Consider the following 55,521-nt stretch of genomic DNA (forward strand, 5'->3'; position numbering starts at 1 on the left):
CTCGAAGGATGCTCCAGCCAGCGTTTTCTGGAGCATCCTTCGAGACGCGCTCCTGCGAAGCGCTCCTCAGGATGAGGGCTCTGGTTGGCCTCAAACCCTGTCTGAGCATCCCGATGCATCATTTCCACTATCGCGACGGCTCGCTCTTTGCCGAGGACGTCGATCTGCGGATGATCGCCGCCGAGGTCGGCACGCCGACTTACGTCTATTCCTCGGCTACGATCGAGCGGCACTACCGCCTCTTTTCCGAAGCAATGGCGAAAACCGCGCCTGGCGGCAAAGCGCATGTCTTCTATGCGATGAAGGCCAACGGCAATCTCGGTGTGCTGAAGACGCTGGCGGCGCTCGGCGCCGGGGCCGACACCGTCTCCGAAGGCGAGATCCGCAAGGCGCTTGCTGGGGGCTTTCCGCCCGAGAAGATCGTCTTCTCCGGTGTCGGCAAGTCCGAGAGCGAATTGCGCTTCGCCGTCGAGGCCGGGATCTACCAGGTCAATATCGAGACCGAGGGTGAGCTCGACATGCTCTCGCGCGTTGCCGCCTCGCTCGGCAAGCGCCAGGAGGCGGTGTTCCGGGTCAATCCCGATATCGGCGCCGGCGGCCACGCCAAGATCACGACGGGCTCGGCCGAGAACAAGTTCGGCGTCTCATTCGACGAGGTCGGCCGGCTCTATGCGCGCGCGGCCAACCAGTCCGGCGTCCGGATGATGGGGCTGGCGCTGCATATCGGCAGCCAGATTCGCGAAACCGAATCCTATGAGGCGGCCTACGCCAAGATGGCTGCGCTCGTCGGGTCGCTGCGGGCCGAGGGGCATCGCGTCGACCGGCTCGATCTCGGCGGCGGCCTGGGCATCCCCTACGAGATTCCAAAAGACTTCGACCATGGCCCGGACCTGATCGAGGCCTATGCCGCGATGGTCGCCCGGGTGACCGGGGGGCTCGACGTCGAGCTCGGCTTCGAGCCGGGCCGGCTCATCGTCGGCAATGCCGGCATCCTGCTGACGCGGGTGCTGCATCTCAATCCCCGCCCGACCAAGCAGTTTCTGGTCGTCGACGCCGCGATGAACGATCTGGTGCGGCCGGCGATGTACGAGGCCTATCACGAGATCTGGCCGGTCACCGAGCCTGCGGCGGATGCACGCAATGTCGCCTATGACGTCGTCGGTCCGATCTGCGAATCAGGCGATACCTTCACCACCGGCCGCGTTCTGCCGGCGCTGCAGCCCGACGACCTGATCGCCTTCATGACCGCGGGCGCCTACGGCGCCAGCATGTCCTCGACCTACAACCAGCGGCTGCTGGTGGCCGAAGTGCTGGTGAAGGAGGGCCGGTTCGCCGTGACAAGGCCGCGCCAGAGCTATGAGGAGCTTCTCGGCACGGATCGTGCACCGCCCTGGCTGTCCTGAAGGCCTGAGCTTCACAAAAAGCGGAGCCGGCTGTGGGCGGACGACCTTCGCTCTGGCCTTGCCACATTCACGTGCTAGCCTGTGTCTCGTGGATCGAAGGCTTGAGATGGCGCGGGGGCGGCTCGGAGCGACGGCATGAATGAGGCTGAGCGCCGCAAGGCGTCTGATCCGATCGAGAGCATCAGGCAGCGGCTCGCCCGTCTCGCCATTGCCTCGCGTATCTCGCTCGGCTGGGAGCGTGTCTGGCCCCGGCTCTGGCTTCCTCTCGCCATTCTCCTCAGTTTTCTCGCCGTGTCATGGCTTGGTCTGTGGACGCACCTGCCCTGGCAGGGCCGGGCGCTCGGCATCGTGCTGTTCTCGGCCGCGCTCGCGGCCGGCTTCTGGCATGTCGCCACGGTGCGGCTGCCGACGCGGCGCGATGCTCTGTCGCGGCTCGACCAGTCGCTTGCCGGCGGCCATCGTCCGGCCTCGTCGCTGGAGGACAGCCTCGCGGTCGGCTCGGGTGATCCGGTTTCGCAGGCCCTGTGGAAACTGCATGTCGAGCGTCAGAGCCGGCAGATCGCCGGGCTGACGGTTTCCGCGCCGCATCCGCTGATGGCGGGCCGCGATCGTTTCGCGTTGCGCGCGGTGCCGGTGCTCGCCGCCGTCACGGCTTTCTTTGTCGCCGGACACGAGGCCATGCCGCGCCTGCGGGCCGCCTTCGACTGGCGCGGGCCGGTCGCTCCCGCGCCCGCCATCCGCATCGACGCCTGGATCGACCCGCCGGCCTATACGCGCTTGCCGCCGATCCTGATCGATTTCGCCCGGATCGAGCATGGCCGTGGCCTCAGCCCGAATTTCAGCGCGCCCGAGAAATCGACTATCGTGGTGCGGATCGCCGGCAAGGCCCGGATGGACGTCGCCACCACCGGGCGTCTCGATGCGCTGCCGGTGCCCGAGGCCAAGGATGGCAAGCCCGTGCCTGCGACGCCCGCCGACGCGCCTGCCGTGCTGGAGAAGCGCTATACGCTCGCTGGCAACGGCACGCTGAAGCTGACGGGTCCCGGTGCGCCCGGCACGACGCTCGCCCTGACCGCAATCGCCGACCAGCCGCCGCAGATCAGCTTCGTCGAGCCGCCCAAGCCCGTCACCGGCGCGCAGGCCGGCGGACTTTCGCTGACCTATCGCGCCAAGGACGATTACGGCGTCAGCGCCGCCGAGGTCGTGGTGTCGCGGCCGGGGCCGGCCTCGACCGGGCGATCTCTGGTCGAGCCGCCCAAGCAGGGGCTGACGGTGCCGTCCTCCTCAACCGGCGATGAGGAATCGAAAAGCACGGTCGATTTCTCGGCCCATCCCTGGGCGGGCGCAAAGGTCCGCATGACGCTCGTCGCCCGCGACGAGGCCGGGCAGGAGGGTCGCAGCGAGCCGATGGAGGTGACGCTGCCGCAGCGCACCTTCACCAAGCCGCTCGCCAAGGCGCTCGTCGAGCAGCGCCGCAAGCTCGTCATGGATGTCGACGACCGGCGCAAGGTCCAGCTCGCCATGGACGCGCTGCTGATCGAGCCGGAACTGTTCATGAAGGAGACCGGCGTCTATCTCGGCATGCGCATGATCAACGAGCGGCTGCGCCGTTCGACCAGCGACGACCAGCTGCGCGATGTCGCCGATCTGATGTGGTCGATGGCGCTCCAGCTCGAGGATGGCGATCTCTCCGACGCCGAGCGGGCGCTCCGGGCGGCGCAGGAAAATCTCCAGCAGGCGCTCGAACGCGGCGCCTCCGAAGAAGAGATCAAGAAGCTGACCGAGGAAATGCGGCGGGCGATGGACCGCTTCATGCGACAGCTCGCCGAGCAGATGCAGCGTCAGCAGCAGAATGGCGACCAGAAGAACGCGCAGATGCCGGAGAATTTCCGCTCGGTGACGCCGCGCGATCTCCAGAACATGCTCAACCGTATCGAGGAATTGTCGAAGCGCGGCGACATGGCCGAGGCGCAGCGGTTGATGGAACAGCTCAACCAGATGCTCAACAACTTGCAGATGGCGCGGCCCGGACAGCAGGACCCGCGCCAGCGCGAGATGAATCAGGCGCTGAGCGACCTCGACAAGATGACGCGCGAACAGCAGCAGCTGCGCGACGAGACCTATCAGCAGGAGCAGCAGCGCCAGAACCGCACCCAGCGCGGCCAGCGTCCGGGCCAGCAGCAGGCGCGCCCCGGCCAGCAGGGCCAGCGTCAGCAGGGCCAGCGCGGTCAACGCGGCCAGCAACCGGGCCAGCAGCCCGGCGACCAGGGCGAGGGCGAGGACGGCGAAAACGGCGAAGGCCAGCAGGGCGAGAACGGCCAGGGCGGCCAGGGCCTGTCCGAGCGGCAACAGGCGTTGCGCGAGCGGCTGCAGGAGCTGCAGCGCCGGATGCGCGGCATGGGCGCGCCGAGCCAGGGCGAACTCGGCGAGGCCGAGGACGCGATGGGCGAGGCGCAAGGCCAGCTCGGCCAGGGTCAGGGCGAAGGCGCGCTGGAATCGCAGGGGCGGGCGCTGGAGGCGCTGCGCAAGGGCGGCCAGAGCATGGCCCAGCAGATGCAGGGTCAGCCCGGCGAGGGCGATGGCACCGAGGGCGCGTTCGGCGAGCCCGACGGCCAGCCGGCAGGACGTCCCTCTGCGCAGCAGCGTGGCCGCGAGGACCCGCTCGGCCGGCCGCAGCGCCAGCGCGACTGGGCCGATGGCCGTGTCCGCGTGCCCGGCGCCGACGAAAGCGCGACGCAGCGGGCCCGGCGGATTCTCGATGAGTTGCGCCGCCGCCTCGGCGATCCGTCACGGCCCACCGAGGAGCTGGACTATCTGGAGCGGCTGCTCAGGCGCAATTGACGACTGGCTGCCGCCGTTCTCGATAAAGGCACGAGGAACCCTCTCCCGGAGGGAGAGGGCAGGGTGAGGGGTCGGACGTTGTCCGCATGGGGCGAGACCTTGCCGAAGCGTGCCGTTTGGTTTGCGTCTCGTTTTTCGAGCGGCCGTCACCTCTCCCCTGCCCCTCTCCTTACAGGAGAGGGGTTCCACGCGCTTCGTCCGGTGCCGGTTTGGCTTTACCACTCCAACTCGCCACCAGCGCTCCGACCACGATCAGCACGCAGGATGCAGCCAGCAGCCAGCTCGCCGCGGCGTAGCCCGCCAGCACGAGGATGATCGTCGAAAGAACCGGCGCGGCGTAGGAGGCGACGCCGAGCAGCGCGACGTCGCCCTGCTTCATGCCGATATCCCAGACGACGAAGGCAAGCCCGATCGCGCCCAGCCCGAGGCCGAGCACGCCGCCCCATTCGATCGCGGTCAGCGACCACAGCGTCGTCTCGAAGGCGAGATGGCAGGCGAAGGCGGGGATGGCGCAGCCGAGCATGGTGAGGCTGAGCGATTCCGAGGGCACTTCGCTGAACCGGCGCGAGACCACGGAATAGCTCGCCCAGACGAAGGCGCCCAGCGCCGCCAGCGCATGGCCGAGCGACAGTCCACCGCCCGTGCCGAGACCGCCGGAGACCAGCAGAACCGTCGCCGCAAGGCCTATCAGCGCGCCCAGGAGGTGCCGCAGCTTCAGCCCGCCGCCCGGCAGCAGGGCTGCAAACAGCACGATCAGCAGCGGCCAGAGATAGTGGATCAGGTTGGCCTCGGCGGCCGGCGCGGTCTTGACGGCGGCATAATACAGGAAGGTGTCGCCGAACGGCCCGTAAAGCCCGAGCGCGAACGAGGCCGGCGTCGGCACGACGCGCCGGATCTGGCCGCGGACGGCGGCGACGACGAGGTTGGTCAGCCCGCCGATGACGAAGGTCATGCCGACGAGCTGGAACGGCGGCACGCGGCCCGTCATGGCGGTGAACAGCGCCAGCGTCGACCAGAGCAGGATCGCGACGAAGCCGGTGAGGGTGGCGGTGCGGGAGGTCATGACGGGCTGGCTTTAAGCGCAAGGGCAGGTGGCGCTGGCGTTAGCAGACCGGCGGGCCGCTGCCCATGGCCTGCGGGGCATCGCCGCCAACGACAGCGCGCGGTTGCCGGCTTCCGCCGCGCTCCATAAGGATGGCGCGATTGCGACGACCCTCGAGTTCCAGCCCCGGAGCGATAGCGCGTGACCGATGCGAACTATGTACCCGCCGGAGATGGCGAGGCCTGGGACAAGGTTTCGCCGGCGCAGGCCGGTTTCGACGCCTCCGCGCTCCAGTCGGCGATCGCCTTTGCACAAGCCAGCGAGAGCACCTGGCCGCGCAGCCTGCATTATCCCGACGGGCGCTATGTCGGTCTCGTCGAATGGAACGAGACCGGGCCGTGGAGCGAGATCGTCGGCCCCGTGCGCGAACGCGGCGAGCCGGCCGGGCTGATCGTCAAGGGTGGCCGCATCGCGGCCGAATGGGGCGACACGGCCCGCACCGATATGACCTTCTCGATCGCCAAGAGCTATCTCGCGATCCTGGCCGGCCTGGCATTCGCCGACGGACTGATCGGCGATGTCGACGCGCCGGTGGCTGAGACCGTCGCCGGCCCGTGGTTCGAGAGCGCGCGAAACCGCGCCATCTCCTGGCGGCATTTGCTGCAGCAGTCGAGCGAATGGCAGGGCGAGATTTTCGGCAAGTCCGATCAGGTCGATCACAATCGCCAGATCGGGCCGGGCGCCGACAACAGCCGCAAGGGCCAGAAGCGCGACCTGCTCCCGGCCGGCAGCCACTACGAGTACAATGATGTCCGCGTGAATCTCTTGGCATTCTGCCTGTTGCAGCGCTTCCGGCGGCCGTTGCCCGAGGTGCTGCGCGAGCGCATCATGGACCCGGTCGGCGCGTCGCAGGACTGGCGCTGGGAGGGCTATAGCAACTCCTTCGTCGAGATCGACGGGCGGCGGATGCAGTCCGTGCCCGGCGGCGGCCATTGGGGCGGCGGGATGTTCATCGGCGCGCGCGACCATGCCCGCGTCGGCCTGCTGATCGCGCGCGGCGGCGTCTGGGCCGGCCGGCAACTGCTCTCGCGCGACTGGATCGCACGGATGCTGTCGCCCTCGCCGACGCTGGGCAATTACGGCTATCTCTGGTGGCTGAACCGGGGCGCGGCCGCGCGACCGCATGTGCCCGCGAGCGCCGTCTTCGCTCTCGGGGCCGGCGTCAACGTGATCTGGCTCGATCCCGAGCAGGATCTGGTGGCGGTGCTGCGCTGGATCGACAAGACCGCGCTGGACGGTTTCGTCGACCGAATGCTGGCGGCGCGGCGCTGAAGCCATGGGCGGCATGCCTTATTTCTCGCCATGGCGTCTATGCGTCCGCGGCGATTGACCTGATCGGCGCGACGGCCCAAAGCCACCGCCATGACGACGATCTCCCTGCCTGTCTCCGCGCGTCGCCCGGTCATGCCGGTTCTGGCGGCGCTCAGTGTCGCGCATCTGCTGAACGATCTCGTCCAGTCGATGATTCCGGCGGTGTATCCGCTGCTGAAGGAGGCGTATCGGCTCGACTTCACGCAGATCGGTTTGATCACGCTGGCCTTCCAGGTGACATCGTCGCTGCTGCAGCCGCTGCTCGGCTATCTGACCGACCGCAGGCCCTGGCCCTATGCGATGGTCGTGGGGATGTGCGCCACGCTCGTGGGGCTCGTCACGCTGTCCTTTGCGGCAAGCTATGGCGTCGTGCTGGTCGCCGCGGCGCTGATCGGGCTGGGGTCGGCCGTGTTCCATCCCGAGGCCACCCGCATGGCGCGCCATGCGGCTGCGGGGCGGCAGGGGCTGGCGCAGGGCGTGTTTCAGGTCGGCGGCCACGCCGGTTATGCGGCTGGTCCGCTGCTGGCGGCGGCGGTCGTTGTGCCGCGCGGCCAGGCGAGCCTGGTCTGGTTTTCCGGCGTCGTGCTCGTCGCGATGGTGCTGATGGCCTGGACGGCCTCGCGCTATGCGGCGCTGCGGCGCAGCCAGGTCGCGGCGAAGGCGGGGACCGACGAGGCGGTTGCGGGTCATGGCCTGTCGGGCCGCCAGATCCTGTTCGCGATGGCGGTTCTGATCGTGCTTTTGATGTCGAAGAACGCCTATACGGCGGGCTTCACCTCCTACTACACCTTCTATCTGATCGAGCGCTTCGGCGTGACCGTTCAGGCTTCGCAGCTGCTCCTGTTCCTCTATCTCGTGGTCGGCGCGCTCGGCGTCATCGTCGGCGGGATGATCGGCGACAGGATCGGCCGCGACAAGATGATCTGGCTGTCGATTGTCGGCTCGCTGCCCTTCGCGCTGATGCTGCCTTTTGCCGATCTGTTCTGGACCGGCGTCCTCAGCGTGCTGGTGAGCCTGATCATGGCGAGCGCCTTCTCGTCGATCCTAATCTACGCGATCGATCTGGTGCCGCACCGGGTCGGGCTGGTCGGCGGTCTGTTCTACGGGCTGGCCTTCGGGCTTGGCGGCGTGGCGGCGGCGGGCCTGGGCGCGCTCGCCGACCAGATCGGCATCGTCAGGGTGTTCGGGCTCTGCGCCTGGCTGCCCGCGCTGGGGCTGCTGACGTTCCTGCTGCCGAAGGCGCGGCGCTGAGCAGGCCTTCGGCCGCAAGCCTCAGGCCATATACTGCCCGCCATTGACCGCGAAGGTCGCGCCGGTGGCGAAGCCGCCCTGGTCGGACGCCAGGAAGGCCACCATCGCCGCGATTTCCTCAGGCTTGCCGAGGCGGCCGACCGGAATGCCCGCAATGACGCGCTTCAGCGCCTCCTCGGGCATGGCTGCGACCATGTCGGTGCCGATATAGCCCGGCGTGATCGCGTTGACGGTGATGCCCTTGTTGGCGTTCTCCTGCGCCAGCGCCTTGACGAAGCCGATGTCGCCGGCCTTGGCGGCCGAGTAGTTGACCTGCCCCATCTGGCCTTTCTGGCCGTTGATCGAGGAGATCACGATGATCCGGCCGAAGGAGCGGGCGCGCATGCCCTCGATCACCGGCCGGGTCATGTTGAACAGCGAGTCGAGGTTGGTGCGGATGACCGCCGACCACTGGTCCTTGGTCATCTTGTGGAAGAAGCCGTCCTTGGTAATGCCGGCGTTGTTGACGAGGATATCGATCGGGCCGAGATCGGCCTCGACCTTGGCGACGCCGGCAGCGCAGGCGTCGAAATCGCCGACATCCCATTTGAAGACGGGGATGCCGGTTTCGGCCTGGAATTTCGCCGCCGCCTCGTCATTGCCGGCATAGCTCGCCGCGACCCTGTGGCCGGCCTCGCTGAGCGCCTTCGAGATCGCGGCGCCGATGCCGCGTGTTCCGCCCGTGACCAGTGCAACCTTGGACATCGTTTATCTCCCCTTTGGTCGGCAGTTCTCGCGACTGCGCTGTTGTTTTCTCTATTGCTCTGAAAGCTTCATGTCGGGCGTGTAGGACGCGTCCACGTCCTTGATGATCGCCTGGCCGCAGAAGACCCGCCCGCTCGCGGCGTCGAAAGTCAGGGTCGGGTGCCCATAGAGCGCCCAGCCCCGGCTCAGAGCTTCCGACACCCGATGACAGAAGGCGGCGTCATCGGGCCCGGTGATGTAGCGGTAGAGCGTCGTCTGACGCGCCATGCCTCAGGCCCGCTCGACCGCGAGCGCCACGCCCATGCCGCCGCCGATGCACAAGGTCGCGAGGCCCTTCTTGGCGTCGCGCTTCTCCATCTCGTGCAGCAGCGTGACAAGCACGCGTGCGCCCGAAGCGCCGATCGGATGGCCGATCGCGATCGCGCCGCCATTGACGTTGACGATGTCGGTGTTCCAGCCGAGGTCCTTGTTGACCGCGATGGCCTGCGCCGCGAAGGCCTCGTTGGCCTCGACGAGATCGAGATCGGAGGCCTTCCAGCCGGCCTTCTCGAGCGCCTTGCGCGTCGCCGGGATCGGGCCCGAGCCCATGATCGCGGGATCGACGCCGGCCGTCGCCCAGGAGCGGATCGTCGCCAGAGGCTTGAGGCCGCGCTTGGCCGCCTCCTTGGCGGTCATGATGACGAGCGCGGCGGCGCCGTCATTGATGCCCGACGCGTTGCCGGCGGTTACCGTGCCGTCCTTGGAGAAGGCGGGCTTGAGCTTGGCCATCGCCTCGACGGTGGCACCGTGGCGCGGATACTCGTCGGCGTCGACGACGATGTCGCCCTTGCGGGTCGAGATGGTGAAGGGGACGATCTCGTCCTTGAACCGGCCGCTCTTCTGCGCGGCCTCGGCCTTGTTCTGCGAGGCGGTGGCGAACTTGTCCTGCTCCTCGCGGCTGATCTGCCACTTCGTCGCGACGTTCTCGGCGGTGGTGCCCATATGGTAGCCGTGGAAGGCGTCCCAGAGCCCGTCCTTGATCATCGTGTCGATGAATTTGGTGTCGCCCATCTTGGTGCCGTTGCGCAGATGCGCGGCATGCTGCGACATCGACATCGATTCCTGGCCGCCGGCGACGATGATGTCGGCATCGCCATTGGCGATCTGCTGCAGGCCGAGCGCGACGGCGCGCAAGCCCGAGCCGCAAAGCTGGTTCAGGCCCCAGGCGGAGGCCTCCTGCGGGATGCCGGCGGCCATTGCGGCCTGACGGGCCGGGTTCTGGCCCTGACCGGCGGTCAGGATCTGCCCCATGATGACCTCGTCGACATCGGCGGGATCGACCTTGGCCCGGAGGAGCGCCTCCTTGATCGCGGCCGCGCCGAGCTCATGGGCCGGCGTGTTGGCGAAGGCGCCGTTGAAAGCCCCGACCGCGGTGCGAGCCGCGCCGACGATGACGATATCCGTATCAGCCATGGGAGAGTTCCTTTTCGCGTTGTCTCGGCTGCTATCGCGACGACCCGCTCTCGCTTCGGGCCGCCCGGTTTCATGAAGGCACCTTCGAAGCCTGCCGCGCTTGCGTCAAGTCAGCCCAAGGGCTTGTGGCTTGCGAAAATTTTGGCCTGTCATGTTGCAGGCTGCCGCAAACACGGGCAGCGGGAGCCCAACTTTAGTCGGGTTTTTGCGCTGCACGCTCAAAAAACTTGCGACGCGCCACTGACAAGCTATCGTTGGACCTGAAGATCGTTCCGTTCGGTCGTGCCGCGATATTCGGGGCAGGGCGCGAACCAGCGTCATGCGGGATTCTGATGGCCAGCGAAAAAGAACCGACCGTCATCAAGAAATACGCCAATCGTCGCCTCTACCATACCGGCACCAGTTCGTATGTGACGCTCGAGGATCTTGCCGGTCTCGTGCGCGGCGGCGAGGACTTCGTGGTCTATGACGCGAAATCCGGCGAAGACATCACGCGCTCGGTGCTCGCGCAGATCATCTTCGACGAGGAGGCCAAGGACGGGCAGAACCTGCTGCCGATCGCCTTCCTGCGCCAGCTCATCCGCTTCTACGGCGACAGCATGCAGGCGCTGGTGCCGCGCTATCTCGAATTCTCGATGGACAATTTGACCAAGGACCAGGGTCAGTTCCGCGAGCAGATGGCCAAGGCTTTCAGCGGCGGCACCTTCGGCGGCGGAGCGGCGATGGATGCGCTGCAGCAGCAGACGCGGGCCAACATGGCGCTGTTCACCGACGCCTTCCGCATGTTCAACCCGTTCACCGCCATCGCCGCCGCCAAGGCGAAGGACGACGGCGCTTCCACGCCGGCCAAGGGCGACGACCTCGGCGACCTCAAGCGCGAACTCGGCGAGATGCGCGAGCGCCTGGACAAGCTGTCGAAGGGTAAGTGAGACGGTTCGGCCGAGTCTGGGGGCTCTAGCCCGGAACTACAGCCGTCATCCCGGACAAGCGGTGAAGCCGCGCCGATCCGGGATCCATCATAAGGCGCTGTCGTGCTCTATGATGGATTCCGGGTCTCCGCTTCGCTGCGCCCGGAATGACGGGCGTCGGTCGTCCGGCGGCAATCCTTGGTGGCTCGGTCACTCAGCCCGCCGCGCTCGCCCGCACCGGAGCCGCCGCGACAGGCCAGATCTCCGCCTTGCCGACCAGATGGCCCTGCAGATAGGTCACGCCCCAGTCGCTGAGCATCGTCGCCTGCAGGTCGTCGTCGACCCATTCTGCGACGGTCTCCACATTGAGATGGCGGGCGAGGTCGAGCAGGGTGCGGACGTAGAAGCGGTCATCGGTCGAGCGGCGCAGGTTCTGGGTGAAGGCGCCGTCGAGCTTCAGGATGTCGATCGGGAAGGCGCGCAGGTGCCGCAGCGAGGTGTGGCCCGCGCCGAAATCGTCGATCGCGATGCGCGCGCCCTGGCCCTTGATCGCGGTCAGGAGCTTGGCCATGCGCGCGGGGTCGTCGATCGTGGCGGTTTCCGTCACCTCCACGATCAGGCGCGAGGCGACGCCGCGGGCGGCGTTGGTGCAGGCAAGGAAGGCGTCGAGCCATTCCGGATCGGTCAATGAACGCGGCGAGACGTTGATCGAGAGCGACAATGCGCTGTCGGTCTTGAGCAGGTCGATCGCCAGTTCGAGCACACGGTGGTCGAAGAGCCGCACCAGCCCGCGCCGCTCCAGCAGCGGGATCAGTTCGGCCGGCGCGAAGAACAGGCCGTCCGTGCCCTGCCCGACGCGCAGAAGGGCTTCGTGAAAGGCGACGTCGCGCTGCTTTGCCCGCACGATCGGCTGCAAGGCGAGCTGCACCCGCCGCTCGTTCAGCGCCGCCACCGCCTGCAGATCGAAGCCCGGACGGTCGGCGGCAGCCTCGCGAATGTCGGAGCGTCTGGCGATCACGGCCGAATCGACCGCGCCGGCCTTGGCGTTGGCGAGCGCGTTCTCGGCGGCAGCGACCAGCGCGCCGGCATGGCTCGACAAATCGGGCGCAAGCGCCGCGCCGACGCGCAGCCGCGCCAAAGCGATGCCGCGCGCCGTCTCGATGGCGGAATGCGCGACGGCCTTGATGAAGCGGCGCGCCGCCGCCTCGACCTGGTTTGCCGGGCAGCCGGTGAGCAGGATGGCGAAGCGGTTGCCGGAATAGCGCATCAGATGGTCGCGCCGGCGCATGACCGAGCGCAGCCGGTCCTGCACCACGCCGATGATCTCGTCGGTGGCCTCATGGCCGAAATCGTCGTTGAGTCGTGTCAGCTCGTCGATCGCCGCGACCAGCACGACGACGACCCGCTCGGCCGGAAGATGCTCGGACAAAGCGAGTTCGACCCGCTCGACCAGCGAATGGCGGTCGCAGAGTTCGCTTCCGGGGGCGCCGAGCTCGTCGGGCCTGACGCCGCGTTCGAGCCGCAGCACGCCGCGCGCGCTCGCCGGGCGGCCGTCGGTTCCGGCAAACCAGCGACCGGCGTCCTCGATCCACATCTTGCGGCCGGCGAGATCGGCGGCGTAGCGCGTGCGGTAGACGACGCCCTCGCCGCTGTCCTGGCCGCTGGAGGAGTAGATCGCGTCATAGCGGCTGCGGCCGCTGCCGGGCTCGACGAGGCCGGCGAAGGCGAGACCGCGGGCGAGCACCGATTCGGAGACGCCGACGAGCACCTCGCCGGCATTGGGCCCCCATTTCAGGGCGTCGCTGGCGATGTCCCAGCTGTAGACGACCTCGCCGATCGACGAGAGCAGGCTGCGCGGATCGATCTGGCTGTCGTCGCGGGAACTCAGGATCGACGGCGCGGGCATCGGGCTGTTGGCCTCAGGCGGACAGGGCGCAGGATGCCGGGCTTAAGGCTGTGTCGTCCTGGCCCGGATGGAACGGGAGATGTTTCGAAACGATGCGGCTTTTTGGTTTAACGCCCCGTTAAGTCTGGCCGCCCGCTTGCAGTTTTGAACTCCAGCGCCACAGGGCGTTCCGGAGCGGAACATGACGGGTTTCAACGATCGCGATCGCACCGGGGGGCCATCGGCGTCGGACATGGCGATGCTGCTGCTGCAACTCGCCGCGAGCCAGGCCGAAATCGGTCCGTTCGCGCGCCGGGGCCGCGAGACGCCGCGAGACGCGGCGAGGCTCTATGGCGCGGCCGCGCGCGCCGTTCCGGGTCGCAAGCTCAAATTCGCCTGATCGCCTCGCACCCAAGGCTGCCCGCCAAAGAAAAAGCCGGCCTCGCGGCCGGCTTGTTTCATTGAGACTGTCGCCGGCCCGCTTAAGGGCCGAAGCGATCAGGCGTCGGTCTTGACCTTCAGGACCTGGCGGCCGCGATACATGCCCGACTTCAGATCGACATGGTGCGGGCGGCGCAGTTCGCCGGAGTTCTTGTCTTCGATATAGGTGGGCTGCTTCAGCGCGTCGGCCGAGCGGCGCATGCCCCGCTTCGACGGCGACGTCTTTCTCTTCGGAACGGCCATGATACTTCTCCATCGTGCCGCCGCCCGGAAGCGCCACCTCAAAGGCCGCGCTGCCGTCACGACGACGGATCAATCTCGTGAGGCGTTGCCCATACACGCTGGCGCGAGGCATGGCTAGAGCCAGCGCAAGATGTTTTTCAAGAACCATACGCCGTCATTCCGGGCGCAGCGCAGCGGAGACCCGGAATCCATCGAAGGGCTATGCGCTCTACGATGGATTCCGGATCGGCGCGGCCTCGCCGCTGGTCCGGAATGACGGTGGTGTTTCCACACCATAACGTCAAAACTGCTCAATCGAAATCCTCTTCGCCCTCCGGCACGGCGCAGTTGCTGAGCGCACCGACCTGGCCCATGCGCTGGAGCACGCGGGCGCTGCCGGCCTGCAAGGCGCGGTTGGGCCTGGCGGGATCGCGGGCGATCGGGTTTGGCAGCGCGGCTGCGAGCCTTGCCGCCTCCTGCCGCGTCAGCCCGGTCGCTGCCTTCTTGAAATAGCGTTGCGCGGCGGCCTCCGCGCCATAGAGCCCGTCGCCCCATTCGGCGACGTTGAGATAGACCTCCATCACGCGCTGCTTGCCCCAGGCGAGATCGATCGCCAGCGCGAGCGGGATTTCCAGCCCTTTCCGGATGTAGGAGCGGCCGGGCCAGAGGAAGACGTTCTTGGCCGTCTGCATGGTCAGGGTCGAGGCGCCGCGGCCGGGCCCGTCCTCATCCTCCAGCACTGTATTGAGCTCGACCCAGTCGACGCCCGCATGCTGGCAATAACGCTGGTCCTCCGAGGCGATCACGGCGCGGATCAGGGCCGGCGAGATGTCGGCGAGCGCCGTCCACTGCCGCTCGACCGGCTGGAAGGTGATCCAGCGCCCGAGCATCAGCGTCGATGGCACGGGGACGAAGCGATAGGCGACCAGCGCCACCGCGAGCAGGACCAGACCCAGCAGGACGAGGCCGAAGACCCACCGCAGCAGCCGGCCCAACAACCCTCGCGGCTTCGTCGCTTCCGCGCCCGCCATGCCCATATCCCCCTCGGCTTGACGATTCCGCACGGCTCCGGCAAGCCCGCCGGAGCAGGCAACGCGAGATCCGTGCATGAGTTCCGCCCGACGCAAGCCCGACGCCCTGTCTGCAAGCCTCGCACAGACGGCGCAGGCAATCGAGACCCTGCTCGATGCCCTGCTGTCGGAGGCGCCCCGCGCTGGCGAGATGGCGCGGCCGCGGCCGCAGCCGCTGCTGGCGGCGATGCGCCATGGCGCGCTCGGTGGCGGCAAGCGGCTGCGGCCCTTCCTGACGGTGGAGACGGCGCGGCTCCTCGGCGGCGATCCCGCCTGCGCCCAGCGGGCGGGCGCGGCGGTGGAACTCGTGCACTGCTATTCGCTGGTGCATGACGATCTGCCGGCGATGGACGACGACGATCTCAGGCGTGGCCGGCCGACCGTGCACAAGGCCTATGACGAGGCGACCGCGATCCTTGCCGGCGACAGCCTGCTGACGCTCGCCTTCGAGGTGATGGCCGACGCGGAGACGCATCCGTCAGGCGAGGTGCGGGCCGCCCTGGTGCTGGCGCTGGCGCGGGCCTCGGGGCTGGGCGGCATGGCAGGTGGGCAGATGCTCGATCTCGCTGCCGAGGGGCGCTTCGATGGCGGCGTGCCGCGACGGCTGTCGGAGGCCGATATCCGCCTGCTGCAGGCGATGAAGACCGGCGCGCTGCTGGCGGCCAGCGTCGAGATCGGCGCGCTGATCGGGGCTGCGACGGACAGCCAGCGTCTGGCGCTTGTGGCATATGGCCGGGCGCTGGGAGCAGCCTTCCAGGTCGCCGACGACATTCTCGACGTCGAGGCCAGCACCGAGGCGATGGGCAAGGCGACGGCCAAGGATCAGGACAAGGGCAAGGCGACGCTGGTTACGGCGCTGGGGCTCGACGCGGCCAAGCGGGAGCGCGATCGCCTGAGCGAGCAGGCGGTCATGGCGCTGTCAGGGTTCGGGCCGGAGGCGGACATGCTGAGGGCAGCGGCGCGGTTTGCGGCTGAGAGGCGGAGTTAGGAGTTGGCGCGGGCGAGATGGCCGCTATGGGTCGAAAGCGGCCACTCCCACCCCTCATCTCACCCCTAGCGCCACCGCCCAAACGCGTCCGCCAGCGTCTGCCCGCCCGAAAAGCCCTTTTCGAAGGTGATGATGCCGCGCCGGCCCGAAACGAAGCGCACGGGCACGTCGATCCAGTTGCGGCTGGTCATCAGGTCGATGTTGCGGTCGACCTCGACGGGCACGTTCGAGAGCGCGGCGACGAAGAGGTTTTCGCCCAATGCCGAGTTGATCGCCGAGAGCGGCGCGCCGCGCTCGTTCTCGTCCGTCTTGAACTGCGGCACGCCGACCTCGCGGATCGCGTCCGTGCCCTGGATGCCCGCCCCGCTGAAGCGCAGGCCGATAATGTGGGAGGCCGGAAAGGCGGTGTCGGCGTTGCGGCGGATGGTGAAATCGAGCGACAGGCCGGATTCGGGCACCTCGATCGTGGCGCGCACGATGGTCTCGACCGGCCGGCCCTGCCCGACGCTTTCGGAATCGAGCCGCCAGAACACGCGCCCGTTGATGGCGCGCGGCTGCTGCGGGTTCTCGGGCACCTCGGTGTAGAGGATGGCGCGCTGCGCGACAGCGACCTCGGGGCCTTGCGGCGCCGTGGCGGTCGCGCCCGGGTTGGGCCGCGCCTGCTGCGGGGGCGGCTGCACCTCGCCGACGCGGTCGCCGAGCTTGCCGGCGGCGTCGGGCTGGGCCGGCTGTACTGGAGCCTCCGGGCGGGGGCGGGCGGCTGTCTCTGGCGCCTTGATCTTGTTGACGTAATAGGCGGCGCCGGCGATCGCCGCGACCGCGATGGCGACGCCGACGCCGACGATGGCGGTGCGGACATGGCCGGGGTTGACGCGGCGGTCGCGCGGCGGCGCGACGCGCGGACGGATCGGCTGGGCTTCGGCCGGCTCCGGCAATGGCGCTTCGGGTTCGGTTCCGGCAGGTTGCGCCGCGACGGGATCGGGCTGGACGCCGGCCGTGGTTTGCTGCGGCGGAAGCTCGGCACTTTCCCGTGGCGGCGGCGCTTCGCGCAGCCGCTCATGCGCGGACCGGAAGATTGCGACCGTCTGGTCGCCGGGCTGCGCCGGGCCGCCGCCATAGTCGGCCTCGACCTTGGCCATAGCCTCGTCGAGCGAGAGACGTTCGCGCATGATCTCGGCCTCGCCGAGCGGCGGGTCGAGGCTGCGCAGCTGTGCGACGAGCGCGGTCCTGGCCCGGTCATAGACCGCCTGACGCGCCGGTGGCGACTTGTCGGGCAGCCCGGCAACCGCACGCGCCAGGATGGGATAGAAATCGGCCATTGGCCTCACTTGTCGATGTTGGCTGGACCCGTCAACCCTCGAAGGCGGATCTGCCTTGGTGGGGAGCGGTAGCCCGCAGGGCGGAGCTACCCCTCAAAAGGATTATGGACCAATATGGTGTCGTCGCGTTCCGGGCTGGTCGAAAGCACGGCGACGGTCGCGCCGATCAGCTCCTCGATACGCCGGACATATTTGATCGCCTGCGCCGGCAGGTCGGCCCAGGAGCGCGCGCCCGCGGTCGATCCTTCCCAGCCTTCGATCGTCTCATAGACCGGCTCGACACGGGCCTGGTCGCTCTGGCCGGCGGGCAAGTGCTCAAGCAGTTCGCCGTCGAGCCTGTAGCCGGTGCAGACCTTGATCTCGCTGAAGCCGTCGAGGATGTCGAGCTTGGTCAGCGCGATGCCGTCGATGCCGGAGGTCTTGACGGTCTGGCGCACCAGGCAAGCGTCGAACCAGCCGCAGCGGCGCTTGCGGCCGGTGACGACGCCGAATTCCTTGCCCTTCTGGCCGATCAGCTCACCGATCTCGTCGAAGAGCTCGGTCGGGAAAGGGCCCTCGCCGACGCGGGTCGTATAGGCCTTGGCGATGCCCAGCACATAGCCGACGGCCGAGGGGCCCAGCCCCGAGCCGGTCGCGGCCTGGCCGGCGACGATGTTGGAGGAGGTCACGAACGGGTAGGTGCCGTGGTCGACATCGAGCAGCGCGCCCTGCGCACCCTCGAACAGGATGCGCTTGCCGGCGCGGCGCTCGCGGTCGAGCAGGGCCCATACCGTATCGGCATAGGGCAGGACCTGCGGCGCGATCCTGGTCAGCAGCGACAGCAGTTCCGCGCCATCGACCTCGGCGATGCCCAGGCCCCGCCTCAGCGCATTGTGATGCGCCAGCAGCCGCTCGATCTTGGCTTTCAGGATCTCGGGATCCTTCAGGTCGACGACGCGAATCGCGCGCCGGCCGACCTTGTCCTCATAGGCCGGGCCGATGCCGCGCTTGGTCGTGCCGATCTTCAGCCCGGCATTCGAGGTCTCGCGGAAATGGTCGAGCTCGCGATGCAGCGGCAGGATCAGCGTCGCATTGTCGGCGAGCCGCAGGTTCTCAGGCGAGATCGCGACGCCTTGCGTGCGCAGCCTGTCGATCTCCTCGACAAGATGCCAGGGATCGACGACGACGCCATTGCCGATCACCGAGAGCTTGCCGCCACGCACGATGCCCGAGGGCAGCAGCGAGAGCTTGTAGACGACGCCGTCGATGACGAGCGTGTGCCCGGCATTATGGCCGCCCTGAAAGCGCACCACCACGTCGGCCTGGCTCGACAGCCAGTCGACGATCTTGCCCTTGCCCTCGTCGCCCCACTGGGCGCCGACCACCACCACATTGCCCATGGTTCAGGTCTTCCTGCTTGTCTCGACGGGTGACTTGCCCTGACGGTTTCCGGCAAGCACCAGCGCATGAAAAACCCCGGCGCAAGACCGGGGTTCCGAAGCAGGTTCTTGCAAGCCCTCTTGGGCCAATAGGGTGGCGAGGTCAAGACCGGGGCGATTTTTGCACCGCCGTTCGCACCGCGCCCTTGCCGCAAAGTCATTTCCATTCATGGCCGACTGCGGTAGCGTGACCCGCCGTCCTGTTGCGAAAGCCGGGGTGAGACGATGTCGACGCTGAAGCCGTCCGAATACGCCGCCCGCTACTTACCGATCAAGGTGCCCGGCAAGGCCGAGATCTACCCGATCCAGGTCGATCGCTACCATATCGGCAACCCGACGCCGGTTCAGTACCAGTTCTGGAGCGCGGTCGGCGACTATTACACCAGGAACCTCAAGGGCAATAAATACGCCTTTCTGGAGGTTGTGGTGAACGGCATGACGATGCTGTTTTCCAGCCGCGAGCATATCCGTCAGGCGCTGATCAATCCGTTCTGGGGCAAGGGTTCGCCGGAGGATTGCCAGATCGTCCTGCAACTGGCGGTGAAGCTCGGTCTCGTCCAGGACGGCGCGCTGCAGGACTGGGCGAACCGCAATATCGGCCTCGACTGCAATGGCTTCGTCGGCAACTACCTCTTCCACGAAGTGATGGGCCGCGACTGGAGCACGGCGGCCAATGACGAGAAGGAGCCGGGTCCCAAGGCTACCATCGATGTGATCTTCGACTGGGTGCTCAGGCGGGGCGGCAAGGCGATCACCGACATCAGCGCGATCGACCCGAGCGTCAGCCACGTCGTCGTCCGGGTCGATGACTACGGGAAGATCATCCCGGGCGGGCCGGCCGGACTCGCTGCCGGCTATGTCGGGCACATCGCCGTGACCGAGCCTGGTCAGATCATGCACCAGTCCTTCGTCAGCGATTCGATGGGCGGGCTCGATCTCGCCTCGGCGCAACGCGGGCTCTACGGCAAGACCGCGTTGCGCAACTACGAATCGGCGGGCGAGGCCAGGGACGGCATCAAATGGGGCCTCCATCCCAACTGGATGGTGTTCCAGAACCCGGTGAAGGGCCAGCCCGGGGTGTTCGAGGTCCAGCGCGACCGCATCGCCAAGCTCGACCGGATCCGGCTCGCGCCGATCGCCAATATCGCCTGACGGCCTGCCCGGCGTTTACCGCTGGGGCTGGGCCTGCGGCGCGAAGGTGAGTTCGCGATCGCCGGGCCATTTGATCCGGTAGGCCAGCTTGATCTCCTTGTCGGCGCCAGCAGCCAGATCGAAGCTCCAGGCCTGCACGCCGCGCTTGTCGCCGACCAGTTTTTCGGTCGGCGGGGTCGTCTGCGGCAGGGTCTCGATGGTGATCGTGCTGACCTCTGAGAAGGGGATGCGCTCGGTGACGACGACCTTGACGGCCTGCGCGTGCAGGCTCTTCACCACCGTCTTGAACTCACGCAGGTCGGTGCGGGTCTGGCCGAGCCAGGTCGGGTCGTTCTCGCGCCGGCGGACGGGGCTACGCGTCACCTTGAGCTTGTCGTCGGCGCCAAAGCCGAGCTCGACCTTGTCGCCGGGCGCGACAAGCCCGACCCGGCCCTTGCCGATATAGCCGCCGTCACGGTGCAGGAAGACCTCGCCGGGCAGCAGCGGCGCCTCCTCCTCATGGGTGAATGCCGCTTCGAGATAGGCGCGCTCCTCCAGCTCGGGCGTGGTGCGGGCGAGCAGGGCAGGCGCGATCTTGCTCTGGCTCAGCACGACCGCCTTCGACGAACCGTCCTGCGGGATGGTGACACGGCCGGGCACCGCGAAACTCGCCTGATAGGCGCCGGCCTCGACCGTCGCGGTCTGGATCGTGGCCTCCTGCTTGGCGGCGCCTGCAACGCGGTCTTCCAGCGCGGCGGCAGGGCTGAAGGCACGGCCGACGGGAGCAGCCGGGGCCGCACTCGTCCTGGCCCGGCTCTCGTAAACCGTCGGCGGCTCGAAGAACATCACCTGCATGGCCGGCAGTTCCGGCGCGCGCGTGCCGCCGGCCGAGCGTGTGGTCGAGAGCGTGACCGCGACGTCGCTCCAGTCCTCGCCCGTGCGCTGGCGCAGTTCGGCCCGGCGCACGAAGGCGATCTCGGGCTTGGCCGTGGTGCTGCCGGTCGACAGCCGCGCCTCGTATTGCGGCGTCCAGTTCGCGCCGGTGACGCGATAGCTCACGGTGAATTCGGCGGCGACCGTCGCGCGCGCCTCGACGGCGATGGCGACATCGCGCCTGGGCGCACCGGGCCGTCCGGCCTGCGGGCGGGCGCGTTCGAGGGCTACGATCTCGGCCTCGGTCTCGACAGCCCGGGCGCGGACGCCGCGCAACTCCTCATGGACCTTGACCAGCGCGGTGCCGATCGCGTCGAACACCGCCGGCCAGTCGGCGACGGCTAACGCCTTGCCCTCGGGGCCGAGCTTGTCGGGACCGGTCTGGGCGAAGCGCTCGATCGTGGCGCGCTTGGCCTCGATTGCCGCCGCCTGCCCGTCGAGCGCGGCCTTCTCGCCCCGCAACGTCTTGAGCTTGCCTTCGATCACGCTGTCGAGGCCGGGCCTCGCCTCGCCGGGCGCGAGGCGGACATCGACCGCTCCGATCGCGAAGCCGGCGTCTCCTTTGCCCTCGACCCGGATCGAGCCGGGATCGACGGCGGCCGGCAGACCGCGCAGCACGATCTGCGAGGCGCCTTCCAGCAGTTCGGCCCGGCCCAGCCGGGTCACGACCGCGCCGTCGGGATAGACGGTGACGCGGTCGATGCGCGAGGCGAGTTCGATTTCGGCCGCGCCGGCAAAGCTCGGTGCGACGATCAGTGCGGCGGCGAGTCGGCTCATCATGATGCTATCCCCTCCCAAATCACGGTGACGTGATAGGCGGGGCGGATTCCGGCGCGGCGAAGGCGGAATTGGGCCGGAACGGGGAAAGTGTTGACGTAACGCGAGGTCTGGCCTCGCGTCAGGCCACCCGTTCGATCAGGGTGGCGCTGGCCTGGTTCATTCCGGCGACCTCGACGGCGACGCCATGGGCCTTGTAGCGCTGCACCACCTTGTCGAGCGCGGCGACCGCCGTGACGTCCCAGAAATGGGCGCGCGACACGTCGATATGCACGCTGACCTGGCCGGCTTCGGCAACCTCGAACGCCTCGATGAAGGCGTCGGCCGAGGCGAAGAAGACCTGCCCGGAGACGCGATAGCGCGAGGTCCCCTCCGCCTGGTCCGGCTCGCGTTGGACATGCAGCAGGCGTGCGACCTTGAAGGTGAAGAACACGCCGCTGAGCACGACGCCGATGGCGACGCCCAGCGCCAGGTTCGCGGTCGCGATGGTCACCGCCACCGTCGCCAGCATGACGATGCTCGACATTCTGGGGTGTGCCAGAACGGCGCGCAGGGACGACCAGTTGAAGGTGTCGATCGAGACCATCACCATGATCGCGACCAGCGCGGCGACAGGCACCTGCGAGACCCATGGCTTCAAAAGCACCATCAGGATCAGCAGGAAGACGCCGGCAAACATCGTCGAAAGCCTGCCGCGCCCGCCATATTTCACGTTGCTGACGGTCTGGCCGATCATGCCGCAGCCGGCGATGCCGCCAAACAGGCTCGCTGCGAAATTGGCGAGGCCCAGCCCGGCGCATTCGCGGTTCTTGGAGCTCGTGGTGTTGGTCAGATCGTCGACGACGCTGGCGGTCATCAGCGATTCGAGCAGGCCGACCATGGCGATCGCGATGGCGGGCCCGATGATGATGCGCAGCGTCTCCAGCGTCAGCGGCACATTCGGCAGGGCGAAGGCGGGCAGCGAATCCGGCAGCAGGCCGAGATCGCCGACGGTCTTGACCGGCAACTGCAGCCAGATCGCGGCGACCGTCAGGATGACGACGCAGATCAGCGGGGAGGGGATCGCGGTGGTCAGGCGGGGGGCGGCGTAGATGATGACGAGGCCCGCCGCGAGCACGCCATAGGTGGCCCAGCCCTCGCCGCCGAGATGGGGAAGCTGGGCTGCAAAGATCAGGATGGCGAGCGCATTGACGAAGCCGGTGCGGACTGACTGCGAGACGAAGCGCATGAGGACGCCGAGCCGCAGCAGACCAAAGACGATCTGGAGCAGCCCCGCCAGCAGCCCGGCGGCGAGCAGATAGGCCAGGCCGTGGCCGGCGACGAGCGGGGCCGCCACCAGCGCAACGGAGCCGGCCGCGGCCGAGACCATGGCCGGACGCCCGCCCGCGACCGCGATGACGATGGCGATCACGAAGGAGGCGAAGAGGCCGACCTGAGGATCGACGCCGGCGGCGAAGGAGAAGGCGATGACTTCGGGAATGAGCGCGAAGGTGGCGACAGCGCCGGCGAGCAGTTCGCGCACGGGATGCGCGAACCATTCGCGGCGAATGGAAGACAGGGTCATTGGGGGTCTCGCAAAGCATGGCCGTCTACGAAACCCGGGACCGGGCTCGCGCAGTGACGGAGGAAGCATCTTGCGTGGTCCGGCGGATTGGCGGCCGGAAGAGCCACCCGGATTTTCACCGGGTCCTTGTGGATGCCACGACCTTTAGCCCGAGCTGCCGGAGGCGATCAACCCGGACGACGGCATATCCGGCACGCGTTTGTCAGCCGTCCCTCAGGCCCGCCCGCGCGCGCTCGCCTGAGGCTGGACCCGCTGTTCCAGGAAATTCCGCAGTTCGGTGACGCGGCGATCGGCGTCGAGCACCTCCTCGTCGAGGCCATGGCCCCAGGCGAGGTCGAAACGCGCGGGGTCGGCGTCGAGCGCCGTGATCTCGTCGAGCCAGCATCGCGCCGCCGCCTCGTCCTTGCGGAAGCCCTCCTCGATCAGGACCGGGATCATCCGCCCGAGAATCGAGGCGACCTGCGCGAGCGGGAATTCGGGATGGTACTGCACGCCCCAGAAGATGCCGCCCTGATGCCGGATCTCGGCGGCGTGGACGGCGCTGTAGGCGTTGGAGGCGAGCACGGTGGTGTCGCCTGGCGGCTGGACGATGGTGTCGAGATGGATCGCGGGGGCGTCGAATGAGAGCGGCCGGCCAGCCAGCAGCGGGTGCTGGCGCCCGGCTTCCGTCAGCGTGATCTTGCGGGCAAAGCCGATCTCGCGGCCCCGGGGATTGGCGGTGACGGTGCCGCCGGCCGCGACCGCGCCGATCTGGATGCCCCAGCAGGAGCCGAAGCAGGGCGTGCCGCTGGCGTAGATAGCGCGCATCAGCTCGATCTGGCGGGTCACCGCCGGTTCGGGCCTGTCGATATGCAGCGACGAGCCGGTCAGGAAGATTCCGTCATAGGATTGCAGCCCCGCCCCGTCGGGAAGGTTTGCGCCCTCGTCGGCCGGCAGGCAGATGTCGGTGAGCGCGCCCGAGGCGATCGCGGTGACTTCTTCCGCATAGGCGGCGGCCGGCGACAATCCGCGATAGCCGGCCGCGTGGTTCTCGCGTTGCTCGCGCGTGTTGCCGTCGACGACGAGCAGGCGGAGCGGGCGGTACGTCGTCTCGAGGCTGGTCATGGCGGGATGCGTCCGGCGATGGGCGGCGTTGCGCCTCATCTCACATGACGCGAAGCGCGCGCAAGGCTATTGCAGGCGCCCGACCCATGTCGAACTGGCCACTGCCTTGTCACCTGCCAAATCGCCTGCCGCATCACCTGCCAGATCCCTGCCGCAGCGCTTCTGGGGCAATGCCTACCTGCTGCTGACGCTGACCATGCTGATGTGGGGCGGCAACGCGGTAGCCAGCCGTCTGGCGGTCGGCCACATCTCGCCGATGGCGCTGACCTCGCTGCGCTGGGTCTTCGTCTGCGCGGTGCTGCCATGGATGGTGCGCCGCGAGCTTGCCGAGCACTGGCCAGCGCTCAGGGCGAACTGGAAGCTGATCGTGATGATGGGCGCGGTCGGTTTCACCGGCTTCAACGCCCTGATGTACCAGGCGGCCTATTCGACCACGGCGATCAATATCGGCATCCTGCAGGGCTCGATTCCGATCTTCGTGCTGGTCGGCGCGCTGGTCGCTTATCGCACGCCGATCGGCCGGCTGCAGGGGCTGGGCGTGCTGGTGACGCTGCTCGGCGTAGCCGTGGTGGCAAGCCGGGGCGACTACCATGTGCTGAGCGCGCTCGCCTTCCTTCCGGGCGACCTCTGGATGATCCTGGCCTGCACCTTCTACGCCGGCTACACGGTGGCGATCCGCTCGCGCCCGGCCATGCCGGGGCTGGTGTTCTTCACCGCGCTCGCCTGCGTCGCCTGCATCGTGTCGCTGCCGCTGCTGGCGCTCGAAATCGTCCATGGCAGCATTCTCTGGCCGACACCGAAGGGCTGGCTGATTCTCGCCTATGTCGTGATCTTTCCCTCGCTGCTGTCGCAGCTGTTCTTCCTGCGCGCCGTCGGGCTGATCGGGCCGGGGCGGGCCGGCATCTTCGTCAATCTCGTGCCCGTCTTCGCGCCGATCCTCGCCGTCTTCATCCTCGGCGAGCAGCTGGCGCTCTATCACGCGCTGGCGCTGGCGCTGGTGCTGGGCGGCATCTTCATCGCCGAGCGGATCGGCAAGCGCGTAGCGTGACTGCCCCCCGACGCAGCGTCAATTCGATCTTGTCGTGCCGGCGTCGCCGGGGCAGCATCGTGCGATCGACTGAGGGGATGCCGGCATGGGGCGCATTGCAACGATGGGGCTTTCCGCCCTGCTGACGCTGCTGGTCGTCATGCCGGCGCGGGCCGATCTGGGCTTGCCCGACTACGTCAGGCTGCCGCCCCAGATCGTGCTCGACCCCGATCAGGCCTTGTTGAGGGAGGATTTCGGCCAAGCCGAATTCTCGACGGATGCAGCGGGCGCGACCAAGGAGGAGAAGCGCGGCCGGCATTTCGCGCGCTGGTTCGCCTACAAGCCCGCCACCGGCGAGCCCGCCCCGGGTTATGACAACGGCACGGAAGCGCGCATCCACGCCGCCTTGCAGGGCAGTCTCGCCAAAACCGGCTGGCAGAACGTCTTCACCAGCGAGGATAAGAGCCAGTTCTCGCTGCGGCTGATGCGGGATGGCAAGGAGATCTGGGCCGCCATCCGGATGGATGGGCCGCAGGCGCAGGTCTTCATCGAGATCGTGGAAGTCGGCAGCGCCGCGCCGACGCTGAAGCTTTCGCCCCCCGCAACCAAGCCCGAGAAGGTGTCCGACAAGCAGGACCTGCCCTATCTTCCGCCCTGGCCCGGTTCGAAACGCACGGGCGAAGGGCGCGCCGACGGGCCGCTCGATGTCGGGGAGCCCGGCAAAGGCGAGGAACCGCGCCTCGTCGGGCAGGGCGTCGTGATCCGCTCCTATCAGGGGCCGGCCACGCTCTCGCGCCTGCAGTTCGTCAGTGACTATCGCGAGGCCCTGCTCGCGGCGGGCTGGAGCGTCGTCTATCCCGTGACGCCGGAGGCTGTCGTCGACCATGCCAGCCTCGTCGCCCATTACGCCCGCGACGGCCGCGATATCTGGGTGAAGCTGTTCTACGAATTCACCGCGAGCCTGAGCTACAGCGTCGTCGATCTCGGCGGAGAGGACTGGTCGGCCGCGCTGGCGAGGGACTGCCGCCTGCCGCTTTACGGCGTGTTCTTCGATTTCAACAAGGCGGCGCTCAAGCCTGAATCCGACCCGGTCCTGACCAAGGTCGCGGCGCTGCTGAAGGCGCAAGGGGCGGCCAAGGCCGAAATCCAGGGCCATACAGATGCGATCGGCGGCGACGATTACAATCTCATGCTCTCGGATGCGCGCGCCGCAAGCGTCCGGACATGGCTGACCCAGCATGGCGTCGCGGCCGAACGCATCGCCTCGAAGGGCTATGGCAAGAGCCAGCCCGTCGCCGACAATGGCAGCGACGAAGGCCGCGCCCGCAACCGCCGGGTCGAACTGGTCCGGCTCGGCTGCACCCGCAAATAGACAGGTCTCAGCGCAGCGCCTCGACCGCCAGCCGCGCCATGGCGGCGTGGGCCGACTCGCGCTGCCGCGGCGTCGCGGTCGAGCCCGCCAGATAGACGGCGATGGCGAAGACGCGGCCATCGGGGAGCGTCACGACGCCGATGTCGTTGGTGGCGTGGTTCAGGCCGGCAGCCGAGGGGCCGAGCCCGGTCTTGTGGGCGAAACGCGCGGCCCTGGGCAATCCGGCGCGAATCCGGTCCTTGCCGGTCAGCGCGCCGGCGGCGATTTCCTCCAGGAATTTGTTGTGCGCAGGCTCGCGCAGCCAGCTGCCCCTGGCCAGCGCTTCCAGAAAGGCGATGGAGGCATCGGGCGTCGCGGCGTCCCGCCGGTCCGTCAGGGTCGCTTCAAGCCGCTTGCGGCGCTCGGCTGCGGGGATGGCCTGGACGGCCGCGCCGAAGGCCTTCGTGTCGATCACCTCGTCCCAGCCATAGCCCGGCAGGCCGAGGATCTCCGGCTGGAAGACGCGTTCATAACGGTCGACGGAGATGCCGGTGAGGCCACCCTGCTTCAGCATGGCTGTGAGGGTTTGAGGCCCGCCGATCAGCCGCATCAGCAGGTCGGCGGCGGTGTTGTCGCTTTCCGCCGCCGCGAGCCGCACGAGTTCGCGCAGCGGCACGCTCTGGCGCTCGCCCCTGAAGCGGGCGGCCAAGGGGCTGTGATAGAGCGACAGGTCGCGGCGCGTCACCGTGACCGGCTGGTCGAGTCCGAGCTTGCCGGCCTCGACCGCCTGCAGCACGGCCACCGCCAGCGGCAGCTTGAACACGCTCTGCAGTGGAAAGGGCTCGGAGCCGCGATGCGACCAGCCTGCGCGGTCATTGAGGTCCAGCAGCGCGACGCCGAGCCGGCCTTTCGATTCGCGTTCGATGGCGGCGATGCCGTCATCGAGCTTCGCCTTGTCCCAGTCGGCGAGGGCAGGCGTGGCGATCAGGCAGGCGAGGGCAAGGATGGCGTGGCGAAGCATGGGCATCTCCTGTGGCGGGGCGCACGGGAGAAGGTGATTGCGGCGGGGGTGGGGCGGTTCAGAAGGCCTTGGGAAGGCCCGCATCCTTCATGATCTTGTTGGCGGTGTGCCGCGACTTGATTTTTGAATCTACCGGAATGGTGATCCGTTTGACCGGATGCCGCCAGACCTCATGGTCGCCCTTTCCAGACCGAATCCGTTCAAAGCCCGCGGCTGCAAGCCTTTCCCGTACGGCTGAGGTGAAGTTGTTCATGTCCAGCGTCAGCCGTGATTCGTTCCACGACTCAACCGCTGTTCAGCTCAGTCCACAAGGGTGGTGAATGACTTACGCGAGTTATTGGCGCTATCCACAGCCGTCCACATGCGAAATCAGATCGTCAGACATCAAGCTGCGGTGCTTACGCGCTCATGCGTATGGGCAATGATGTCAAGCTCGATGGTGTCAGGACGATCCGCGGCATCTTCCAGCAAATCGGGAATGATGTCGCGGATGCGTTGACGTAGTCCCTCGAGAGTTTCGCTCTCTGTCGAGAGGCCGGGGATATCAGCCTCTTCGACGTACCAGACCGAAGCCTCGTCATCCCAAGCTGCTCTGACGACAGCGTGCCGCTTCATGTCGATGCCCTGACCATATCTCAGCCGAATCATGCGTGATGATCCGTCTGGCTCCAAGAGTTTTTTCGGCCCACCGTCAGAACCGCAGCCGTCGCGCCCGCTTGACCATCGGGATCTCGTGGATCCTGGCCAGCAGCGCGTCCGAGATCGGCTCGTCGACCGCGACATAGCAGATCGCGTCGCCGCCGGGCTTGTCGCGGCCGAGCGAGAAGGTCGCGACATTGACGCCGGCCTCGCCTAGAGCCAAGCCGAACTGGCCGATGAAGCCCGGCTTGTCGGCGTTGCGGACATAGAGCATGTGCGGGGCGAATTCGGCATCGACCTGGATGTCCCGGATTTCGACGATGCGCGGCTTGCCGTCCTGGAAGACCGTGCCCGCGGCATGGCGGGGCATGTCCTCGGCCTCGACCACGATGCGGATGACGCTTTCGAGATTGCCTGCGACCTCGCGGGTCAGCTCCTCGACGACGATGCCCTTCTCCCTGGCGATCATCGCGGCATTGACCATGTTGATCTCCGGCAGGAACGGCCTGAGCACGCCGGTGATCGCCGCAGCCGAGATCGCCTTCAGGTTCAACGCGGCGACCGCGCCCTCATACTCGATCCGGATGCCCTTGACCGGGGCCTCGGTGAGCTGGCCGAGGAACGAGCCGAGCTTTTCGGCGAGCGCCACGAAGGGCTTGATGCGCGGCGCTTCCTCGGCCGAGATCGAGGGGAAGTTTACCGCATTGGTGATCGCGCCCTTCAGCAGATAATCCGACATCTGCTCGGCGACCTGCAGCGCGACGTTTTCCTGCGCCTCGCTGGTGGCTGCGCCGAGATGGGGCGTGCAGACGACGTTCTCCAGCCCGAATAGCGGATTGCTCTCCGCCGGCTCGACCGAGAACACGTCGAAGGCCGCGCCCGCGACATGGCCGGACTTGATCAGCGCCGCCAGCGCGGCCTCGTCGACCAGCCCGCCGCGCGCGCAGTTGATGATCCGCACGCCCTTCTTCGTCTTGCCGAGGTTTTCCGCCGAGAGGATGTTCTTCGTCTTTTCCGTCATCGGCACATGCAGCGTGATGAAATCGGCGCGCCTGAGCAGGTCCTCGAGCTCGACCTTCTCGACGCCGAGTGCGACGGCGCGCTCCGGCGACAGATAGGGATCGAACGCGATCACCCGCATCTTCAGGCCGATGCCGCGCTCGGCGACGATCGAGCCGATATTGCCGCAGCCGATCAGCCCGAGCGTCTTGGCCGTGATCTCGACGCCCATGAAGCGGTTCTTCTCCCATTTGCCGGCCTGGGTGGAGGTGTCGGCGGAGGGGATCTGGCGCGCGAGCGCAAACATCATCGCGATGGCGTGCTCGGCGGTGGTGATCGAATTGCCGAAGGGCGTGTTCATCACGATGATGCCGCGCGCGGTCGCTGCGGGGATTTCGACATTGTCGACGCCGATGCCGGCGCGGCCGATCACCTTCAGCTTTGTGGCGGCCTCCAGCAGCTTGGCGGTCGCCTTGGTGGCCGAGCGGATGGCGAGGCCGTCATACTCGCCGATCATCGCGGCGAGCTTGTCCTTGTCCTTGCCGAGGCTGGGATCGAAGGTCACGTCGATGCCGCGATCCCTGAAGATCTGCACTGCGGCGGGAGACAGGGCGTCGGAGATCAGGACGCGCGGGGCGGGATTCGTGGTCATCGGGAAAAAGCTCCGGCGGCGCGGCGCTGGGCGCTCGGGCTCGCGTGAATTTCAGAAATCGGGGAACCGCCCCGTCATTCCGGACAAGCGGCGAAGCCGCGCCGATCCGGAATCCATCGTAAGGCGCTGACTGTGCTCTACGATGGATTCCGGGTCTCCGCTTCGCTGCGCCCGGAATGACGGCGCGTCTTGTGCGCAGCGCTCAGGCCGCCTTCTTGCTCAAGCCCGCCTTGGCCTCGGCGAAAGCGTAGGAGATCCACGGCAGCAGCGCCTTGAGGTCGCGCGACTGGACGGTCGCGCCGCACCAGATGCGCAGGCCGGGCGGGGCGTCGCGATAATGGCCGAGATCGTAGCCCGCGCCGGCCTTTTCGATGATCGCCACCACCTGCTTGGCGAAAGCGGCCTGCGCGTCGGGAGCCAGCGCGGTCACGGCGGGGTCCGTGAACGTCAGGCAGACCGATGTGTTCGAGCGCGTCTTCGGCTTCACCGCGAGGAAGTCGATCCAGTCGTTCTCGCGCACGAACTTGGCGAGCACGCGGAAGTTGCCGTCGGCCCGCTTCACCAGCCCGTCGAGCCCGCCGACCTTCTTGGCCCAGTGCAGCGCATCGAGATAATCCTCGACCGCGAGCATGGAGGGCGTGTTGATCGTCTCGCCGGCAAAGATGCCCTCCGAGAGCTTGCCGCCCGAGACCATGCGAAAAATCTTCGGCAGCGGCCAGGCCGGCTTGTAGGTCAGCAGCCGCTCGACCGCGCGCGGCGAGAGGATGATCATGCCATGGGCCGCCTCGCCGCCGAGCACCTTCTGCCAGGAGAAGGTGGTGACATCGAGCTTTGGCCAGTCGAGGCGCTGGGCGAAGGCGGCCGAGGTCGCGTCGCAGATCGTCAGCCCCTCGCGGTCATCGGCGATCCAGTTCGCATCGGGAACGCGCACGCCCGATGTCGTGCCGTTCCAGGTGAAGACGACGTCGCGCGTCTTCGTGTCGATCGTCTTGAGGTTCGGCAGCGCGCCATAAGGGGCGGTGATGGTGCGGACATCGGTCAGCTTGAGCTGTTTTGCGACATCGGTCACCCAGCCCTCGCCAAAGCTCTCCCAGGCGACCATGTCGACGCCAACAGCGCCCAGCATGCTCCACATCGCCATCTCGACCGCGCCGGTGTCGGACGCCGGCACGATGCCGATGCGGTAATCGGCCGGCACCTGCAGCACCTCGCGGGTCAGGTCGATCGCGAGCTTGAGCTTGTCCTTGCCGACTTTTGCGCGGTGCGAGCGGCCGAGCGCCGCATCCGACAGGGCTTTGAGGTTCCAGCCGGGGCGCTTGGCGCAGGGGCCGGACGAGAAATGCGGCACGCGCGGAAGCGCGGCCGGAACGGTATTCGCCATCGATGTCTCCATCCTTACAGATGGGCGCGCCGCGTTGGGGCGGCGTGTCCCGGGGATGGGGGTATGCGGGGAGGGGTGGGGGAGTCAAGCGGTGGGGGCGGTAGGGACCATTGGGTGCTAATTCGCTTCTGACTGAGAACGTTCACTCAGCCGCGCCCACCAAGGTAAGACGTCGCGAATTTTTTGCTTAAACGGATAAGGGCGCTGCTGGCGACGCTTCGGAAGCAACCGCCGGCGAACGTTTGGTAGTAACCAGCCTCTATATTCTAAATCTGTAGCAACACGCGCAGTTTCAAGAAATTCTGCTGGTGTAGTGTATGAAAGAACGCTCTCTAAATCGTCGATCAGGCAAAATGTAATAGGAATATGATCTTCATCAATAATTCCAGTGTCGGTGCCGGCCTCGATTTTTGCTTTTGCGAATAGCTCTTCAATTATGGCAGGCGCGATGGACAGCCAGCTATCGAGCGTTATTACCATTCCCCGCAGATTGGGGTGGCATTTTTCGGATGGGACGATCCCACGGCGTACATGAGAGACGAACCTCCAAATCTGAAAAATTCCATGCGCCAGTTCGTCATATCCGCGGCTTTCATTCGTGAGAGGCTCTTCCGCGAACCGCGCTGCATGGGAAAGGCGGGTGGATTTGCATTCAAAGATAAACGATAGTTTGCCGCTCTCGTACAGCAGGACGTCAGGCGTATCTGCTGTTTTTCCCTTTGAGCCGTATTTATAGCTTGTCACGACGCGCTTCGGGGCCAGATACGCTGCAAGCAACTGTTGAACGTAAATTTCAAATTGCTTCGCGATTTCATCTCTCACGTATTTCGGTCCGCGTATCACATCATAGAATATACCAGATGAACACCTGAGACCCACGAGTTCTGGCAATGGAACGTAGATATTTTTTCCGAAAACGATACATGGGTGGGTGCGGAATAAGCTTTTCTTATAGCTAACATGACTGTCGTCAGAGCGCAAATCTAGGGCAGTATCTCGGGCTCTGTCGTGGGATTTCGCGATCACATCCACAACATTTTGAAGTATGTGCTGCGGTAGGCCGACCTCGGCGAGGCCATTATTTACGCTTATAAAGGGAGAGTACAGAGCATGAGTGTAAATTGCGAAGCATCCAAGCATAAAATTTTCCAGTGAAAGACCCATGGATTTTTCGAAATACGTCCGCGACAATGGGCCGCCATAAAGAAACGCCGCGCGGTAAAGCTGCGGCAAAGATATAAATCCGCGCTGCCATTCGAGTTGCCGCTGGGAGATCCTATGCATCTCGCGGAGGCCTCGATTGGCCTGATGGATCAGTTGATGATCCAAACCCTCCAAGTCGTAGAGCCGATTATAGAACAGGGCGAAATCGTTGAAGTTGCGGCAAGGCTGATGCGGCCAGTGTTGCCCAGTCAGATTTGCGTTCGCTAGTAGCTCGTTGAGGAGGGTCTCCAGGGCCCATGGATGAATGGCAGGCGTTGAATTCCAATCGCGTGTGGCCGCCTCTGGAGGGAATTGAAAGTACTTACTAGCCGCTGCCGCCCTGCCGTTTTGAGCAGCGTGGATTGCCCAGCACATAAGGAAAAATGCCTCATGATCGACCCGTGCAAGAAGGGCTTCAAGCTTTCGGCGGCTGATGTTGCGGCGTATTTTGCTCATCGCTCTATCCTAGGATGGAAATCGGTATCCTAGGATAGAAATCGGTTTTCCCGTGGCCCGGCAGGGTTTAAGCCTCTCCGTCATGGTCGCCCTTGTGGCGACCATCCACGTCTTGCGACGCTGATGGCGGATGAGTGCTTCCGAAACCGGCGCCTGGTCGCTCTGGCGCGAAGACGTGGATGGTCGGGACAAGCCCGACCATGACGGGTGAGGCTTGCCCCCGGTCGCATTGCCTTCACGCAAGTCCCTCATACAAATCCCGCCAGTCCGGGTTGTGCTGCATGATCGTGCGGGTCTTGTAGGCGCGCAGCCAGCGCTTCATCGAAGTCTCCCGCTGGATCGCGCTCCCGATCTCGTCATGCCATTCGTACCAGACGAGGCGCCTGAGGCTATAGCTCTTGGTGAAGCCCTCGCAGAGCCCTTCGCGATGCTGGTGAACGCGGCGCGAGAGATCACTGGTCACGCCGATGTAGAGCGTGCCGTTGGGCCGGTTCGTCATCATATAGACCCAGCCGCCCTTTTTCTTCATCGTTGCAGGATGAAAGAGCGGAAGCGCGACGGCAAGAGCCGTTTCGTCGCGCCTTTCCCGTCATGGTCGCCCTTGTGGCGACCATCCACGTCTTGCGACGCTAATGCCCGGCGAGCCGTCAGACGATTGCGCCCCCGTCTAACTGGTCAAGACGTGGATGGTCGGGGCAAGCCCGACCATGACGGAGAAGGCGTACAAAAGTAATCCCCGCCCTCCATGCACCCGCCTATCCTGCCACTACCTCATCCCCGAGGGGCGGCCGTCCGGAGGCATGCTGGCGACCGGGATGGGGGCGGCGCCTGCGGCTGGCCTTGCACGCCAGACTCGGGAGGCTTCGGGGCACCGCCCTGGGGGTACTATGGCCCCTGCGCGAGGAGCTCGCTGGAACGGTCGGCCGGTCGAGGCCGCAGGAGTGACGATGCGACGAGGCGATGAGCCGAACTGGCGTCGAAGCGAATGCGGCTGAAACCCACGACCCGATAAGCGCGGCCCGGAGTCTGAAGAAGAACGCCGACGAGCGGAGCGCCACGGGGCGTGCGGCAGGTGGCTCAATCCTGCCGCGCCGCGACCTGGCTTAACGGTTGCGGTTTTATATCCACGCGCCTCGCGGCGCTCCGCTGCCCCTCACCAACCGACGCCGCAAGGCGGGCGGGGATTTGGCGTGCCTTTCGTCCCGCAGGGGAGACGGCGCACCGGGAATGGAGCAAACGATGAAACGCCTCGAATGGCAGACCCCCGAACAGGCGCAATGGCAGGCCGACTACATGCGCGAGCGGGCGCGCCGCCACCGCGCTCTCGTCGACCGGATGGAGACATGGCGGCATTGCCCGCAAAAACCCTGCGGCCGCCAGCGCAGTTGCGGAGCCGAGGATCCCGGCTCCTGCCTGCACGCAGTCTTCGCCGCGATGGACGACGACACGCGCACGGAGTTCGCCCTCCTGGTCGCGGCGATGTCCGGCGGCGCGACGTTCGAGGAGGCTCAGCGCCAGGTTCGGGCGAGGATCGCGGCGGCGGATGCCGCTCTCGGATATGAGACATCGGCGAAAGACGAGACCGGGGGCGGCAAAGCCGCTGTTTCGTGATAGGCAGCCCGCCTCTCCCCCACAGGTTGACGATCATGGCCCGCAAGACCCCCGAACAGCTCGCCCAGGAATTCGAGGGCCGCAAGGCCAAGGGGCTGGCCAAGGGCGGGGCGGCCTATTGGCCCAACGTCATGGCCAATGCGGTGCTGCGGCTGACCGCGACGGGGACGATGTCGGTTGCGGCGCTGCTGGAGGCGCTGGAAAAGGATGGGCAGGCGAACGACGTCGCGCTCAAAGCCGGCGCGACCGAGGCCGTCGCGCGGCTGAAGCAGGCGGTGGCGAAGGGGAGCTGAGCCGGCCCTTCTCCCCTTGCGGGAGAAGGTGGCGCGCAGCGCCGGATGAGGGGTCGTGTCGACTTATCATATTGATAAAAAAGACTTATCTGAAAGGGTTATGCGACCCCTCATCCGTCATCGCTGGCGCGATGCCACCTTCTCCCGCAAGGGGAGAAGGGACCCGCCGCCTCAGCCGCCCTTCAGCCTGGCGGTGCAGAGGCTGAAGTAGCCGCCGCCCTTCTGGACCCATTTCAGCTCGCCATTGCCGCCCTTGGCCTTGTTGGCGTTGAACTGGTCGTCGCAGGTCTTGAAGCGCTGGGTGCCGATCGGCAGGGCTGAGTATTTCGGGTCGATCCGCGCCGGAAAGACGACATTGGCCGGGGGCGGCGGCGTCAGCGTCGCGGGCGGATTATAGGGACCGACCGGGGCTTTTTCCGTCTCACCGCACTGGATTTTGCGGAACTCGTTCCAGGACTGGCCCTTCAGCGTGCCGGCGGTGCGGGCGGCGTTGAATTTCGCGCTGCAGTCCGCGCCTGTCTGGGCGAAGGCGGGGCTGGCCGCGCCAAGCGCAAACCCGGCCGCGAGAACGAGCGCGGCGGCTGCGGGTGCGATCGGGTTTCTGGTCATGCTGGTCATGTCGAGGCCTTCAGCGGATTCTGGCGCGGATATCTGCCGCCGAGGCCGTGCCGCGCGCAAGGCCGAATTCGCGCGCCGGCCGCGGCCAGCGCCGATGCAAGCGGGTTTGGCACGGCTGTTGCTAGCCTCCGGGCGACGACGTTTCGTCGTGCCCGGGGTGTTTGCCTGCCCATGCTTGCGTCCGTCCAGCCCGATGTGATCGCGGCCCAGCCGCTGACGCTCGACGGCGTCACGCATAGTTATGGCGGGGCGCTGGCGGTCGACAATGTCACGCTGGAGGTCGCGGGCGGCGAGCTCGTGGCGCTGCTGGGGCCGTCGGGCTGCGGCAAGACCACGCTGCTGCGGATCGTCGCCGGCTTCATCCAGCAGAGCAATGGCAGCGTCATCATTGACGACCGGGCGATCGACAAGCTGCCGCCCAACCGCCGCGAGATCGGCATCGTCTTCCAGAATTACGCGCTGTTTCCCCATCTGACCGTCGCGCAGAACATCGCGTACGGGCTGGCGGCGCGCGGCGAGAGCCGGCAGGTCCAGTCCGATCGCGTCCGCGAAATGCTCGCCACCGTGCAGATGCAGGCCTTCGCCGACCGCAAGCCCAAACAGCTTTCGGGCGGGCAGCAGCAGCGCGTGGCTCTGGCGCGGGCGCTGGCGATGCGGCCGCGCATTCTCCTGCTCGACGAGCCCTTTGCGGCCCTCGACAAGAACCTGCGGCTCGACATGCAGATCGAGATCAAGCGGCTGCAGCGCCAGTTCGCCCTGACGGCGATCATGGTGACGCACGACCAGGACGAGGCGATGGCGATCGCCGACCGGATCGCGGTGATGAACGCCGGCCGGATCGAGCAGCTCGGCACGCCCGTCGAGATCTACGACCAGCCGGCGCGGCTCTTCGTCAACAACTTCATCGGCTCCAGCAACCTGTTCAGCGGCAAGGTCACCGAGCAGTTCGAGGGCGGCTATGGGGTCGAGCTCGCCAATGGCGCGCATTGGCGGGTGCTGTCGAAGGCGCGCTTTTCGCCGGAGAACACGGTGATCGTCTCGGTGCGGCCCGAGCAGATGATGCTCGCCGACGAGGCCGCGGCCGAACGCTTCCCGGTCGCGCTCAAGCTCAGCCTGCCGATCGGCGGCGAGATCATCCATGACGTCACCAGCGCGTCTGGCGAGTCGATCAAAATCGCGCTGCCGCGTCGTCCGGGCGTGGCCGCGAGCAAGGCCGAGAGCGCCTTTTGCGGGCTCGCCGAACATGCCCGCCCCGTCCTGTTTCCGCCGCCCGCGTCCTGACAACCGAGATCTGGAGACCAGCGCCATGACGACCATGACCCGCCGCGAGATTCTGGCCGGCGCCGCCGCGCTGGGTCTCGGCTCCGCCCTGCCGCTGCGCGCGCAGGCTGCCGGCTCGCTCACCGCCGCGATCTATCCCGGGACCTGGGAAGAGGCCTATCGCGGCGTCGTCGCCCCCGAGCTGAAGAAGAAATACGCCGTCGATGTCGCCTTCGATTCGCTTTTCGCGGTCGATCAGGTCGCCAAGGTGCGCGCCGCGCGCGGCGTGCCGCCGTTCGACTGCTTCGTGCTCGATCCCGGCCCGGCGGCGGCCGCGATGCAGGCGGGCCTGTTCGAGCCGATCGACGCCAGCAAGCTGAGCAACGCCGGCAAGGTGCCCAAGGGGCTGATCACCTCGCATGCCGTGACCTGCAACGCGCAGGTCGTCGGCATCGCCTACAACCCGAAGAAATTCGCGACGCCGCCGAAAAGCTGGGCCGATCTGTTCAAGTCGCCTTATGTCGAGCGGCTCGGCCTGACCGGATTCCAGACCACCTTCGGCACGGTCTCGCTGATCGAGATCGCCAAGGCTTTCGGCGGCTCGGAAGCGAATATGGAGCCGGTGTTCAAGGCGCTGAAGGAGTCTGTCTCGAAGGTCGCGGCGATCGCGACGCCGGCCGCGCTGCCGGGCCTGTTCCAGCAGGGCCAGGTCGACGTGATGTATGGCAACACCAACACGGTCGCGATCCTGAAAGGGCGCGGCGTCGACATCGCCTATATCGCGCCGGAATCGGGCTCGATCACCTTCCAGACCACGCTGCACATCGTGAAAGGCGCCGAGAACGTCGACGCCGCCTATAAATACATCGATGTCGCGATCTCGCCGGAGGTGCAGAACGCACTGCAGAAGGCACCCTACAACATGGTGCCGATCAACACCGAGACGCCGCTCGACGCCACGCTCGACATCAAGTCGCTCGACGAGCTCTCGAAGATGGTCACGCATGACTGGACCAAGATCAATCCGCAGCGCGCCGCCTGGATCGAACGCTTCAACAAGGAGATCACCAAGTAGGGCGGCGATCGCGCGAGGGCGGACCTCATGGCAGGGGCGGCAAAGACCGATGCGGCGTTCGGGGGCAAGGTCGACTGGCGGCTGGCCGCGCCGCTCGCGCTGACCTATCTGGTCTTCTTCGCCGCGCCCTTCGCCATCCTCGGCGACATCAGCTTCTACGCCGATTCCGAGCAGACCAAGCGCGGGGCGGAGAGCTGGATCAAGTTCTACACCGACGCCTTCTATCTCAAGGTGATCCTCGACACGCTGAAACTCGGCGTCTTCGCGGTCGTCGCGACGACGCTGCTGGCCTATCCGCTGGCGCTGCTGTTCAGGGCCGTGGGGCCGCGCGCGCAGCGGCTGCTGATCTTCATCATCCTGATGCCGCTGCTGACCTCGGTGGTGATCCGCACCTTCGCCTGGATCGTCATTCTGGCGCGCGAGGGGGTGGTCAACCAGACGCTGATGGGGCTTGGCCTCATCACAACGCCGCTCAACCTGCTGCAGACGGAACTCGGGCTCGTGATCGCGCTGACACAGATCGAGATGCCGCTGATGCTCCTGCCGCTGCTGACGATCATGAAGCAGATGGACCAGAACCTGATCGACGCCTCGCGCGCGCTCGGGGCCTCGAAAGGCCGAACTTTCTTCAAGGTGATCCTGCCGTTGACGCTGCCGGGCTGGATTGCGGGGGCGACGCTGGTCTTCGCCTCGGCCGCGACCGCCTTCATCTCGCAATCGGTGATCGGCGGAGCGCGTCTGGTCTATCTGCCGGCGCTGATCTGGCAGCAATCGACCGTGGTCTACAACTGGCCGTTCGCGGCGGTGGCGTCGCTGACGCTGCTGTTCACCGTGCTCGCCGGCATCATGGCGCTGAGCTGGCTCGGCCGCTTCGCCAGGACGGGCTGAGGAGATCGCGATGCAGCGCTCGACATTCGGCGACGTTGTCTATGGCTGGCTCGTCGGCCTGCTTTCGCTGATCGGCATCCTGATCCTGATCGGGCCGGTTCTGATCGTGATCGCGACCTCCTTCACGACCTCGCAGACGCTAAAATTTCCGCCGCCCGAGCTTTCGCTGCGCTGGTATCTGGATCTGTTCGATCCGGTGCGATCGGCGCAGATCCATATGGCGGCGCTGAACAGCGTCTGGGTTGCCGGCATCGCGACCGCGGTCGGCGCGGTGCTGTCGGTGATGGCGGCGCTGGCGATCACGCGGGTGACAAAACCCTCGGCGCGGTTCCTCGAGGCGAGCTTCCTGTCGCCGCTGATCCTGCCGACCCTGTCCTACGGGCTGGCGGCGCTGATGTTCTTCTCGGTCATCGGGATCAGGCCGTCGCTCAACCTCCTGATAGCGGGCCATCTCGTGGTGATCGCGCCGTTCATCTTCCGCACCACGCTGGCGAGCCTGACGCAGCTCGATCCCGGCTTGCTGGAGGCCTCCGCCAATCTCGGGGCGAGCCGCTTCTACGGCTTTCGCAAGGTGACGCTGCCGCTGATCGCGCCCGGCATCGCGGCCGGCTGCTTCCTCGCCTTCATCTCGTCGATGGACAACGTCCCGGTTTCGCTCTTCCTCTCCAACGCCCGCACCGGCATGCTGCCGATCCGGATGTGGGGCATGATGGAATCGACGCTGGACGTCCGCATCGCCGCGATCGCCGGCGTGTTGATCCTGGCGACGCTGATCCTGATGCTGGTGATGGACTGGCTGACCGGCCTGACCCGGCGGGTCAGCGGGTAGCGGGGACTGGAGAGCCTCCTCAGGATGAGGGCTGTCTGGTGGCTGGCGAGTCGAGGAGACCGAGATGAGTTACGACCGCGACCTGATCGGCTACGGCGCCCATCCGCCCGATCCAAAATGGCCGGGCGGCGCGCGCATCGCGATCAATTTTGTGATGAATTACGAGGAGGGCTCGGAGCCCTCGATGCAGGATGGCGAGGGCTACACAGAGACGGCGCTGACCGAATCGAGCAGTCTAGCCATGGCGGTGAAGGGCCGCGACCTCGCCGGCGAGGGCATGTTCGCCTATGGCAGCCGCGTCGGCTTCTGGCGGCTGATGCGATTGTTCCAGGAGCGCGGCCTGGCGATGACGGTGTTTGGGTGCGCGCTCGCGATCGAGCGCAATCCGGCGGCCGCTGCCGCGATCAGGGCGTCAGGCTTCGATGTCTGCTGCCATGGCTGGCGTTGGATCAAGCATTACGAGCTTGGCGAAGAGGAAGAGCGCGAGCACATCGCCAGGGCGATCGCCTCGTTGCAGGCGACGGTGGGGATGCGTCCGCTGGGCTGGTATTGCCGCTATGGGCCCAGCGTCAACACGCGCAGGCTGATCGTCGAGGACGGTGGTTTCCTCTACGATTCCGACGCCTATGACGACGAACTGCCCTATTGGAAGGTCGTCGACGGCAAGCCGCATCTCGTGGTGCCGTACTCGCTGGTCAACAATGACGGCAAGTTCGGCTCGGGCTACTTCGCGACCTCGGGCGACTATTTCGACTGGCACAAGGACGCCTTCGACATGCTCTACGCCGAGGGCGCGACGCAGCCCAAGATGATGTCGGTGGGCCTGCACATGAGGCTGATCGGCCATCCGGCGCGGGCGGCGGGGTTGGCGCGTTTCCTAGACTACGTTCAGGGCCATGAAGGCGTCTGGGTGACCGGCCGGCTGGACATTGCGCGGCACTGGGCGAAGACGCATCCGTTTGCCGGCAAGCTGGATTGAAGTCCGTGCCGACCACGCCGTCATTCCCGACAAGCCCCGCAAGCGGCGGCGAACCGGAATCCATCACGGGGCGCCGTGGTATTTTACGATGGATTCCGGGTCTCCGCTTCGCTACGCCCGGAATGACGGCGCGTTATCCCGACCGCTTTCCCGCGAGAGACATCCATGCCCATCCCTGACCTGATCGTCGCGCTGGGCGACATACGCTACCGCATCGAGCGGCCCTTCGGTTCATGGCCGCAGAACAGCGGCTTCGTCACCGACGTCACAGTCGATCCGCGCGGCCATGTCTTCGTGATGCTCAGGCACGACCCGCTGACGCAGCCCAATGATCCGCGCGTGATAGAGCTGTCGCCGGAGGGGGACTATCTCGGCGGCTGGGGCGGCGATCTCATCGCCGATTCGCATATGCTGACGGCCGATGCGCAGGGCCGCATCCTCTGCGTCGACCGCGACATGCACGAGGTGATTATCTGCTCGGCCGCAGGCGACAGGCTGTCGGGCCTCGGAGAGCGCGGCCAGCCGCTCAGCCCCTTCAACCACCCGACCGACGTGCATGTCTCGTCCTGGGGCGACATCTACGTTTCCGACGGATATGCGGCCAGCCGCGTCCACCGCTTTTCGGCCTATGGCGTGCACCTCCAGAGCTGGGGCGAGCATGGCGGCGGCGAAGGACAGTTCGGCTGGCCGCATGCGATCTGGACCCATTCGGATGGCCGCGTGATCGTGGTCGACCGCACGCAGAACCGGGTTCAGGTCTTCGACAATCTTGGCGGCCATATCGCGACCTGGACGCATTTCTATCAGCCTGTCGCGATCTGGGGCGACGAGGACGGCAACACCTATGTGACCGACATGGTGCCGAGCCTGCAGAAGATCGGCCCCGGTGGCGAGAGGCTCGGGCGCTGCCGGCCCTTCCTGAATGGCGCGCATGGCATCTTCGGCACGCCCGACGGCGACATCCTGCTGGCCGAGAGCAATCCGAGCCGGATCACGCGGCTGCAGCGGCTCTAGAGCAGTTCCGCGTTTCTCCGAAATCGCGGAACTGCTCTAGCACTTTGTCCTGTCGCATTGTCTTGACGCGAACCGGTACCCACTTCGCTCGAAAATGCTTTGAGGCGTCAGCCCGGCTCGCCAGCTATGACGCCCTTGCGCAGCAGGAAGCAGCCATAGGGGCGGGGATCGCCGACCTGCACGACGGCGAATGCCGCCTTCGCCGCCTCGTAGAAGGCAAAGCGCTCGATGCCGGCGAGCGGGAGCGAGCGGCCGGCCGCTGAGTCGAGTTCGCGCTGAACCTCGGCCTGCACGCCGGGAATCGCTGTGGGGTCGCCGACGACCTGCATTCGGCGGACGGGGTCCGGCTCGAAATCGTCGATCGGCAGCACGGAGAGGATGGCGCGGGCGGCGCGGGCCATGCCGAGGCCGGGCAGGCGAAGGAGCCTGCCGCTGGTTGTGGCGCGCGCGATCGTTTCGGCTGGATGATTGGCATCGACCAGAGCGAGATCGTCGCCATGACCCATCGCGGCGAGGATCCAGAGCAGATCGGCGGAAAGAACGGGGTCGAGGCCCTTCAGCATGATGCTCACTTGTCCGTGGCGGGCTCGCGGCGGGCGCGGCGGCCGCGACGCGTGAGATAAATTCGCTCGGCATTGCCGCCGAGGATGGCCGCGCGTTCGTTGGCTGAAAGCCCGGCCAGGAGCGTGTCCGTCGCCTCGACCCAGGCGTCGTATTTTGCCGTGAGGCGCAGGACGGGCCAGTCACTGCCCCAGAGCAGCCGCTGCGGGCCGAAGGCGGCGATGAGATCCTCGACCACGGGCGCGAGCGTCTCGACGCTCCAGTTAGAACCGGCTTCCGTGACGAGGCCGGAGAGCTTGCAGACCACGTTGTCGTGCCGGGCGAGCAGGACCATGCCGGCGCGCCATTCCGCCAGATCGCCGCCGGCGATGTCTGGCTTGGCGGCATGATCGATCACCACCGGCAAGTCGGGTGAGCGCGCGAGCCGCGCCAGCATCGCCGGAATGTGCCGGGGTTTGAGCAGCGCGTCGAAGACCAAGCCGTGTTCACCGAGCGCGGCAAAGGCCGCGTCGAGGTCTTCGTTTGCCAGCCAATCATCGTCGGCCAGGTCCTGCACCATCGGGCGCAAGCCCACCAGCAGCGGGTCGGACGCCAGGCGGGCAATGTTGAAGCGGGCATCGGGCGCCTCGAAATCGCTCCAGCCGACGACGCCGGCGACGAAAGCCGTCTGGACGGCGAGGTCGAGCAGGAAGCGCGTCTCCGCTTCGCTCGGCGCGGCCTGCACCAGGATCGTCTTTTCGATGCCGTTGCGGGCGATGATCGGGGCGAGGTCGGCGGGCAGAAAATTGTCGTAGAGCCGCTCCAGCTCCGGTGTCAGCCAGCCATAGTCGCCACGCGCCGGCCGCCAGAAATGCTGATGGGAATCGATGCGCATGTGCCTACTCCGGGACGGGTACGTCGATGCCGAGCAGACCTTGTTCCTTGAGTTCGGTCCAGAGGGCTGGGGGCACTGGATGGCCAAGTTCGGTGATCTGATCGGCGATTTCCTCTGCCGAGACCGCGCCCATGACGAGGCTCGCCACCGCGGCGTGGCCGAGCGGAAAATGCAGCGCCGCGCGCTTCAGCGGGACATCATGACGGACACAGACGGCTTCAATTGCCGCGACGCGCGCGAGAATGGCTGATGGCGCGGGCTTGTAGTTGTATTTCGCGCCGGCGACCGGGCCGGTGGCGAGGATGCCGGAGTTGAAGACGCCGCCGAGCATGAGCCCGATGCCTTTCTCCAGAGCCAGCGGCATGAAAGAGGCCAGCGCCGGCTGTTCCAGCAGCGAGTAGCGGCCCGCCAGCAGCATCGCGTCGAAATTGCCGGCACGGGCGAAGCGCTCGCACATGTCGGCCTCGTTGACGCCTACGCCGATCGCCTTGACCACGCCGGCCGAGCGCAGTTCGTCGAGCGCGCGGTAGGCTCCGTCCATCGCCTGCGCGAACCGGATCTCGATCATGTCCTCGCCATGGGTCCAGACATCGACATCATGGATCAGGACGATGTCGATGTGATCGACGCCGAGCCGGAGCGCGGATTGTTCGAGAGAGCGCATCGCGCCGTCATAGGAATAATCGAAGCGCAACGCGTGCGGCAGGCCACCGAGATAGCCCGAGCCGTCGCGGCGCGCCGCGAACGGTTCCGCGACCCGCCCGACCTTGGTCGAGAGCACGACGTCCTTGCGTCCGGCGCGGCGCAGCGCCGCCCCGATGCGGTGCTCGGAGAGGCCGTGGCCGTAGAGCGGCGAGGTGTCGAGCAGCGTGACGCCGCCCGCGAGCGCGGCCTCGACCGTCGCCACCGCCTGGCTTTCGTCGAGCCTGGCGTAGAGGTCTCCGAGCGGCGCGCCGCCGAAGCCCAGCGTCGACACGGCAAGGCCCGAGCGACCGAGAATGCGGGAGCCGGCAGGCAGTCTGGGATCGGACATCGACGGTCGCACCAACGGGATCGGCCGCTCTATGTGCACGCCAACATGTTAGCTTGCAACCGTCGCTGAACCGGACTAGCGTCGCGGCCGGATCGGTCGATGATCCCTGCGGGGTGGCAGGGCATCGGCTGCATAACCAACAGGCTCGATAACGGGCCGTGATCATGTCCACAGGGAGGACGCCATGACATCCAGAATTCTCACGCCGACCCGTCGCGGCCTGTTGCGCAATGCCGCCGTATTCGGTGCGCTGGGCGCGCTCGGTGCGCCCGCCATCATCCGCGAGGCGAACGCCCAGTCGACTTTCAACTGGAAGCGCTTTTCCGGCACCAAGCTCGACGTCATGCTGGTCAAGAACCCGCGCTCCGATCTGATGCAGGCCGAGGAAAAGGCCTTCACCGCGCTGACCGGGATCGAGGTGTCCTCCGAGCAGGTGCCCGAGCAGCAGCAGCGCCAGAAGGCGATGATCGAGTTCTCCTCCGGCAAGCCCGCCTTCGACGTGACGATGCTGGCGCTGCATGTCCAGAAGCGCCTCGCTGCCAAGGGCAAGTGGATGGAGGATCTTCGGCCCTATCTCGCCGACGCCTCGCTGACCTCGCCCGATTTCGACTATGCCGACTTCGCCGCCGGCGGCGTCGAGTTCGGCAAGCAGGCCGACGGCTCGATCGATACGCTGCCGCACTTCATCGATTTCTGGATGATCTATTACAACAAGGAGATGTTCGCCCAGAAGGGGCTCGCATATCCCAAGACCATGGACGAGCTGGTCGCGACCGCCGGCAAGCTGCACGATCCGGCAAAGGGCGTCGCCGGCTTCGTCTCGCGCGGCCTGAAGAACGCCAACATCCCGGTCTGGACCTCGTGGCTGCTCGGCCAGGGGCTGGAGACGGTCTCGACCACCGGCAAGCTGCAGACCGATGGACCGGAGGCGATCTGGGCGGCGGACATGTACCGCAAGCTCAACAAGGATTACGGCCCGGCCGGCGTCGTCGGCTTCAACTGGAACGAGTGCCAGACCACCTTCATGCAGGGCCGCGCCGCGATGTGGCTCGACGGCATCGGCTTCGCCACGCCGCTGGAGGACCCGACCAAGTCGCGTATCGTCGGCAAGGTCGGCTATGGCGTGACGCCCGCCGGACCCAAGGCGCATCACTCGGCGCTGTTTGGCGACGGTCTCGGCATCGCGCGCTCGTCGAAGAACAAGCAGGCGGCCTGGCTCTACATGCAGTTCATGTGCAACAAGGGCAACCAGCTCGCCATGATCAAGGCCGGCGCGGGCGCGCCGGGCCGGACCTCGGCGCTATCAAGCCCGGAGGCCTCGACCGGCTCGCGCTTCCCGAAGGAGTATTTCGAGTGCCTGGCGGAGTCGGGCAAGATCGCGCGCGCCGGCCTGCCGCAGATCATCCCGGTCACCGAGTTCCGCGACGTCTTCGGCGTGGCGATCACCAACACGCTGACCGGCGGCGATTCGGCGACCGAGCTGAAGAAGGCGACCGAGACCTTCAAGCCGATCCTCGAAAAGAGCGAGCAGGCCTGAGGCTGGTTGCGACGCTTCTGCTGCACCGTCATGGTCGGGCTAGTCCCGAACATCCACGTCTTTCGGCGTCGCGCGCTGTGCCCAAGACATGGATGCTCGCCACAAGGGCGAGCATGACGATGTAGCTCATCATCCGAGCGGATATGACGATGACGATCACCACCACAATGCCGGCAGGCCTCGCCAAGCCGCAGCCCGTTCCGTTCAAGCACTCGGCCGATTTCACGCCGCGCTACTGGGTATTCTCGCTGCCTGCCGTGCTGATCGTCGCGGCGGTTATCGTGTTCCCGTGGCTGTTCACGCTCTACATGTCGACGCAGGACTGGAAGATCGGCGGCGGCCCGGAATTCGTCGGGCTTCAGAATTTCGCCGAACTCTTCCGCGATGCGCGCTTCATCGAGTCGATGGGGCACACCTTGTATTTCACCGTGCTGGCGGTCGTGCTGCCGATCTTCTTCGGGACGGCGGCAGCGCTCGTCTTCCACCGTGAGTTTCCGTTTCGCGGCATCCTGCGCACCGTCTTCGTGATGCCGATGATGGCGACGCCGGTCGCGGTCTCGCTGGTCTGGACGATGATGTTCCACCCGCAGCTCGGCGTGCTGAACTATCTGCTCTCGACCGTCGGAATCGGGCCGCAGGCCTGGGTCTACGATCCCGGCACCGTTATCCCGACGCTGATCCTCGTCGAGGTCTGGCACTGGACGCCGCTGGTGATGCTGATCGTGCTGGGCGGCCTCGCCGGGCTTCCGAGAGAACCCTATGAATCGGCGCTGATCGACGGCGCCAACAACTGGCACATGTTCCGCCACATCACGCTGCCGCTGGTCTGGCCCTTCATCATGGTCGCGATCGTGATCCGCACCATCGATGCGCTGAAGGCCTTCGACACGATCTTCGTGATCACGCAGGGCGGGCCGGGCACGGCGTCCGAGACGCTGAACATCTTCCTCTATCTGCAGGCGTTCCAGTTCTACAAGATCGGCTACGCCTCGGCGGTGGTGGTGATCTTCTTCGTGATCATCATCATGCTCTCCCTGCTGCTGCTCTATGCCCGCCAGAAGTCGAAGTGGAATGCGGCATGAAGCGCCTCGCCACCAAATTCGGCTTCTACCTCTCGGTCTTCGTGCTGGTCTCGCCGGCGGTGCTGGTGTTCCTGTGGATGCTGTCGCTGTCGTTCAAGAACGAACTCGACAACACCGCCTTTCCGCCGGTGTTCATCCCCTCGCCGCCGACCTTCAAGAACTACGTCGACGTCTTCGCGCAGAACAATTTCGGGCTCTATCTCTGGAACTCGATCCTGGTCACGGGCGGGGCCGTTCTCATCGGGCTGCTCGTCGGCGTGCCGGCCGGCTACGGCATCGCGCGCGGCAAGGCTGCGAAGTTCGCGGTCCTGATCCTGATCGCGCGCATGACGCCGGCTTTGTCCTACCTGATCCCGCTCTTCCTGCTGTTCCAGATCACCGGGCTGGTCGGCACCATCACGGCGCTGGTCATCACCCATCTCGTCATCACCATCCCGATCATCGTCTGGATCATGATCGGGTATTTCGAGAACGTTCCGATGGAGCTTGAGGACGCCGCCCGCATCGACGGGGCCACGACGTGGCAGGCCTTCCGCCATGTCGCGCTGCCGCTGGCGCTGCCCGGCGTCACCATCGGCGGCATCCTCGCCTTCATCTTCTCCTGGAACAACTTCATCTTCTCGGTCGTGCTCGGCGGCAAGAACAGCCGCACGCTGCCATCGGCTGTCTACAACTCGCTGACCTTCGAGCAGATTTCATGGGGCCCGCTTGCGGCGGCAGCCCTGCTGGTGACGCTGCCGGTGCTCCTCGTCACCGTGCTCGCACAACGCCAGATCGTCGCCGGACTCTCGGCAGGCGGACTCAAGGACGGCTAGCACAGGATCTCGTTACTTGCGGCCGATTTGGCCTCAAACTAACATGTCAGCAATTCATCACTCTGCAATGCAGCATCCGGAAAGACAGGTTCCATGGTTCTCGACCCCAACCGCTTCGGCCTCTCCTGCGCCATCACCACGCCCATGTCGGAAGGTGGCGCCATCGATTTGCCGCGACTGGTCAAGCATGCGCGCCATGTCCTGGCCGAGGGCTGCGACTCCGTCACGCTGTTTGGCACGACCGGCGAGGGCGCGGCGCTCGGCCTGCCGGCGCGCACCGCGATGATGGGCGCGCTGATCGGGGCGGGCATCGATCCCGGCCGCCAAGTCTATGCCGGCGTCGCAGCAGCCTCGCTGCACGAGGCGATCGACCAGGCTCGCGTCGCGCTCGATGCCGGCGCAAAGGGCCTGCTGGTTGCGCCGCCCTTCTACTTCAAGGGCGTCAGCGACGAGGGGCTCTATGCCTGGTTCTCGCAGTTCTTCGACAAGCTCGGGGCGTCCGCGCGCAACGCCATCCTCTACCACATCCCCTCGGTCACGGCGGTCAACATCAGCGTCGACCTCGTGCAGAAGCTGAAGACGGCGTTCCCGGGCGTCATTACCGGCGTCAAGGATTCCTCCTGCGACTACCCCACGACCGAGGCTTTCCTGAAGGCGCATGGCGAACTCGCCATCCTCGTCGGCGACGAGCGGCTGCTGGGCCGCGCGGTCCGGGCCGGCGCGCAGGGCTCGATCTGCGGCGTCGCCAATCTGGTGCCGCATCTGCTGCGGCCGATCGTCTATGAGGGTGCGGAGAACCCGACCGTGAACGCGCTCGTCGATGAGATCTGCACCTATCCGGTTCTGCCGGCGGTGAAGGCGCTGGTCGGGCATTTGCATGGCGATGCCGGCTACGGCGCGATGCGGCCGCCGCTCGAAGCGCTGGACGAGGCGCAGCGCAAGCGGCTCTTTGCCGCCTTCGACAGCATCACGCGGGCGAAAGCGGCCTGAGAGCCAAGCCGTTTCGAGGGAGCTTGAGGTCTTGAATCAACCGGAGCCGGACCGCGACGCCGAACCGCTCAAGCTCAGGGAGCGGGCCTATGCCTCCTTCACCGAGCGGCTGCTGGCGCGCGATATCCGGCCCGGCCAGTTCGTGACCCAGCGCGAACTCGTGGCGATGACCGGCTTTCCGCTCGGGGCGATCCGCGAACTGGTGCCGCGACTGGAAGCCGAAGGGCTGATCAAGACGGTGCCGCAGCGCGGGATGCAGGTGGCCCATGTCGATCTCAACCTGATCCGCAACGCCTTCCAGTTCCGTCTCTTCCTCGAGAAGGAGGCTACCGCGCTCTACACCCAGAACGCGACCGGGGACGAGATCGCCGAGCAGCGGATGCGGCACGAGGCGATCATCGCCCGGGCGGAGGCCGGCGGAGACGAGGCGCTGATCGAGGATGCCGAGGATGTCGACCGGCTGATGCATGAGGCGATCATCGACCATCTCGACAACGATATCGTCAGCCAGGCCTTCCGCGTGACCTGGCTGAAGATCAGGCTGATCCGGCAATACGAGACCCGGATCCAGAACCACATCCTGGTGCCGGTGATGCAGGACCATCTCAAGATCATCGCGGCGATCGAAAGCCGTGATCCGGACCGGGCGGCGCAGGAGATGAGCGTCCATATCGGCAACGCCCGCAACCGGGCGATGAGCTACTGACCACGGCCGCAGCAGCGGCGAACGACATTGCGAGCCGGAACACCGGCCGTATCGGGAGGAGATGATCATGACCAAGCTGACGAAACGCGACTTGCTTGCCGGTGCGGCCGCCGCCGGCGCGGGCATCTTCATGCCCGCTGTTCTGAGGGCGCAGGCCGTTGTGCTGCGTTGGGCGGACGGCCAGCCGGCGACCCACCCCTCGCCGCAAAGCGCGGTGAAGGCCGCAGCCGAGATCAAGGCCAAGACCAATGGCCGGATCGAGATCCAGTCCTTCCCGAACGGCCAGCTCGGCTCGTCGCGCGACATGGTGGAGTCGGTCGCGAGCGGCGCGCTGACGATGGTGACCGAGGGCGCGGCGCAGCTCGGCCAGTTCGTGCCGCAGCTCTCGATCATCGAGGCGCCCTATATCTGGCGCGACCCGGCCCATATGGCGCGCGCGCTGAAATCGCCGCTGATCGACGAACTCAACAAGGCGCTGGTCGAGAAGCGCGGCATGCGGATGATCGGCGTCAATTATTACGGCATCCGCCACCTCACCAGCGGCAAGAAGCCGATCAACTCGGTCGAGGATATGAAGGGCTTCAAGCTGCGCGTGCCGGAAGTCGACACCTTCCGCGCTATGGCCGAGGCCTGGGGCGCGCGCCCGACGCCTTTGAACTTCTCGGAGCTCTATCTCGCCTTGTCGCAAGGCGCGGTCGATGGTCAGGAGAACCCGCTGCCGACCATCGCCTCGGCCAAACTCGGCGAGGTCCAGAAATTCCTTGTTCTGACCGGCCACATCATCACGCCGCGCCTGGTGATCGTGAACGAATCCGCCTGGACCAAGCTGGCTGAGGCCGATCGCGTTTTGATCAAGGCCTCGGTCGAATCGACCGCGCTCTGGCAGGACAACGAGATCCTGGAGCAGGAGAAGGGCCTCGCCGACAGTCTCGCCAAAGGCGGGATGACGGTGGTCAAGCCCGATCTGGAAGCTTTCCGCAAGCCGGTGCTGGCGTCAGTGCCGGCCAAGTTCGAGAGCAAATGGGGCAAGGGTCTCTGGGACCGCATCCAGGGACTCTGAGCCTCCGCCTGCATCGATTGGCCTCGCCGCCTGGCGGGGCTGTTCTTTCCGGAGAAACAGCATGATCGCTTTCGCACGCACGGTCTTCGACCGTACGATGGAGCTTCTTGCCGGCGTGCTGATCGTGGCGCTGTTGACTTGCGTCACGCTCGGCATCGTCACGCGCGCGCTCGGCGATCCGCTGATCTGGACCGACGAGGGCTCGCGCTTCCTGATGCTGTGGACGGCGGTTTGCGGCTGGGTCATCGCGAGCCGCAAGCGCGCCCATATCCGCATCCGCTTCTTCCACGATCTGCTGCCGCCGCGCGCCTGGCGGGGCGCCGAGATCGTCATGCAACTCGCGATGATCGTCTTCGGGCTCGCCGCCGGCTGGTACAGCATCCATCTCGTCGCGGTGAACCACGATCTCGAGGCGACGACGCTGCCGATCTCGATCGCCTGGCTTTATGTACCGATGGTGTTTGGCGGCTTCGTCACGGCTGCGCAGGGACTGGCCGAGCTGATCGAGAATATCCGAGACCGGAACGTCTCACCCTATGAGCCATCCGAGCCGCCGATCGCGGGGCAGGCGCTGTGAGCACGCTGATCTTCCAGATCTCGGGCGTCTGGCTCCTGTCGATCCTGGCGGGGTTTCCGCTCTTCGCCTCGATGGGGCTCGCCGCCTTCGCCTTCGTCGCGCTGGCCGATCTCTCGGCTACGATCGTGCCGCAGAAGATGGCGCAGGCGATGAACGCGTTCCCGATCGTGGCCGCGCCCCTGTTCATCCTGATGGGCAATATTCTGGGCGCGGCGCGGATCACCGACCGCATCGTCGCCTTCGCGACCTCGGTGATCGGCTGGCTGCGCGGCGGCTATGCCCATGCCTCGATCCTGACCAGCATGATCTTCGCCGGCATGGTCGGCTCGGCGGTCGCGGATGCGGCGGGCTCGGGCGCGATCGAAATCCGCGCGATGAAGAAGGCGGGCTACCGGCCTGAGACCGCCGCGGCGATCACGGCGGCTGCGGCGACGATCGGCCCGATCATCCCGCCCTCGCTGCCGATGGTGATCTACGGCGTCTCGGCCGACGTTTCGATCGGCCGGCTCTTCATCGGCGGCGTCATCCCCGGTGTGCTGATGGGCCTGTCGCTGATGGCGATGGTGATGTTGATCGCCAAGCGCCAGGGTTTCCGCAAGGAGCCGTTCAAGGGCTTTCGCGAGATCGGCCGGACCTTCTTCAACGGTTTCTTCGCACTGATGACGCCGCCGCTGATCCTGGGCGGTATGTTCAGTGGCATCGTCACGCCAACGGAAGCTGCGGCTGTCGCCTGCCTTTATGCATTGTTTCTTGGCTTCTTCGTCTATCGGACGCTCGAAGTTAGGCAACTCGGCCCGATCCTGGTCGAGACGGTCGAGACCACCGGCCTCGTGCTGGTGCTGGTGATGGCCGCAGGCGCGCTCGGCTGGTGCATGTCGATCTCGCGGGTGCCGCAGACGCTGACGCCGCTGATCGTGTCCACGATCAAGGACCCGCTCGTCTTCCTGCTGGTCTGCAACCTGATCCTGCTGCTCGTCGGCTGCTTCATGGAGGCGCTGGCCGCCATGCTGATCCTGATCCCGATCCTGGTGCCGGCCGCGCTGAGCTTCGGCATCGACCCGGTCCAGTTCGGCATCATCATGATCCTCAACCTGATCCTGGGGACGATCCATCCGCCGATCGGCATCGTGCTGTTCGTGGTGACGCGGATCGCCGACGTTTCCTTCGAGACGATGTCGAAGGCGATCCTGCCCTGGCTGGTGCCGTTGCTGGTGGTGCTGGCGGCGATCACGCTGTGGCCGCCGCTGACGACCTGGCTTCCGGACATGATTATGGGGAGCACTGCCCGCTGACCTGGCAGCGGTCTTGCGTCATTGCAGGATGCGCGGCAGCCAGAGGCTGATTGCCGGGACGTAGGTGATCAGCGCGAGGCTCAGCAACAACGGAATCAGCCAGGGCAGGATCGCCATGGTGGTGCGTTGGAACGAGAGATTGGCGACGCGCGCCAGCACGAAGAGCACGAGCCCCATCGGAGGGTGCAAGAGCCCGATCATCAGGTTCAGCACCATCACCAACCCAAAATGCACCGGGTCGATGCCGAGCTTGAGCACGATCGGCATCAGGATCGGCGTCAGGATGGTGATCGCGGCCGTCGGCTCGAGGAAGCAGCCGACGAACAGCATGAGCGCGTTCGCCAGCAGCAGGAACATCGCAGGCTCGGTGGTGAAGGCCAGCACCCAGCCGGCGATCATCTCCGTGGTGCGCGAGACCGCCAGCACCCAGCCGAAGACGGAGGCCGCCGAGACGATGAAGAGCACGGTCGATGTCAGTTCGACCGTCTCCATCGAGGCCCGGATCAGCATCTTCCAGTCGAGCGTGCGGTACCAGACGATGCCGAGGAAGATCGCCCAGACGCAGGCCGCGATCGCGCCCTCCGTCGCGGTGAACAGGCCAGACGTCATGCCGCCGATCAGCAGCACCGGGGTCATCAGCGGCAGTACGGCGGAGAATTTGAAGATCCGGTCGGCGCCGAGCAGCAGGGCGAAACCTGCGACGACCGCGATGCGCGCCGAAAGCCCGGCCTCGACGGCGAGCCAGATCACGATCGGAAAGCCCGCGACGATGGCGAGTTCGCCAAGCACGCCGAGGATGCGGGTCCATTCGAAGGCGACGTCGCCGCCCCATTTGTTGCGGTGGGCGTAGAAGCTGACTGTGGCCATCATCAGCAGCGCCATCACCATGCCGGGCATGATGCCGGCGAGGAAGAGCTTGCCGATCGAGACGTTGGCCATCATGCCGTAGACGACGAAGGGCAGCGATGGCGGGATGATCGGTCCCAAAGTCGCCGACGCCGCGGTGATGCCGACGGCGAACTCGATGTCGTAGCCATGTTCGCGCATCGCCTTGATCTCGATGGTGCCCAGGCCCGCCGCATCCGCGACCGCCGTGCCCGACATGCCCGAGAAGATCACCGAGCCGACGACGTTGACGTGGCCGAGCCCCCCGCGCATCCAGCCGACGAGGCCGAGCGCGAAATTGTAGATCCGGTTGGTGATGCCGGCCGAATTCATCAGGTTTCCGGCGAGGATGAAGAAGGGAACGGCCAGCAAGGGAAAGGAGTCGAGCCCGGCGAACATGCGGTGGATGACGACGAAATCCGGCGCGATACCGGTCGTCATGATGTAGATCAGCGAGGAGCCGGCCATCGCGATGGCGACGGGAATCCCCGACCCCATCAGGGCCAGGAAGAGCAGCTTGAAGGAGAGAGCGCTCATCCGACGACGCTGCCCGTCTCGGGCCGTTCCAGCACGCTGTAGCCATTGCGCCAGTTGCGGATCGCGACCTGCACGGCACGCAGTGTCATCGCGGCGAAGCTCAGCATGACCACGCCATAGACCCAGCCGATCGCGATCGGTGCGACCGACATGGGCTGGCCGCCGATGCGGGTGATCAATTGCCAGGTCAGCCAGACCGCATAGGCGAAGAAGGCGATACGGGCGAGGTCGACCAGCGTCGAGAGCGGCCGCGTGATCCAGCGCGGCAGCCAGTGGTAGAAGAAGTCGACATGGATGTGGCTGTTCTTGCGCACCGAGCCGACAATGCCGATGAACACCGTGCAGACCAGGAGATAGCGCGCGATCTCCTCGGTCCAGGCGGCGGAATCGTTCAGGGCGTAGCGCGTGAAGAACTGGTGGAACACGGTCGCGCCGAGCACGCAGAAGACGACGAGCCCGAGCCATTCCTCGACCGCATAGACGGAGAGGTCGATCGCCTCGTCCTCGACCTGGAATTCGCCCCGGGCGTTGAGGACGGCGGGCATGTCGTCGAGCGGGGCAGGCGTCGTCATGGTGTTCCTAGGTTCGAGGGCCGGCATCTTGCGGTACTTGCTTTCTCCGCCGTCATCCCGGGCGACCGAAGGGAGACCCGGGATCCATTCCTGACCCTTGCCGAATAGCGTTCCGGAATGGATCCCGGATCGGCGCCGCTGTGCGGCTTGTCCGGGATGACGCGGGTTGGTGCGCGCTTACTTCAACGCCACCAGCTCATCGAAATCGGCCTGGACGAAGCCGAAATCGGCTGGCTTCGAGCTGGCCAGCACCGCCTTCTGGAAGGCTGGCTTGTCGACGGTATGGATCGTCGTCGTGCCGGCCTTGACGATCTCCTGCCGGAGCTTGTCGTCCTCGTCGCGGATCAGGGTCGAGGCATAGAGGCTGCCCTCCTGCATCGCTGTCACGAAGATCGCCTTGTCGGCGTCGGAGAGTTTCTTCCAGGTCGGGCCGCCGATGACCGTGTTGAGCACGTCGATGACGTGGCCGGTCAGCATGATGTGCTTCTGCACCTCATGGAATTTCTTCGACCAGATCGTGTTGAAGGCGTTTTCCTGCGCATCGACGACACCGCTCTGCAGGGCGGTGTAGACCTCCGCCAGCGCAATCGGGGTCGGATTGGCCGAGAGCGCCTTGGGGAAGGCCATGTAGGCGGCGGCGTCGGGCACGCGGATCTTCAGCCCCTTCATGTCGGCGGGCGTCAGGATCGGGCGGCTGGAGGTGACGTGGCGTTCGGCGGCATAGGTCAGCGCGACGATGCGATTGCCGGTCGCCTTCTCGTAACCATCGGCGAGGCGCTTGTAGAGGTCGCTCTTGGCATAGGCCTGGACATGGTCGAAATCACGGAAAGCGAAGGGGAAATAGGTCACGCCGAGCGGTTTTGAGACCTGCGCCTGAAAGCTCGCGGCGCTGATGATGATGTCGACGGTGCCCAGAGACAGGCCCTGGTTGAGGTCCGATTCCTTGCCGAGCGTGGCGGAGGGATAGAGCTGGATCTTGTAGCGGCCGCCGGTGCGCTGCTCGATCAGTTCGGCTGCCTTGACGGCGCCCTTGTGGTGCGGCTCGGCGGGCTCATAGACATAGGCCCATTTTAGCGTTGTCTGAGCCAAGGCTGGCAAGGTGGCGAGAGACATCGCTGCTGCGGCCAGCGCGGTCAGAAGCCGGCGGGTCGGAAAGGCCTTCGGGCTGCTGGTCGTCATTAGCGTCTCTCCCCATGCTTGTGCGGCCGGAACCGGCGTTCGGCATCCCGGCGCGGCTGTGGCCACAGCAAGCGACATGCCAGCACCGGTATCGGCGTCAGGCCGAATAGCGCCTCAAATGCATGTTGATGGCAAGCCAGATTGTTCGCATCTTGTGCACATTGTGCACGCAAGATGCATGTGTTAGCCCGGCGATATCCCGATGCCGAAGGAGCCCGCCATCATGCGAACGAGCTTGCGCACGCGCCTCGCCGGAGGCGGGCTGTCGGTCGGTCTGGCCGCCTGCATCGTCCGTACCGTCGAGATCGTCACGGTAACGCGCAGCTGCGGTTTCGATTTTCTGCTTGTCGACACCGAGCATGGGCCGATCGCGATCGGCGATGTCGCCTCGATCTGCGTGACCGCCTTCGAGGCCGGACTGCCCTGTCTGGTCAGGGTCGGCGGGCCGCATGCGCCCGATCTCGCTCGCGTGCTGGACTGCGGCGCGGAAGGCGTCGTCGTGCCCCATGTCGAGACGGTCGAGGAAGCCAGGCTGATCGTCGAGAAGTGCCGTTTCCTGCCGGCTGGCAAGCGCTCGCTGCCGAGCCCGCTGGTGCGGCTCGGCTTCCGCGTGCCGCCGGCCGCCGAGATGATGGCGCGGGTCGAGCAGGAAACGCTGGTC

The 55,521-nt window shown here is 66.3% G+C and carries 53 protein-coding genes and 1 other annotated feature (1 of these 54 only partly in view); of the genes, 27 read left to right on the forward strand and 26 right to left on the reverse strand.

The genetic code is table 11. The features are described 5' to 3' along the window. Positions 1-113 precede the first annotated feature (113 nt). Positions 114-1,403, forward strand: a complete 1,290-nt coding sequence (lysA, locus tag AC1DZY_RS07500; RefSeq protein WP_476819736.1) for a diaminopimelate decarboxylase — start codon at positions 114-116, stop codon at positions 1,401-1,403. Positions 1,404-1,538: 135 nt separating this feature from the next. Continuing rightward, complete coding sequence (locus tag AC1DZY_RS07505) at positions 1,539-4,244, forward strand: TIGR02302 family protein (RefSeq protein ID WP_476819472.1); 2,706 nt, start codon at positions 1,539-1,541, stop codon at positions 4,242-4,244. 169 nt (positions 4,245-4,413) lie between these two features. Here the strand turns inward: AC1DZY_RS07505 and yddG are convergent, their stop codons facing one another. Beyond that, a complete protein-coding gene (yddG, locus tag AC1DZY_RS07510; protein WP_476819473.1) occupies positions 4,414-5,307 on the reverse strand; it encodes an aromatic amino acid exporter YddG in 894 nt (297 codons plus the stop codon). Positions 5,308-5,487: 180 nt separating this feature from the next. On the opposite strand from yddG, the gene AC1DZY_RS07515 reads away from it, so the two are divergent. Together AC1DZY_RS07515 and AC1DZY_RS07520 are read left to right on the forward strand one after the other, a co-directional pair. Further along, entirely contained in the window at positions 5,488-6,618 is a 1,131-nt protein-coding gene (locus AC1DZY_RS07515; RefSeq protein WP_476819474.1) for a serine hydrolase domain-containing protein, read from the forward strand. Positions 6,619-6,708: 90 nt separating this feature from the next. After that, positions 6,709-7,908 (forward strand): MFS transporter, encoded by a 1,200-nt coding sequence (locus tag AC1DZY_RS07520; RefSeq protein WP_476819475.1) that lies wholly within the window; start codon positions 6,709-6,711, stop codon positions 7,906-7,908. 21 nt (positions 7,909-7,929) lie between these two features. On the opposite strand, the gene phbB is transcribed toward AC1DZY_RS07520, so the two are convergent. The 3 genes from phbB to AC1DZY_RS07535 are packed head-to-tail and all read right to left on the reverse strand — an operon-like array spanning position 7,930 to position 10,104. Further along, positions 7,930-8,652 (reverse strand): acetoacetyl-CoA reductase, encoded by a 723-nt coding sequence (phbB, locus tag AC1DZY_RS07525; RefSeq protein ID WP_476819476.1) that lies wholly within the window; start codon positions 8,650-8,652, stop codon positions 7,930-7,932. A 51-nt stretch (positions 8,653-8,703) separates the two neighbouring features. Then, positions 8,704-8,919, reverse strand: coding sequence for a DUF1737 domain-containing protein (locus tag AC1DZY_RS07530; RefSeq protein ID WP_476819477.1), 216 nt, complete (start codon positions 8,917-8,919; stop codon positions 8,704-8,706). A gap of 3 nt (positions 8,920-8,922) precedes the next feature. Further along, positions 8,923-10,104, reverse strand: a complete 1,182-nt coding sequence (locus tag AC1DZY_RS07535) for an acetyl-CoA C-acetyltransferase (protein WP_476819478.1) — start codon at positions 10,102-10,104, stop codon at positions 8,923-8,925. A gap of 332 nt (positions 10,105-10,436) precedes the next feature. Between AC1DZY_RS07535 and phaR the strand changes: the two genes are divergently transcribed. Then, positions 10,437-11,033, forward strand: coding sequence for a polyhydroxyalkanoate synthesis repressor PhaR (phaR, locus tag AC1DZY_RS07540; protein WP_476819479.1), 597 nt, complete (start codon positions 10,437-10,439; stop codon positions 11,031-11,033). 193 nt (positions 11,034-11,226) lie between these two features. Here phaR and AC1DZY_RS07545 read toward each other — a convergent pair whose 3' ends face one another. Then, positions 11,227-12,918: a bifunctional diguanylate cyclase/phosphodiesterase gene (locus tag AC1DZY_RS07545; protein ID WP_476819480.1), complete on the reverse strand. Its 1,692-nt coding sequence runs from the start codon at positions 12,916-12,918 to the stop codon at positions 11,227-11,229. 181 nt (positions 12,919-13,099) lie between these two features. On the opposite strand from AC1DZY_RS07545, the gene AC1DZY_RS07550 reads away from it, so the two are divergent. After that, positions 13,100-13,297: a hypothetical protein gene (locus AC1DZY_RS07550; RefSeq protein ID WP_476819481.1), complete on the forward strand. Its 198-nt coding sequence runs from the start codon at positions 13,100-13,102 to the stop codon at positions 13,295-13,297. A gap of 98 nt (positions 13,298-13,395) precedes the next feature. Here AC1DZY_RS07550 and rpmF read toward each other — a convergent pair whose 3' ends face one another. Both rpmF and mtgA read right to left on the reverse strand, forming a co-directional pair. Continuing rightward, the gene (gene rpmF, locus AC1DZY_RS07555; protein ID WP_047582212.1) at positions 13,396-13,581 is read right to left on the reverse strand and encodes a 50S ribosomal protein L32; all 186 of its coding nucleotides are present in this window, start codon (positions 13,579-13,581) and stop codon (positions 13,396-13,398) included. 290 nt (positions 13,582-13,871) lie between these two features. Beyond that, the gene (gene mtgA, locus AC1DZY_RS07560; protein WP_476819482.1) at positions 13,872-14,591 is read right to left on the reverse strand and encodes a monofunctional biosynthetic peptidoglycan transglycosylase; all 720 of its coding nucleotides are present in this window, start codon (positions 14,589-14,591) and stop codon (positions 13,872-13,874) included. A gap of 76 nt (positions 14,592-14,667) precedes the next feature. Here mtgA and AC1DZY_RS07565 point away from each other — a divergent pair, with 76 nt between their 5' ends. Further along, a complete protein-coding gene (locus AC1DZY_RS07565; RefSeq protein ID WP_476819483.1) occupies positions 14,668-15,618 on the forward strand; it encodes a polyprenyl synthetase family protein in 951 nt (316 codons plus the stop codon). 65 nt (positions 15,619-15,683) lie between these two features. Here the strand turns inward: AC1DZY_RS07565 and AC1DZY_RS07570 are convergent, their stop codons facing one another. Together AC1DZY_RS07570 and AC1DZY_RS07575 are read right to left on the reverse strand one after the other, a co-directional pair. Beyond that, on the reverse strand, positions 15,684-16,937 hold the full coding sequence (locus AC1DZY_RS07570) for a histidine kinase (protein ID WP_476819484.1): 1,254 nt from the start codon (positions 16,935-16,937) through the stop codon (positions 15,684-15,686). An 86-nt stretch (positions 16,938-17,023) separates the two neighbouring features. Beyond that, positions 17,024-18,316: an adenylosuccinate synthase gene (locus AC1DZY_RS07575; RefSeq protein ID WP_476819485.1), complete on the reverse strand. Its 1,293-nt coding sequence runs from the start codon at positions 18,314-18,316 to the stop codon at positions 17,024-17,026. A gap of 264 nt (positions 18,317-18,580) precedes the next feature. Here AC1DZY_RS07575 and AC1DZY_RS07580 point away from each other — a divergent pair, with 264 nt between their 5' ends. Next, entirely contained in the window at positions 18,581-19,507 is a 927-nt protein-coding gene (locus AC1DZY_RS07580) for a hypothetical protein (protein WP_476819486.1), read from the forward strand. A 15-nt stretch (positions 19,508-19,522) separates the two neighbouring features. Here the strand turns inward: AC1DZY_RS07580 and AC1DZY_RS07585 are convergent, their stop codons facing one another. The 3 genes from AC1DZY_RS07585 to AC1DZY_RS07595 all read right to left on the reverse strand — a co-directional run bounded on the left by AC1DZY_RS07585 (position 19,523) and on the right by AC1DZY_RS07595 (position 23,864). Then, a complete protein-coding gene (locus AC1DZY_RS07585) occupies positions 19,523-21,199 on the reverse strand; it encodes a mucoidy inhibitor MuiA family protein (protein ID WP_476819487.1) in 1,677 nt (558 codons plus the stop codon). Between the two features lie 118 nt (positions 21,200-21,317). Further along, positions 21,318-22,760 carry a SulP family inorganic anion transporter gene (locus AC1DZY_RS07590; RefSeq protein WP_476819488.1) on the reverse strand — a complete coding sequence of 481 codons (1,443 nt, stop codon included), beginning with the start codon at positions 22,758-22,760 and terminating at the stop codon, positions 21,318-21,320. Between the two features lie 73 nt (positions 22,761-22,833). Further along, positions 22,834-22,889 (reverse strand) — a sequence feature (sul1 is cis-regulatory element that is thought to sense ions involved in sulfur or methionine metabolism; They are found in Alphaproteobacteria). 84 nt (positions 22,890-22,973) lie between these two features. Further along, complete coding sequence (locus AC1DZY_RS07595; protein ID WP_476819489.1) at positions 22,974-23,864, reverse strand: type 1 glutamine amidotransferase; 891 nt, start codon at positions 23,862-23,864, stop codon at positions 22,974-22,976. Positions 23,865-23,970: 106 nt separating this feature from the next. On the opposite strand from AC1DZY_RS07595, the gene AC1DZY_RS07600 reads away from it, so the two are divergent. Then, the gene (locus AC1DZY_RS07600) at positions 23,971-24,912 is read left to right on the forward strand and encodes a DMT family transporter (RefSeq protein WP_476819490.1); all 942 of its coding nucleotides are present in this window, start codon (positions 23,971-23,973) and stop codon (positions 24,910-24,912) included. Between the two features lie 85 nt (positions 24,913-24,997). Beyond that, entirely contained in the window at positions 24,998-26,263 is a 1,266-nt protein-coding gene (locus tag AC1DZY_RS07605) for an OmpA family protein (RefSeq protein ID WP_476819491.1), read from the forward strand. Between the two features lie 7 nt (positions 26,264-26,270). Here AC1DZY_RS07605 and bla read toward each other — a convergent pair whose 3' ends face one another. From bla to AC1DZY_RS07640, 7 genes are all read right to left on the reverse strand, one after another. Further along, on the reverse strand, positions 26,271-27,263 hold the full coding sequence (bla, locus tag AC1DZY_RS07610; RefSeq protein WP_476819492.1) for a class A beta-lactamase: 993 nt from the start codon (positions 27,261-27,263) through the stop codon (positions 26,271-26,273). Positions 27,264-27,321: 58 nt separating this feature from the next. Next, positions 27,322-27,516: a type II toxin-antitoxin system HicA family toxin gene (locus tag AC1DZY_RS07615; protein ID WP_476819493.1), complete on the reverse strand. Its 195-nt coding sequence runs from the start codon at positions 27,514-27,516 to the stop codon at positions 27,322-27,324. Between the two features lie 131 nt (positions 27,517-27,647). Continuing rightward, a complete protein-coding gene (locus AC1DZY_RS07620; RefSeq protein ID WP_476819494.1) occupies positions 27,648-27,911 on the reverse strand; it encodes a DUF1902 domain-containing protein in 264 nt (87 codons plus the stop codon). Positions 27,912-27,954: 43 nt separating this feature from the next. Beyond that, positions 27,955-29,553, reverse strand: a complete 1,599-nt coding sequence (gene serA / locus AC1DZY_RS07625) for a phosphoglycerate dehydrogenase (protein ID WP_476819495.1) — start codon at positions 29,551-29,553, stop codon at positions 27,955-27,957. A 202-nt stretch (positions 29,554-29,755) separates the two neighbouring features. Beyond that, complete coding sequence (locus AC1DZY_RS07630; protein WP_476819496.1) at positions 29,756-30,934, reverse strand: phosphoserine transaminase; 1,179 nt, start codon at positions 30,932-30,934, stop codon at positions 29,756-29,758. A 117-nt stretch (positions 30,935-31,051) separates the two neighbouring features. Beyond that, the gene (locus AC1DZY_RS07635; protein ID WP_476819497.1) at positions 31,052-32,593 is read right to left on the reverse strand and encodes a hypothetical protein; all 1,542 of its coding nucleotides are present in this window, start codon (positions 32,591-32,593) and stop codon (positions 31,052-31,054) included. A 235-nt stretch (positions 32,594-32,828) separates the two neighbouring features. Continuing rightward, the gene (locus AC1DZY_RS07640; RefSeq protein ID WP_476819498.1) at positions 32,829-33,122 is read right to left on the reverse strand and encodes a GIY-YIG nuclease family protein; all 294 of its coding nucleotides are present in this window, start codon (positions 33,120-33,122) and stop codon (positions 32,829-32,831) included. A 710-nt stretch (positions 33,123-33,832) separates the two neighbouring features. On the opposite strand from AC1DZY_RS07640, the gene AC1DZY_RS07645 reads away from it, so the two are divergent. Both AC1DZY_RS07645 and AC1DZY_RS07650 read left to right on the forward strand, forming a co-directional pair. Then, positions 33,833-34,204: a hypothetical protein gene (locus tag AC1DZY_RS07645; RefSeq protein ID WP_476819499.1), complete on the forward strand. Its 372-nt coding sequence runs from the start codon at positions 33,833-33,835 to the stop codon at positions 34,202-34,204. Positions 34,205-34,239: 35 nt separating this feature from the next. Then, on the forward strand, positions 34,240-34,497 hold the full coding sequence (locus AC1DZY_RS07650; RefSeq protein WP_476819500.1) for a hypothetical protein: 258 nt from the start codon (positions 34,240-34,242) through the stop codon (positions 34,495-34,497). A 171-nt stretch (positions 34,498-34,668) separates the two neighbouring features. Here AC1DZY_RS07650 and AC1DZY_RS07655 read toward each other — a convergent pair whose 3' ends face one another. Beyond that, positions 34,669-35,115, reverse strand: coding sequence for a hypothetical protein (locus AC1DZY_RS07655; protein ID WP_476819501.1), 447 nt, complete (start codon positions 35,113-35,115; stop codon positions 34,669-34,671). A gap of 171 nt (positions 35,116-35,286) precedes the next feature. Between AC1DZY_RS07655 and AC1DZY_RS07660 the strand changes: the two genes are divergently transcribed. The 6 genes from AC1DZY_RS07660 (at position 35,287) to AC1DZY_RS07685 (ending at position 41,160) form a co-directional block, all read left to right on the forward strand. Next, a complete protein-coding gene (locus tag AC1DZY_RS07660) occupies positions 35,287-36,396 on the forward strand; it encodes an ABC transporter ATP-binding protein (RefSeq protein ID WP_476819502.1) in 1,110 nt (369 codons plus the stop codon). 25 nt (positions 36,397-36,421) lie between these two features. Next, positions 36,422-37,450 (forward strand): extracellular solute-binding protein, encoded by a 1,029-nt coding sequence (locus AC1DZY_RS07665; RefSeq protein ID WP_476819503.1) that lies wholly within the window; start codon positions 36,422-36,424, stop codon positions 37,448-37,450. Positions 37,451-37,477: 27 nt separating this feature from the next. Continuing rightward, on the forward strand, positions 37,478-38,338 hold the full coding sequence (locus AC1DZY_RS07670) for an ABC transporter permease (protein ID WP_476819504.1): 861 nt from the start codon (positions 37,478-37,480) through the stop codon (positions 38,336-38,338). A 10-nt stretch (positions 38,339-38,348) separates the two neighbouring features. Beyond that, entirely contained in the window at positions 38,349-39,167 is an 819-nt protein-coding gene (locus AC1DZY_RS07675; RefSeq protein WP_476819505.1) for an ABC transporter permease, read from the forward strand. A gap of 64 nt (positions 39,168-39,231) precedes the next feature. Beyond that, complete coding sequence (locus tag AC1DZY_RS07680; RefSeq protein WP_476819506.1) at positions 39,232-40,146, forward strand: polysaccharide deacetylase family protein; 915 nt, start codon at positions 39,232-39,234, stop codon at positions 40,144-40,146. Positions 40,147-40,311: 165 nt separating this feature from the next. Next, positions 40,312-41,160 carry an NHL repeat-containing protein gene (locus AC1DZY_RS07685; protein ID WP_476819507.1) on the forward strand — a complete coding sequence of 283 codons (849 nt, stop codon included), beginning with the start codon at positions 40,312-40,314 and terminating at the stop codon, positions 41,158-41,160. Positions 41,161-41,267: 107 nt separating this feature from the next. Here the strand turns inward: AC1DZY_RS07685 and AC1DZY_RS07690 are convergent, their stop codons facing one another. The 3 genes from AC1DZY_RS07690 to AC1DZY_RS07700 are packed head-to-tail and all read right to left on the reverse strand — an operon-like array spanning position 41,268 to position 43,628. Beyond that, positions 41,268-41,723 (reverse strand): RbsD/FucU family protein, encoded by a 456-nt coding sequence (locus AC1DZY_RS07690; protein ID WP_476819508.1) that lies wholly within the window; start codon positions 41,721-41,723, stop codon positions 41,268-41,270. A 5-nt stretch (positions 41,724-41,728) separates the two neighbouring features. Continuing rightward, complete coding sequence (locus tag AC1DZY_RS07695) at positions 41,729-42,595, reverse strand: amidohydrolase family protein (protein WP_476819509.1); 867 nt, start codon at positions 42,593-42,595, stop codon at positions 41,729-41,731. Positions 42,596-42,599: 4 nt separating this feature from the next. Further along, positions 42,600-43,628 (reverse strand): aldo/keto reductase, encoded by a 1,029-nt coding sequence (locus tag AC1DZY_RS07700; RefSeq protein ID WP_476819510.1) that lies wholly within the window; start codon positions 43,626-43,628, stop codon positions 42,600-42,602. A 184-nt stretch (positions 43,629-43,812) separates the two neighbouring features. Here AC1DZY_RS07700 and AC1DZY_RS07705 point away from each other — a divergent pair, with 184 nt between their 5' ends. From AC1DZY_RS07705 to AC1DZY_RS07740, 8 genes are all read left to right on the forward strand, one after another. Continuing rightward, positions 43,813-45,165 carry an ABC transporter substrate-binding protein gene (locus AC1DZY_RS07705; RefSeq protein WP_476819511.1) on the forward strand — a complete coding sequence of 451 codons (1,353 nt, stop codon included), beginning with the start codon at positions 43,813-43,815 and terminating at the stop codon, positions 45,163-45,165. A gap of 167 nt (positions 45,166-45,332) precedes the next feature. Then, complete coding sequence (locus tag AC1DZY_RS07710; protein WP_476819737.1) at positions 45,333-46,247, forward strand: carbohydrate ABC transporter permease; 915 nt, start codon at positions 45,333-45,335, stop codon at positions 46,245-46,247. Next, positions 46,244-47,062 (forward strand): carbohydrate ABC transporter permease, encoded by an 819-nt coding sequence (locus tag AC1DZY_RS07715; protein ID WP_476819512.1) that lies wholly within the window; start codon positions 46,244-46,246, stop codon positions 47,060-47,062. Before AC1DZY_RS07710 ends, AC1DZY_RS07715 begins: the two co-directional genes overlap by 4 nt. A gap of 93 nt (positions 47,063-47,155) precedes the next feature. Then, positions 47,156-48,052, forward strand: a complete 897-nt coding sequence (locus AC1DZY_RS07720) for a dihydrodipicolinate synthase family protein (protein WP_476819513.1) — start codon at positions 47,156-47,158, stop codon at positions 48,050-48,052. Between the two features lie 31 nt (positions 48,053-48,083). Further along, on the forward strand, positions 48,084-48,758 hold the full coding sequence (locus AC1DZY_RS07725) for a GntR family transcriptional regulator (RefSeq protein WP_476819514.1): 675 nt from the start codon (positions 48,084-48,086) through the stop codon (positions 48,756-48,758). A 67-nt stretch (positions 48,759-48,825) separates the two neighbouring features. Then, positions 48,826-49,818 (forward strand): sialic acid TRAP transporter substrate-binding protein SiaP, encoded by a 993-nt coding sequence (locus tag AC1DZY_RS07730; RefSeq protein WP_476819515.1) that lies wholly within the window; start codon positions 48,826-48,828, stop codon positions 49,816-49,818. Between the two features lie 61 nt (positions 49,819-49,879). Next, positions 49,880-50,395, forward strand: a complete 516-nt coding sequence (locus AC1DZY_RS07735; RefSeq protein WP_476819516.1) for a TRAP transporter small permease — start codon at positions 49,880-49,882, stop codon at positions 50,393-50,395. After that, positions 50,392-51,687: a TRAP transporter large permease gene (locus AC1DZY_RS07740; protein WP_476819517.1), complete on the forward strand. Its 1,296-nt coding sequence runs from the start codon at positions 50,392-50,394 to the stop codon at positions 51,685-51,687. Before AC1DZY_RS07735 ends, AC1DZY_RS07740 begins: the two co-directional genes overlap by 4 nt. 18 nt (positions 51,688-51,705) lie before the next feature. Here the strand turns inward: AC1DZY_RS07740 and AC1DZY_RS07745 are convergent, their stop codons facing one another. From AC1DZY_RS07745 to AC1DZY_RS07755, 3 genes are all read right to left on the reverse strand, one after another. After that, positions 51,706-53,109, reverse strand: a complete 1,404-nt coding sequence (locus tag AC1DZY_RS07745) for a TRAP transporter large permease (RefSeq protein WP_476819518.1) — start codon at positions 53,107-53,109, stop codon at positions 51,706-51,708. Continuing rightward, on the reverse strand, positions 53,106-53,681 hold the full coding sequence (locus AC1DZY_RS07750) for a TRAP transporter small permease (protein WP_476819519.1): 576 nt from the start codon (positions 53,679-53,681) through the stop codon (positions 53,106-53,108). The genes AC1DZY_RS07745 and AC1DZY_RS07750 overlap by 4 nt, the downstream gene beginning before the upstream one ends. Before the next feature lie 177 nt (positions 53,682-53,858). Next, positions 53,859-54,860: a sialic acid TRAP transporter substrate-binding protein SiaP gene (locus AC1DZY_RS07755; RefSeq protein WP_476819520.1), complete on the reverse strand. Its 1,002-nt coding sequence runs from the start codon at positions 54,858-54,860 to the stop codon at positions 53,859-53,861. Positions 54,861-55,083: 223 nt separating this feature from the next. Here AC1DZY_RS07755 and AC1DZY_RS07760 point away from each other — a divergent pair, with 223 nt between their 5' ends. After that, a protein-coding gene (locus tag AC1DZY_RS07760) for an HpcH/HpaI aldolase family protein (RefSeq protein ID WP_476819521.1) crosses the window boundary here: on the forward strand, positions 55,084-55,521 show its 5' portion. It continues 336 nt past the right edge of the window; 438 of the gene's 774 nt are visible here — the first part of the coding sequence; its start codon is at positions 55,084-55,086; its stop codon lies off the right edge, out of view.

Source organism: Allobosea sp. P2_A10, from assembly GCF_056405115.1.

Bases quoted from the DNA above. Each gene is read 5' to 3' on its own strand.
- lysA (WP_476819736.1), top strand. From the start codon at position 114: ATGCATCATTTCCACTATCGCGACGGCTCGCTCTTTGCCGAGGACGTC.
- AC1DZY_RS07505 (WP_476819472.1), top strand. From the start codon at position 1,539: ATGAATGAGGCTGAGCGCCGCAAGGCGTCTGATCCGATCGAGAGCATC.
- yddG (WP_476819473.1), bottom strand. From the start codon at position 5,307: ATGACCTCCCGCACCGCCACCCTCACCGGCTTCGTCGCGATCCTGCTC.
- AC1DZY_RS07520 (WP_476819475.1), top strand. From the start codon at position 6,709: ATGACGACGATCTCCCTGCCTGTCTCCGCGCGTCGCCCGGTCATGCCG.
- phbB (WP_476819476.1), bottom strand. From the start codon at position 8,652: ATGTCCAAGGTTGCACTGGTCACGGGCGGAACACGCGGCATCGGCGCC.
- AC1DZY_RS07530 (WP_476819477.1), bottom strand. From the start codon at position 8,919: ATGGCGCGTCAGACGACGCTCTACCGCTACATCACCGGGCCCGATGAC.
- AC1DZY_RS07535 (WP_476819478.1), bottom strand. From the start codon at position 10,104: ATGGCTGATACGGATATCGTCATCGTCGGCGCGGCTCGCACCGCGGTC.
- phaR (WP_476819479.1), top strand. From the start codon at position 10,437: ATGGCCAGCGAAAAAGAACCGACCGTCATCAAGAAATACGCCAATCGT.
- AC1DZY_RS07545 (WP_476819480.1), bottom strand. From the start codon at position 12,918: ATGCCCGCGCCGTCGATCCTGAGTTCCCGCGACGACAGCCAGATCGAT.
- AC1DZY_RS07550 (WP_476819481.1), top strand. From the start codon at position 13,100: ATGACGGGTTTCAACGATCGCGATCGCACCGGGGGGCCATCGGCGTCG.
- rpmF (WP_047582212.1), bottom strand. From the start codon at position 13,581: ATGGCCGTTCCGAAGAGAAAGACGTCGCCGTCGAAGCGGGGCATGCGC.
- mtgA (WP_476819482.1), bottom strand. From the start codon at position 14,591: ATGGCGGGCGCGGAAGCGACGAAGCCGCGAGGGTTGTTGGGCCGGCTG.
- AC1DZY_RS07565 (WP_476819483.1), top strand. From the start codon at position 14,668: ATGAGTTCCGCCCGACGCAAGCCCGACGCCCTGTCTGCAAGCCTCGCA.
- AC1DZY_RS07570 (WP_476819484.1), bottom strand. From the start codon at position 16,937: ATGGCCGATTTCTATCCCATCCTGGCGCGTGCGGTTGCCGGGCTGCCC.
- AC1DZY_RS07575 (WP_476819485.1), bottom strand. From the start codon at position 18,316: ATGGGCAATGTGGTGGTGGTCGGCGCCCAGTGGGGCGACGAGGGCAAG.
- AC1DZY_RS07580 (WP_476819486.1), top strand. From the start codon at position 18,581: ATGTCGACGCTGAAGCCGTCCGAATACGCCGCCCGCTACTTACCGATC.
- AC1DZY_RS07585 (WP_476819487.1), bottom strand. From the start codon at position 21,199: ATGATGAGCCGACTCGCCGCCGCACTGATCGTCGCACCGAGCTTTGCC.
- AC1DZY_RS07590 (WP_476819488.1), bottom strand. From the start codon at position 22,760: ATGACCCTGTCTTCCATTCGCCGCGAATGGTTCGCGCATCCCGTGCGC.
- AC1DZY_RS07595 (WP_476819489.1), bottom strand. From the start codon at position 23,864: ATGACCAGCCTCGAGACGACGTACCGCCCGCTCCGCCTGCTCGTCGTC.
- AC1DZY_RS07605 (WP_476819491.1), top strand. From the start codon at position 24,998: ATGGGGCGCATTGCAACGATGGGGCTTTCCGCCCTGCTGACGCTGCTG.
- bla (WP_476819492.1), bottom strand. From the start codon at position 27,263: ATGCTTCGCCACGCCATCCTTGCCCTCGCCTGCCTGATCGCCACGCCT.
- AC1DZY_RS07615 (WP_476819493.1), bottom strand. From the start codon at position 27,516: ATGAACAACTTCACCTCAGCCGTACGGGAAAGGCTTGCAGCCGCGGGC.
- AC1DZY_RS07620 (WP_476819494.1), bottom strand. From the start codon at position 27,911: ATGATTCGGCTGAGATATGGTCAGGGCATCGACATGAAGCGGCACGCT.
- serA (WP_476819495.1), bottom strand. From the start codon at position 29,553: ATGACCACGAATCCCGCCCCGCGCGTCCTGATCTCCGACGCCCTGTCT.
- AC1DZY_RS07630 (WP_476819496.1), bottom strand. From the start codon at position 30,934: ATGGCGAATACCGTTCCGGCCGCGCTTCCGCGCGTGCCGCATTTCTCG.
- AC1DZY_RS07635 (WP_476819497.1), bottom strand. From the start codon at position 32,593: ATGAGCAAAATACGCCGCAACATCAGCCGCCGAAAGCTTGAAGCCCTT.
- AC1DZY_RS07640 (WP_476819498.1), bottom strand. From the start codon at position 33,122: ATGAAGAAAAAGGGCGGCTGGGTCTATATGATGACGAACCGGCCCAAC.
- AC1DZY_RS07645 (WP_476819499.1), top strand. From the start codon at position 33,833: ATGAAACGCCTCGAATGGCAGACCCCCGAACAGGCGCAATGGCAGGCC.
- AC1DZY_RS07650 (WP_476819500.1), top strand. From the start codon at position 34,240: ATGGCCCGCAAGACCCCCGAACAGCTCGCCCAGGAATTCGAGGGCCGC.
- AC1DZY_RS07655 (WP_476819501.1), bottom strand. From the start codon at position 35,115: ATGACCAGCATGACCAGAAACCCGATCGCACCCGCAGCCGCCGCGCTC.
- AC1DZY_RS07660 (WP_476819502.1), top strand. From the start codon at position 35,287: ATGCTTGCGTCCGTCCAGCCCGATGTGATCGCGGCCCAGCCGCTGACG.
- AC1DZY_RS07665 (WP_476819503.1), top strand. From the start codon at position 36,422: ATGACGACCATGACCCGCCGCGAGATTCTGGCCGGCGCCGCCGCGCTG.
- AC1DZY_RS07670 (WP_476819504.1), top strand. From the start codon at position 37,478: ATGGCAGGGGCGGCAAAGACCGATGCGGCGTTCGGGGGCAAGGTCGAC.
- AC1DZY_RS07675 (WP_476819505.1), top strand. From the start codon at position 38,349: ATGCAGCGCTCGACATTCGGCGACGTTGTCTATGGCTGGCTCGTCGGC.
- AC1DZY_RS07680 (WP_476819506.1), top strand. From the start codon at position 39,232: ATGAGTTACGACCGCGACCTGATCGGCTACGGCGCCCATCCGCCCGAT.
- AC1DZY_RS07685 (WP_476819507.1), top strand. From the start codon at position 40,312: ATGCCCATCCCTGACCTGATCGTCGCGCTGGGCGACATACGCTACCGC.
- AC1DZY_RS07690 (WP_476819508.1), bottom strand. From the start codon at position 41,723: ATGCTGAAGGGCCTCGACCCCGTTCTTTCCGCCGATCTGCTCTGGATC.
- AC1DZY_RS07695 (WP_476819509.1), bottom strand. From the start codon at position 42,595: ATGCGCATCGATTCCCATCAGCATTTCTGGCGGCCGGCGCGTGGCGAC.
- AC1DZY_RS07700 (WP_476819510.1), bottom strand. From the start codon at position 43,628: ATGTCCGATCCCAGACTGCCTGCCGGCTCCCGCATTCTCGGTCGCTCG.
- AC1DZY_RS07705 (WP_476819511.1), top strand. From the start codon at position 43,813: ATGACATCCAGAATTCTCACGCCGACCCGTCGCGGCCTGTTGCGCAAT.
- AC1DZY_RS07710 (WP_476819737.1), top strand. From the start codon at position 45,333: ATGCCGGCAGGCCTCGCCAAGCCGCAGCCCGTTCCGTTCAAGCACTCG.
- AC1DZY_RS07715 (WP_476819512.1), top strand. From the start codon at position 46,244: ATGAAGCGCCTCGCCACCAAATTCGGCTTCTACCTCTCGGTCTTCGTG.
- AC1DZY_RS07720 (WP_476819513.1), top strand. From the start codon at position 47,156: ATGGTTCTCGACCCCAACCGCTTCGGCCTCTCCTGCGCCATCACCACG.
- AC1DZY_RS07730 (WP_476819515.1), top strand. From the start codon at position 48,826: ATGACCAAGCTGACGAAACGCGACTTGCTTGCCGGTGCGGCCGCCGCC.
- AC1DZY_RS07735 (WP_476819516.1), top strand. From the start codon at position 49,880: ATGATCGCTTTCGCACGCACGGTCTTCGACCGTACGATGGAGCTTCTT.
- AC1DZY_RS07745 (WP_476819518.1), bottom strand. From the start codon at position 53,109: ATGAGCGCTCTCTCCTTCAAGCTGCTCTTCCTGGCCCTGATGGGGTCG.
- AC1DZY_RS07750 (WP_476819519.1), bottom strand. From the start codon at position 53,681: ATGACGACGCCTGCCCCGCTCGACGACATGCCCGCCGTCCTCAACGCC.
- AC1DZY_RS07755 (WP_476819520.1), bottom strand. From the start codon at position 54,860: ATGACGACCAGCAGCCCGAAGGCCTTTCCGACCCGCCGGCTTCTGACC.